General features: G+C 31.1%; 51 protein-coding genes and 1 tRNA gene (1 of these 52 running past the window's edge). 22 read left to right on the forward strand and 30 right to left on the reverse strand.

The annotated features are described in order from the left end of the window. Positions 1 to 8 precede the first annotated feature (8 nt). Positions 9 to 134 carry a hypothetical protein gene (locus G8C41_RS10120; protein ID WP_255466942.1) on the reverse strand — a complete coding sequence of 42 codons (126 nt, stop codon included), beginning with the start codon at positions 132 to 134 and terminating at the stop codon, positions 9 to 11. A 203-nt stretch (positions 135 to 337) separates the two neighbouring features. Then, positions 338 to 472 carry a hypothetical protein gene (locus tag G8C41_RS10125; RefSeq protein ID WP_255466943.1) on the reverse strand — a complete coding sequence of 45 codons (135 nt, stop codon included), beginning with the start codon at positions 470 to 472 and terminating at the stop codon, positions 338 to 340. 80 nt (positions 473 to 552) lie between these two features. Between G8C41_RS10125 and G8C41_RS00005 the strand changes: the two genes are divergently transcribed. From G8C41_RS00005 to G8C41_RS00020, 4 genes are all read left to right on the forward strand, one after another. Continuing rightward, on the forward strand, positions 553 to 795 hold the full coding sequence (locus tag G8C41_RS00005; protein ID WP_166005733.1) for a hypothetical protein: 243 nt from the start codon (positions 553 to 555) through the stop codon (positions 793 to 795). A gap of 18 nt (positions 796 to 813) precedes the next feature. Next, a complete protein-coding gene (locus tag G8C41_RS00010; RefSeq protein ID WP_166005734.1) occupies positions 814 to 1,734 on the forward strand; it encodes a tetratricopeptide repeat protein in 921 nt (306 codons plus the stop codon). Then, entirely contained in the window at positions 1,640 to 3,466 is a 1,827-nt protein-coding gene (locus G8C41_RS00015; protein WP_166005735.1) for a BatD family protein, read from the forward strand. Before G8C41_RS00010 ends, G8C41_RS00015 begins: the two co-directional genes overlap by 95 nt. Before the next feature lie 61 nt (positions 3,467 to 3,527). Continuing rightward, positions 3,528 to 4,121 carry a MarC family protein gene (locus tag G8C41_RS00020; protein WP_105296814.1) on the forward strand — a complete coding sequence of 198 codons (594 nt, stop codon included), beginning with the start codon at positions 3,528 to 3,530 and terminating at the stop codon, positions 4,119 to 4,121. Between the two features lie 236 nt (positions 4,122 to 4,357). Here the strand turns inward: G8C41_RS00020 and rnpA are convergent, their stop codons facing one another. Further along, positions 4,358 to 4,729 carry a ribonuclease P protein component gene (gene rnpA, locus G8C41_RS00025; protein ID WP_166005736.1) on the reverse strand — a complete coding sequence of 124 codons (372 nt, stop codon included), beginning with the start codon at positions 4,727 to 4,729 and terminating at the stop codon, positions 4,358 to 4,360. A 156-nt stretch (positions 4,730 to 4,885) separates the two neighbouring features. Between rnpA and G8C41_RS00030 the strand changes: the two genes are divergently transcribed. From G8C41_RS00030 to G8C41_RS00040, 3 genes are all read left to right on the forward strand, one after another. Further along, a complete protein-coding gene (locus tag G8C41_RS00030; RefSeq protein ID WP_160541676.1) occupies positions 4,886 to 5,299 on the forward strand; it encodes a BrxA/BrxB family bacilliredoxin in 414 nt (137 codons plus the stop codon). A 1-nt stretch (position 5,300) separates the two neighbouring features. Next, a complete protein-coding gene (locus tag G8C41_RS00035) occupies positions 5,301 to 5,627 on the forward strand; it encodes an SUF system Fe-S cluster assembly protein (RefSeq protein ID WP_160568858.1) in 327 nt (108 codons plus the stop codon). Between the two features lie 265 nt (positions 5,628 to 5,892). Further along, positions 5,893 to 6,594 (forward strand): RsmE family RNA methyltransferase, encoded by a 702-nt coding sequence (locus tag G8C41_RS00040; RefSeq protein WP_166005737.1) that lies wholly within the window; start codon positions 5,893 to 5,895, stop codon positions 6,592 to 6,594. 90 nt (positions 6,595 to 6,684) lie between these two features. On the opposite strand, the gene G8C41_RS00045 is transcribed toward G8C41_RS00040, so the two are convergent. Together G8C41_RS00045 and proS are read right to left on the reverse strand one after the other, a co-directional pair. Continuing rightward, complete coding sequence (locus G8C41_RS00045; RefSeq protein ID WP_255466941.1) at positions 6,685 to 7,929, reverse strand: 3-deoxy-D-manno-octulosonic acid transferase; 1,245 nt, start codon at positions 7,927 to 7,929, stop codon at positions 6,685 to 6,687. Between the two features lie 163 nt (positions 7,930 to 8,092). Further along, positions 8,093 to 9,565: a proline--tRNA ligase gene (gene proS / locus G8C41_RS00050; RefSeq protein ID WP_410488971.1), complete on the reverse strand. Its 1,473-nt coding sequence runs from the start codon at positions 9,563 to 9,565 to the stop codon at positions 8,093 to 8,095. Between the two features lie 176 nt (positions 9,566 to 9,741). Here proS and G8C41_RS00055 point away from each other — a divergent pair, with 176 nt between their 5' ends. Both G8C41_RS00055 and G8C41_RS00060 read left to right on the forward strand, forming a co-directional pair. Further along, positions 9,742 to 11,112 (forward strand): hypothetical protein, encoded by a 1,371-nt coding sequence (locus tag G8C41_RS00055; RefSeq protein WP_166005738.1) that lies wholly within the window; start codon positions 9,742 to 9,744, stop codon positions 11,110 to 11,112. Between the two features lie 21 nt (positions 11,113 to 11,133). Next, the gene (locus tag G8C41_RS00060; RefSeq protein ID WP_166005739.1) at positions 11,134 to 12,570 is read left to right on the forward strand and encodes an OmpP1/FadL family transporter; all 1,437 of its coding nucleotides are present in this window, start codon (positions 11,134 to 11,136) and stop codon (positions 12,568 to 12,570) included. 46 nt (positions 12,571 to 12,616) lie between these two features. Here the strand turns inward: G8C41_RS00060 and mscL are convergent, their stop codons facing one another. Beyond that, positions 12,617 to 13,009 carry a large-conductance mechanosensitive channel protein MscL gene (gene mscL / locus G8C41_RS00065; protein ID WP_160541680.1) on the reverse strand — a complete coding sequence of 131 codons (393 nt, stop codon included), beginning with the start codon at positions 13,007 to 13,009 and terminating at the stop codon, positions 12,617 to 12,619. A 70-nt stretch (positions 13,010 to 13,079) separates the two neighbouring features. Then, entirely contained in the window at positions 13,080 to 15,176 is a 2,097-nt protein-coding gene (locus tag G8C41_RS00070) for a type IA DNA topoisomerase (protein ID WP_166005740.1), read from the reverse strand. Positions 15,177 to 15,483: 307 nt separating this feature from the next. Between G8C41_RS00070 and G8C41_RS00075 the strand changes: the two genes are divergently transcribed. The 4 genes from G8C41_RS00075 to G8C41_RS00090 all read left to right on the forward strand — a co-directional run bounded on the left by G8C41_RS00075 (position 15,484) and on the right by G8C41_RS00090 (position 19,562). Further along, positions 15,484 to 16,467, forward strand: coding sequence for an ABC transporter ATP-binding protein (locus G8C41_RS00075; protein WP_160541682.1), 984 nt, complete (start codon positions 15,484 to 15,486; stop codon positions 16,465 to 16,467). A gap of 252 nt (positions 16,468 to 16,719) precedes the next feature. After that, positions 16,720 to 17,373, forward strand: coding sequence for a uroporphyrinogen-III synthase (locus G8C41_RS00080; RefSeq protein ID WP_166005741.1), 654 nt, complete (start codon positions 16,720 to 16,722; stop codon positions 17,371 to 17,373). Further along, a complete protein-coding gene (gene hemE / locus G8C41_RS00085; protein WP_166005742.1) occupies positions 17,366 to 18,391 on the forward strand; it encodes a uroporphyrinogen decarboxylase in 1,026 nt (341 codons plus the stop codon). Before G8C41_RS00080 ends, hemE begins: the two co-directional genes overlap by 8 nt. A 304-nt stretch (positions 18,392 to 18,695) precedes the next feature. Continuing rightward, positions 18,696 to 19,562: a hypothetical protein gene (locus G8C41_RS00090; RefSeq protein ID WP_166005743.1), complete on the forward strand. Its 867-nt coding sequence runs from the start codon at positions 18,696 to 18,698 to the stop codon at positions 19,560 to 19,562. A gap of 184 nt (positions 19,563 to 19,746) precedes the next feature. On the opposite strand, the gene G8C41_RS00095 is transcribed toward G8C41_RS00090, so the two are convergent. The 9 genes from G8C41_RS00095 to G8C41_RS00135 form a co-directional block, all read right to left on the reverse strand. Further along, the gene (locus G8C41_RS00095) at positions 19,747 to 20,526 is read right to left on the reverse strand and encodes a type III pantothenate kinase (protein ID WP_105296798.1); all 780 of its coding nucleotides are present in this window, start codon (positions 20,524 to 20,526) and stop codon (positions 19,747 to 19,749) included. A 9-nt stretch (positions 20,527 to 20,535) separates the two neighbouring features. Next, positions 20,536 to 22,380 (reverse strand): M1 family metallopeptidase, encoded by a 1,845-nt coding sequence (locus tag G8C41_RS00100; protein ID WP_166005744.1) that lies wholly within the window; start codon positions 22,378 to 22,380, stop codon positions 20,536 to 20,538. 486 nt (positions 22,381 to 22,866) lie between these two features. Further along, positions 22,867 to 23,202 (reverse strand): cupin domain-containing protein, encoded by a 336-nt coding sequence (locus tag G8C41_RS00105; RefSeq protein WP_166005745.1) that lies wholly within the window; start codon positions 23,200 to 23,202, stop codon positions 22,867 to 22,869. A gap of 87 nt (positions 23,203 to 23,289) precedes the next feature. Further along, on the reverse strand, positions 23,290 to 23,859 hold the full coding sequence (locus G8C41_RS00110) for a Crp/Fnr family transcriptional regulator (RefSeq protein ID WP_166005746.1): 570 nt from the start codon (positions 23,857 to 23,859) through the stop codon (positions 23,290 to 23,292). 367 nt (positions 23,860 to 24,226) lie between these two features. Then, positions 24,227 to 26,671, reverse strand: a complete 2,445-nt coding sequence (locus G8C41_RS00115) for a TonB-dependent receptor domain-containing protein (protein ID WP_166005747.1) — start codon at positions 26,669 to 26,671, stop codon at positions 24,227 to 24,229. Between the two features lie 82 nt (positions 26,672 to 26,753). Continuing rightward, the gene (locus tag G8C41_RS00120) at positions 26,754 to 27,431 is read right to left on the reverse strand and encodes a LysE family translocator (protein WP_166005748.1); all 678 of its coding nucleotides are present in this window, start codon (positions 27,429 to 27,431) and stop codon (positions 26,754 to 26,756) included. Positions 27,432 to 27,656: 225 nt separating this feature from the next. Further along, positions 27,657 to 30,065, reverse strand: a complete 2,409-nt coding sequence (locus G8C41_RS00125) for a penicillin-binding protein 1A (RefSeq protein WP_166005749.1) — start codon at positions 30,063 to 30,065, stop codon at positions 27,657 to 27,659. 21 nt (positions 30,066 to 30,086) lie between these two features. Further along, positions 30,087 to 30,539, reverse strand: a complete 453-nt coding sequence (locus tag G8C41_RS00130; protein ID WP_166005750.1) for a gliding motility lipoprotein GldH — start codon at positions 30,537 to 30,539, stop codon at positions 30,087 to 30,089. A 19-nt stretch (positions 30,540 to 30,558) separates the two neighbouring features. Continuing rightward, positions 30,559 to 31,788, reverse strand: coding sequence for a stage 0 sporulation family protein (locus G8C41_RS00135; RefSeq protein WP_166005751.1), 1,230 nt, complete (start codon positions 31,786 to 31,788; stop codon positions 30,559 to 30,561). A gap of 168 nt (positions 31,789 to 31,956) precedes the next feature. Here G8C41_RS00135 and G8C41_RS00140 point away from each other — a divergent pair, with 168 nt between their 5' ends. After that, positions 31,957 to 32,571: a SprT-like domain-containing protein gene (locus G8C41_RS00140; RefSeq protein ID WP_166005752.1), complete on the forward strand. Its 615-nt coding sequence runs from the start codon at positions 31,957 to 31,959 to the stop codon at positions 32,569 to 32,571. Continuing rightward, a complete protein-coding gene (locus G8C41_RS00145) occupies positions 32,568 to 33,665 on the forward strand; it encodes a mannose-1-phosphate guanylyltransferase (RefSeq protein WP_105296790.1) in 1,098 nt (365 codons plus the stop codon). Before G8C41_RS00140 ends, G8C41_RS00145 begins: the two co-directional genes overlap by 4 nt. A gap of 14 nt (positions 33,666 to 33,679) precedes the next feature. Here G8C41_RS00145 and G8C41_RS00150 read toward each other — a convergent pair whose 3' ends face one another. The 9 genes from G8C41_RS00150 to G8C41_RS00190 form a co-directional block, all read right to left on the reverse strand. Next, positions 33,680 to 34,456, reverse strand: coding sequence for an ABC transporter ATP-binding protein (locus G8C41_RS00150; RefSeq protein ID WP_105296789.1), 777 nt, complete (start codon positions 34,454 to 34,456; stop codon positions 33,680 to 33,682). Positions 34,457 to 34,459: 3 nt separating this feature from the next. Next, positions 34,460 to 35,206, reverse strand: coding sequence for an MlaE family ABC transporter permease (locus G8C41_RS00155; RefSeq protein WP_166004694.1), 747 nt, complete (start codon positions 35,204 to 35,206; stop codon positions 34,460 to 34,462). 65 nt (positions 35,207 to 35,271) lie between these two features. Further along, positions 35,272 to 36,003: a sulfite exporter TauE/SafE family protein gene (locus tag G8C41_RS00160; protein ID WP_105296788.1), complete on the reverse strand. Its 732-nt coding sequence runs from the start codon at positions 36,001 to 36,003 to the stop codon at positions 35,272 to 35,274. Next, positions 35,994 to 36,455 carry a FixH family protein gene (locus G8C41_RS00165; RefSeq protein WP_166005753.1) on the reverse strand — a complete coding sequence of 154 codons (462 nt, stop codon included), beginning with the start codon at positions 36,453 to 36,455 and terminating at the stop codon, positions 35,994 to 35,996. The genes G8C41_RS00160 and G8C41_RS00165 overlap by 10 nt, the downstream gene beginning before the upstream one ends. 2 nt (positions 36,456 to 36,457) lie before the next feature. Then, entirely contained in the window at positions 36,458 to 37,918 is a 1,461-nt protein-coding gene (gene ccoG / locus G8C41_RS00170; protein WP_160568888.1) for a cytochrome c oxidase accessory protein CcoG, read from the reverse strand. Positions 37,919 to 38,077: 159 nt separating this feature from the next. Then, the gene (locus tag G8C41_RS00175) at positions 38,078 to 39,082 is read right to left on the reverse strand and encodes a cbb3-type cytochrome c oxidase N-terminal domain-containing protein (RefSeq protein WP_166005754.1); all 1,005 of its coding nucleotides are present in this window, start codon (positions 39,080 to 39,082) and stop codon (positions 38,078 to 38,080) included. A gap of 209 nt (positions 39,083 to 39,291) precedes the next feature. Continuing rightward, positions 39,292 to 41,523, reverse strand: a complete 2,232-nt coding sequence (ccoN, locus tag G8C41_RS00180) for a cytochrome-c oxidase, cbb3-type subunit I (protein WP_166005755.1) — start codon at positions 41,521 to 41,523, stop codon at positions 39,292 to 39,294. A 21-nt stretch (positions 41,524 to 41,544) separates the two neighbouring features. Then, complete coding sequence (gene ccoS / locus G8C41_RS00185) at positions 41,545 to 41,727, reverse strand: cbb3-type cytochrome oxidase assembly protein CcoS (protein ID WP_105296782.1); 183 nt, start codon at positions 41,725 to 41,727, stop codon at positions 41,545 to 41,547. Positions 41,728 to 41,870: 143 nt separating this feature from the next. Beyond that, positions 41,871 to 44,255, reverse strand: a complete 2,385-nt coding sequence (locus tag G8C41_RS00190) for a heavy metal translocating P-type ATPase (protein WP_166005756.1) — start codon at positions 44,253 to 44,255, stop codon at positions 41,871 to 41,873. 85 nt (positions 44,256 to 44,340) lie between these two features. Between G8C41_RS00190 and G8C41_RS00195 the strand changes: the two genes are divergently transcribed. After that, positions 44,341 to 45,054 (forward strand): Crp/Fnr family transcriptional regulator, encoded by a 714-nt coding sequence (locus G8C41_RS00195; RefSeq protein ID WP_255410567.1) that lies wholly within the window; start codon positions 44,341 to 44,343, stop codon positions 45,052 to 45,054. 18 nt (positions 45,055 to 45,072) lie between these two features. Here G8C41_RS00195 and G8C41_RS00200 read toward each other — a convergent pair whose 3' ends face one another. The 3 genes from G8C41_RS00200 to G8C41_RS00210 all read right to left on the reverse strand — a co-directional run bounded on the left by G8C41_RS00200 (position 45,073) and on the right by G8C41_RS00210 (position 48,046). After that, entirely contained in the window at positions 45,073 to 46,956 is a 1,884-nt protein-coding gene (locus G8C41_RS00200; RefSeq protein ID WP_166005757.1) for an ABC-F family ATP-binding cassette domain-containing protein, read from the reverse strand. A gap of 64 nt (positions 46,957 to 47,020) precedes the next feature. Beyond that, positions 47,021 to 47,284: a hypothetical protein gene (locus G8C41_RS00205; RefSeq protein ID WP_146105549.1), complete on the reverse strand. Its 264-nt coding sequence runs from the start codon at positions 47,282 to 47,284 to the stop codon at positions 47,021 to 47,023. Between the two features lie 689 nt (positions 47,285 to 47,973). Beyond that, a tRNA-Phe gene (locus G8C41_RS00210) sits at positions 47,974 to 48,046 on the reverse strand. 170 nt (positions 48,047 to 48,216) lie between these two features. On the opposite strand from G8C41_RS00210, the gene G8C41_RS00215 reads away from it, so the two are divergent. From G8C41_RS00215 to G8C41_RS00225, 3 genes are all read left to right on the forward strand, one after another. Next, positions 48,217 to 49,488 carry an OmpP1/FadL family transporter gene (locus G8C41_RS00215; RefSeq protein WP_166005758.1) on the forward strand — a complete coding sequence of 424 codons (1,272 nt, stop codon included), beginning with the start codon at positions 48,217 to 48,219 and terminating at the stop codon, positions 49,486 to 49,488. A 33-nt stretch (positions 49,489 to 49,521) separates the two neighbouring features. Further along, on the forward strand, positions 49,522 to 50,100 hold the full coding sequence (gene lptC, locus G8C41_RS00220; RefSeq protein WP_160550007.1) for an LPS export ABC transporter periplasmic protein LptC: 579 nt from the start codon (positions 49,522 to 49,524) through the stop codon (positions 50,098 to 50,100). A 116-nt stretch (positions 50,101 to 50,216) separates the two neighbouring features. Beyond that, positions 50,217 to 51,266, forward strand: a complete 1,050-nt coding sequence (locus G8C41_RS00225; RefSeq protein WP_166004676.1) for a hypothetical protein — start codon at positions 50,217 to 50,219, stop codon at positions 51,264 to 51,266. Between the two features lie 39 nt (positions 51,267 to 51,305). On the opposite strand, the gene G8C41_RS00230 is transcribed toward G8C41_RS00225, so the two are convergent. Continuing rightward, positions 51,306 to 51,965: a uracil-DNA glycosylase gene (locus tag G8C41_RS00230; protein ID WP_166005759.1), complete on the reverse strand. Its 660-nt coding sequence runs from the start codon at positions 51,963 to 51,965 to the stop codon at positions 51,306 to 51,308. Between the two features lie 49 nt (positions 51,966 to 52,014). Next, positions 52,015 to 53,895 carry an ATP-dependent DNA helicase RecQ gene (locus G8C41_RS00235; RefSeq protein WP_166005760.1) on the reverse strand — a complete coding sequence of 627 codons (1,881 nt, stop codon included), beginning with the start codon at positions 53,893 to 53,895 and terminating at the stop codon, positions 52,015 to 52,017. 224 nt (positions 53,896 to 54,119) lie between these two features. Here G8C41_RS00235 and G8C41_RS00240 point away from each other — a divergent pair, with 224 nt between their 5' ends. From G8C41_RS00240 to G8C41_RS00250, 3 genes are all read left to right on the forward strand, one after another. Beyond that, positions 54,120 to 55,232: an efflux RND transporter periplasmic adaptor subunit gene (locus G8C41_RS00240; protein ID WP_105296773.1), complete on the forward strand. Its 1,113-nt coding sequence runs from the start codon at positions 54,120 to 54,122 to the stop codon at positions 55,230 to 55,232. 262 nt (positions 55,233 to 55,494) lie between these two features. Further along, complete coding sequence (gene dnaG / locus G8C41_RS00245; RefSeq protein WP_160568912.1) at positions 55,495 to 57,429, forward strand: DNA primase; 1,935 nt, start codon at positions 55,495 to 55,497, stop codon at positions 57,427 to 57,429. A 68-nt stretch (positions 57,430 to 57,497) separates the two neighbouring features. Continuing rightward, positions 57,498 to 57,671, forward strand: the beginning of a protein-coding gene (locus tag G8C41_RS00250; protein WP_105296771.1) for a DUF47 domain-containing protein. 468 nt of this gene lie beyond the right edge of the window; only the first 174 of its 642 coding nucleotides appear in the window; it begins with the start codon at positions 57,498 to 57,500; its stop codon lies off the right edge, out of view.

Raw genomic sequence — 57,671 nt, forward strand, 5'->3', positions numbered from 1 at the left:
AGGATTAGCTAACTTTTAGGAGGAACAGAGAAAAAAGAAGTAAAGAGTGAAGGAATTGATTTGGTTTTTGTAATAGATGTCTCCAAATCCATGAATGCAGAAGATATAGCTCCTTCAAGATTGGAAAAAGCCAAAAAATTGTTTGTGATTTTTTATCTAAACTAGGGGGGATCGAGTAGGAATAGTAGCATTTGCAGGAAATTCCTATCCCATTATGCCTTTATCCAGTGATTATAGCGTTGCTCAGCTCTACTTAAATGGTATTGATACTAATCTTATTACAACCCAGGGAACAAATATAGCAGATGCCGTTTTAAAAAGCTTCCACTCTTTTATCTCAAACCTCCAATACATCCAAAGTAATTTTTATAATATCTGATGGAGAAGCCCACGAAGGAGACGTTAAACGGGCAATAATACGGCAAAGAAAAATAAAATTTCCATATTTTCCGTAGGGGTAGGTACAACTCAAGGAGCCCCCATTCCTTTATTTTATGAAGGTAATATTCAGAATACAAAAAAGATGATAATGGGGATATTGTATTAACGAAATTGCAAGAAAGTACATTAAAACAATTGGCAGCAGGAACCGGAGGTAAATATTTCTATGGCGGTCATAATACAAAAGATGTTGTTAATAAGCTATTTAAATCCATGTCCACCTTAGACAAAACTAACCAATCCGTAAGTATTAATTACGACACAAAACAGTATTTTCATTATTTTATAGGAGCCGCATTTTTAGTTATTTTTATTGTTTCTTTAACAAATTATAGGAGAGATTTTATGATTTAATCTTAGTATCTTTGTTAAATGTATTTAAAAAATAAATATTTAGTTATAATTTTTATTTCACTAATAAATATTTTTCAAGCTCAGACGAAAGCATCAAGAAAGCATTTATTAGAGGGTAATAATAAATATTTGGCTGAATCTTATAAAGATGCAGCAGCTAATTATTTATATTCGATACAAGACGGAGAAGATTCATATAGATCTAATTACAATTTAGGAAATGCCATGTATAAACTAAAAAAATATGATGACGCATTGATTCAATATGAAAAATCACTCCAATTGGCAGCAAATCAGTCGGAAAAAGCCAATGCTTTATTCAATATGGGAAACAGCTATTTTCAAAAAGGAGAATATGAAAGAGCAGCCGAAGCGTTTAAAAATACTTTGAAATTAAATCCGAAAGATGATAAGGCGAGGTATAATTATACGATGTCAAAACAAAAAGTAAAAGAAGCTCAACAAAAACATGAGGAGCAAAATTCCAAAGATCAAGATAAGAACCAAGGAGATAAAGAAGATAAAAAGGATAATTCTCAGCAAAATGGAAATGATCTACTGAATTCATCCAATGCTAAAGAAGATAAAACTGATAATTCAACCGATAAAAAAGATAAAGATAATTCTTTAAATAATAAAGAAACACAGCCCAATAAAAATGAAAAAAATTCAATAAACAATCAGAAATCACAAGCTGATACAAATAATGCTAATCTGTCAGATGCCTCTAATCAACATTATGAAAATATTTTAGGAGCAATGGAAGAACAAGAAAAAGAGCGCATCAAAAGATTATTAATAAAAGAGCTAATTCAAATCAAGGACAAAGTAGCAAAGATTGGTGATGAAGAAATATGTAATACTCTTTTTACTTATCTTTTTAAGCGGAATTTGGGCAAAAGCTCAGGTTTCTTTTCAACTCATACCCCAAAAAAATGAGGTAGGAGTCAATGAGCCTGTACGCCTACAATTTTTACTTTCCATTAAAAATGAAGAAATTAAAAATATGGGGCGTTTAAAATTACCTTCTTTTTCTAATACGCAGGTAATTGGCAGGCAGGTAATTCAGAACCAAGGCTTTGATGATGAAGGGAACAGTGTTTTCGAATATGGAATTGAAATTATATTAAGAGCTGTTAAAAAAGTGAATATCCGTATAGATGCCGCACAAATAACTGTTAATAATAGGAAATATGAGACCAAGCCCACCGTAATAACTGTGTCAGGAAATTCTAGTGGAAGTGAAGATGACACAGCTTTTAATTCAAAATTGGGTGAAGTATTTCTTAAATTTAAAGTATCAGAAAAGAATCCGTATCAAAATGAAGGGGTAGTTGCTAATTTAAAATTTTATACTCGAAGGATTGAATTACTCAATAGTATGACCAATCTGGTTTCTCCGGATTGGCAGGGGGTATTTGTACAGCCGGTAAAAGAAAGAAGCCATACCTACGAACAGGAAATAATTAATGGAGAATCCTATTTTTCAAGAGTTATAGGGACTTATGTTATGTTTCCAACTCAATCGGGAACCCTTGTCATAAATCCGTTTACCTTAACATTAACAATTCCGGATGGATTTTTTGATGAACACGATTTAAATATAAAATCTGCACCGGTTACATTACAAGTTAAGAGACTTCCTGATAATGCTCCAAAAGATTTTCATGGGCTGGTAGGTCAATTTACTATGAGAGCTTCAGCAAACAAAAAAGATTTACAAGCAGAAGAAGCAGTAACTGTAAATGTAGAAATAAATGGTAAGGGAAATCTTACGCTTCTTAAATCCCCCGGACTTCTAATGTCTGATGATATAGAACAATATACCCCTAAAAGTAAATTTGATTCAGAGGCAACCGTACAAGGGATAAAAGGAAAATTAAATACATCTACCATATTAGTTCCTCAAAAAGAAGGTACTTACAATATAAATGTAGAATCAATTAGCTATTTTGATCCCATAGATGAGAAATATAAAAGTTTAATTGTACAACCAATTCCCATTAAAGTATCAGGAAATACTTTAGCAAAAAATGATGAAAAAACCGGTACAGTCATCAAAAAGGACACAAGTGATGTCAACCAATATGATCCCAAATCTGCTATTAAAAATAAGGTCACCGAAGTATTGAAAAGAGACCATAACAGCTTAGGAAAAATATTGATAATTATATTATTTACAGGAGTTATATCAATTATAGTTATTCTGGTAATTTGTATATTAATAATAAAAAGAAATAAAAAAAATAAGCTAAAAAAACAAGAAGAAGAACAATCGTTTGATTCATTAAATAAAGAAAAAAAATTTACATCACGTAATTTACCTTATACAAGCTCTAACATTACTAATGATTTTAAAAATGAATTATCACAATTAAATCATTTAGCACAAGAAGGAACAGATAAAAAAGAATTTTACATTCTTTTGGAAAAGACTTTGATAGAAGCAGCAAAACAATATTTAAATTTAGAAAAAGATAGTTTTGTTTCTACTTCAGACTTAGAAGATGAATTAGCTCAGAGATTAGGAGATGAAATTTCAGAAGAATGGAAGAATATGGTTATTCAATCTCAAATTGAACGATATTCAAGCGTAACAGAACAAGAATCCCTAGAATCTGTGTATACAAAAGCTAAAGACTTAATTAAGAAATTAAATATAAAAAAATAGAGCGCCTAAAAACTTTTTAGGAAATTTAATTAACAAAATTCTTTAAAAATATAATTTTACTATGCCTTTACATTTTTCTATCCAGGAAATAGCAAGTTGTTTTATGGTTTTATTTGCCATTATAGATATTTTTGGCAGTGTTCCCGTAATAGTAAGCATAAAAAGTAAAGTCGGTTATCTTCAGGCTAAAAAAACAACATTGGTAGCTTGTGCAATCATGATATCCTTTTTGTTCGTTGGTGATAAATTACTAAAACTTATAGGAATTGATGTATATTCATTTGCTGTAGCAGGTGCTTTAGTTTTATTTGTTATTGCACTGGAAATGATTTTGGGCATTGAAATTAATAAAATCGATGAGCCGCATTCTGCTTCCATAATTCCTTTAGCATTTCCATTAATAGCAGGAGCAGGAGCTTTAACCGCCGTATTGGCTTTAAAAGCAGAATATCATACGGAAAATATAATCATAGCCATACTCCTTAATATGGTAGTCGTATATTTAGTATTAAGATATTCGGGTAAATTAGAACAAATTTTAGGACAAGGAGTAATTTCAATTATGAAAAAAGTTTTCGGTATTATCTTATTAGCTATTTCCATTAAGTTATTTACTGCAAACATAACCTCTTTGTTAGAAAAAGTATCTCCTTAAAAAATAAGATCTCATTTTGTATATTTGTAAAAATATAAAGATGAAATATTTTTTAAATCTTACTCTTTTAGCTTTTGTCCTCTTAATAATTTTTAATGCAACGCGAATTAATTATAGTTACGGGATAACTACCGATCCAAACGATAAATATTTTTATTCAATTTTATTTGCTATTGTAGGCATTTTAATAGTATTCATAATAAAAGGACTAAAAAAATTATCCCAAACCAAATAAATTAATCTGAAAATTTAATTTTTTCAAGCAATTTCAAATAACAGCTCTCCAATTCTTTATAGGCAGGTATTTTTTTGTCTTTACCATTATAGACAATCATTAGTAAATGAGATGTTGTAAAAGTGTTGTTTAGCTCATTTTTATGCAAGCGGAAACATTCACGCAAAAGTCTTTTTACCCGATTTCTATCCACTGCATGTTTAAAAATTTTTTTAGAAACGGACACTCCAACCTTATGGGTTTCCAAAAATTCAGGAGAAGGACAATAAACCATAGCTAAAGGATATTTTTTATTCCACGTCCCTTTTTCAAACAAATATTTAATAAGCTTATATCCTTTTAAATGTTCTTCTTTCGTATACTTTTGGTTCATATAATATGCATTTCATCACAATACCATTCCCAAAGATGATATTATTGAGACTTTTGATTACATAAAATTTCAAGAAATGTTTTGTCAAAGATAGGGCATTTGTAATAATCATAAACATTAATTAATTTTGTATAACAATAAAAACTAATATAAAATATGTATCCAGAAGAAATGGTTGCGCCAATGAAAGCGCAATTAACAAATAAAGGTTTTGAAGATTTAAACACATCAGAAAAAGTAGAAGAAGCATTAAAAAGACCCGGTACAACCTTATTAATAATTAATTCCGTTTGTGGATGTGCTGCCGGAGGAGCTCGTCCCGGAGTAATATTATCTGTAGAAGGCGAAGGAAAAAAACCGGATCATTTAACTACTTCATTTGCAGGATTTGATGTGGATGCAGTTAAAACCGCTAGAGAACATCTTGCCCCTTTTCCACCTTCATCTCCGTCCATAGCACTTTTTAAAGATGGAGAATTGGTTCATTTTCTAGAAAGACATCATATTGAAGGTCATTCTCCTGAAATAATTGCTGAAAATTTAAAACAAGCATACGCTGAATTTTGCTAACATGTCTTTAAACGAAGAACAAATACAATCTCTGTCAGAAAAAATCGTTGAAAAATTAAAAACGGTTTACGATCCTGAAATTCCCGTGGATGTTTATGAACTAGGATTGATTTATGATATTCAGATTAGTACAGAAGGAGACGTGGAAATATTGATGACCTTGACAACCCCTAATTGTCCCGTGGCAGAAACATTACCCATGGAAGTAGAAGAAAAAATCAGTGCTATAGATGAAGTAAAAGAAGTAAATGTAAAAATTACTTTCGAACCAACTTGGGATAAAGATATGATGAGCGAAGAAGCTAAATTTAATTTAGGACTTTTATAGCATCATAAGACAAAAGCTAAGTAACTAAACTCTAGTAAGTAAATGATAGTAAAGGACAGATCAAATTATATTAATCTGTCCTTTTTTCCTAAATTTAAAAAGTAGTGGAATTGAATAAATTTAAGTGATAATAGAAAAGTGAAATTTGAGATTATGTTGAAATTGAAGCAAATGGTTAAAAAATTTATACAACTTTAACTCAATAAATACTATCATCTCAATTCACCGGTAAATAATTACATTTGTTAAATATAAGATTGATCTCATGAGATTATTTATAGGAGAGATATATCCGAATGAAGTGCAACTAAGGGAAGAAGAAGAACACCATATAGTAAGAGTGTTGCGATTGAAAGAAGGAGATATGGTCTATGTGACCAATGGAAAAGGAGCATTAATAAAAGGACAATTACAAATAACAGGAAAGAAAGTTAAGGTTCAAATAATTGAAACTTTTCCCCATTCAAATAGTGGGCAAAATGGATTACATATTGCTATTGCTCCAACTAAAAATATAGACAGATTTGAGTTTTTTGTAGAAAAAGCAGTTGAATTAGGAGTATCTAAAATTACTCCACTTTTATGTACTAATTCAGAGAGAAAGGTTTTAAATACGGAAAAAATCAAGAAACAAATTGAAACCGCCTGTAAACAATCTTTGAGAATAAATTTTCCTGAACTCTATCCATTAACTCCTTTGAAGGATTTTATACAATCTTCGAAAACAAAATTATACCTTACCCATTGTTATAAAGAATATGAGAAGATCACTTTAAACGAAACGTTAAACAGAGAAAAAGAAATAACCTTAATGGTTGGACCGGAAGGAGATTTTTCTAAAAAAGAAGTAGAAGAGCTTTATTCTTTAGGCTCTATAGGGGTTAGTTTAGGAGAGAATCGTTTGAGGACAGAAACTGCCGGAATTTTCATTGCTTCCAGTTATTATTTTTTTCACAACCAACCATAAACAGAATCATTAAAATTTATATGATCAATTTTTTATTGACTATAATTTTAAATAAAATGTTATGACCTATAAAATTAAGTTTTAAGTCAATTATTGTAAGTGAACCAAATAATCAACAATAATTTGAACCGAATCAGGTTTACTAAAGACATATTCGCGAGCTCTTTCACCCATTCTATATCTTTTATTTGTATCTGTAAGTAATTCAACGAGTACTTCATTAAATTCATTTTGATTGTGAATTACTTTTGCTCCTCCATACTGGATTAATTCTACGGCCTCGATAAATTTATCATAAATGGGTCCGAATAAAACTGGAGAAGCAAAAACGGCCGGCTCCAATACGTTGTGTACCCCTTCTTTACCAAATGCACCTCCCACATAAGAAATATCGGCATAGGAATAAACTTTCGTCAATATACCAACCGTATCTAAAATTAATACTTGATAGTCTGCAGGATGGGTGTGACTTAATTCTGAAAATAATACCGTTTTAGGTAATAACTCCGCTTTTAATTTCTGAAAATATTCATGATTCATATTATGTGGAGCTATAAGTATCTTACAATTCATAAAGAAAGAAGAATTAATAAAGTTTTTTAACAGCGTATCATCTTCTTTCCACGTACTTCCTGCAACAATTAAGGTATTGGTTCCTTTAAACAAAGACAACCAGCTTAAGTGGTTATTCTGTTTACTTAACATTTTAACTCTGTCAAAACGTGTATCCCCTGAAACCGTTACTTGTTGAATGCCGATGGAATTCAATAATTTTTTTGAATTTTCATCCTGTACAAAAAAATGAGTTACTTTCTTTAAAATCGATACAAACCATTTTCCGTTAGGCTTAAAATATATCTGGTCTTGACGAAAAATACTTGAGATAAATAAAGTAGGTATTTTTTTTGCCGCAAGTGCTTGCAATATATGATACCAAAAATCATATTTTACAAAAATAGCATAGCTTGGATGTAAGAGTTCAATTAACTGATGGGCATTTGATGGAGTATCTAAGGGAATGTAAAATATAAGATCTGCTATACAATTATTTTTAACCACTTCATATCCGGAAGGAGAAAAAAAACTAAGAGCAAATTTATGTTTTGGAAATTTTTTCTTTAAAGCAGTTAACACAGGAAGTCCTTGTTCATATTCACCAAGAGATGATGCATGCATCCAAATCACTTGATCCGTTGGTGAAATTTTATTTTGTATTTCCGAGAAGACATGAGTCCTTCCTTGTACCCAAAGTCTTGCTTTAGGATGAAATAAAGAAGCAATCTTCATTCCTGCTCCCATAAGTTTAATGCCGAAAGAATATAAAAATGAATTCAAAATTTATCTGTTACTGTTATTTAAAATTTAACTTTTTTCAAGACTCTAGTTTAAAAAGAATTGCCTTAATTCAATTAAGGCAATTTTTATTCATATTTGAGTTGAAAAATAAATTAATATTTGGAAATAGTACAAATATCTTTTCGATAAAAAGTACTATTGATTAGTAAGCTCTCGCAAATAAGACTCTTCTTTTGGAAGGATTCCCTGAATATATACATATTCCCTCTTCCTCTTTAGCATCTAAAGGGATGCAACGAATGGTTGCTTTCGTTTCAGCTTTTATTTTTTCTTCTACTTCTAACGAACCATCCCAATGAGCAGAAATAAATCCGCCTTTTTCGTCCAATACTTTTTTAAATTCCTCGTAAGAATTTACTTCGGTAATTAAAGAATCTCTGTGTGATTTCGCTTTATTGAAAATATTTTGTTGAATTTCTTTCAATAAATCTTGAATGTGTTCAGCTAAACCATCTACAGAATGTTGATGCTTTTCTAAAGTATCTCTTCGAGCTATTTCAACTTGTTTATTTTCAAGATCCTTAGGGCCAATGGTAACCCGAACCGGTATGCCTTTTAACTCATATTCATTAAATTTCCAACCCGGTTTATATTCAGTTCTATCATCAAATTTAACACTAATTCCCAACTTTTTAAGTTGAGAGATAAGTGTATCTGCTAATTCAGAAATTGCATTTAATTGTTCGTCATTTCTATGAATAGGTACAATAACTACTTGGATTGGAGCTATATTGGGAGGAAGTACTAATCCATGGTCATCGGAATGAGACATGATTAAAGCTCCGATAAGACGGGTAGATACTCCCCAAGAGGTAGCCCAAACATATTCTTGTTTACCCTCTTTTGATTGATATTTCACATCAAATGCTTTGGCAAAATTCTGACCTAAAAAATGAGAAGTTCCGGCTTGTAACGCTTTACCGTCTTGCATCATAGCTTCAATACAATAAGTTTCTTCAGCACCTGCAAATCTTTCCGCAGGAGATTTTACCCCTTGAATTACAGGAATACCCATAAAGTTTTCAACAAAATCGGTATAAACATTTAACATTCTTTCAGCTTCTTCAATAGCCTCTTCTTTGGATACATGGGCAGTGTGTCCTTCTTGCCATAAAAATTCAGCAGTTCTTAAAAACAATCGGGTTCTCATTTCCCAACGAACTACATTAGCCCATTGATTAATTAAAATAGGTAAATCCCTATGAGATTTAATCCAGTTTTTATAAGTATTCCAAATTATGGTTTCAGAAGTTGGCCGAACAATCAATTCTTCCTCCAATTTGGCATCCGGGTCAACAATCACTCCCTTTCCGTCAGGAGAATTTTTTAATCGATAATGAGTAACTACAGCACATTCTTTGGCAAAACCTTCCACATGATCCGATTCTTTAGACAGATAAGATTTGGGAATAAACAAAGGAAAATAGGCATTTTCATGTCCGGTATCTTTAAACATCTGATCCAATTGTCGTTGCATTTTTTCCCAAATAGCATATCCATAAGGTTTTATAACCATACATCCTCTAACCCCGGAATTTTCAGCCATATCGGCTTTTATTACCAGTTCGTTATACCATTTACTGTAATCTTCTTCTCTTGATGTAAGTGTTGCCATAATGCTTTTCTACTGTTTTTAAACTTTCTGTAATTATAACTGTCATAATTCTTAAGATACTTTGTCACATTACTATTGCAGCAAAATAGGTATTTCTTAATTGGTACGACTTTTGCGAATTTAAAATGATTCAAGAACAAAATTATAATAAATATATAAACTACTAAAAAAATATCATGAAGAATATCAGTTGTAATTTAGGACGAGTTTTCATGAAAGTTGGTACTCTCTTATGGGTGTCGGTTTTTTTAACATCATGTTATGTCGGCCAATCTTCATATGCCGGTGAGGATAGTGTATATTATTCAAATAAGACTCGAAAAAATAATAAACAAAAGTCTTATGATTACGTATATGATGAGGGTACAAGCTCATCCAATTCATATTCAGACAGTCAAGTAAGAATAGGTAAAAAATATATTGATCCAAATTCTAATGCCAGTGATTTATTATACGATGATGATTATAACAAAAGTGATGCTTCTTCCAATACTGTTTATCGCTACAGTGATGAAATCAATCAATCTTATTCCAATAATAATAGCAGAGACGGTTGGGGAGATGATGGCGGAACTGTAGTTAATAATTATTATTACGGAGGTTACAGTCCTTATTATTCCTATTATTGGGGCGCACCCTATTGGGGATGGAGAAGTTATTGGAGTCCCTATTATGGATGGAATTGGGGCGTTTCAGTAGGCTGGGGCTGGGGATGGTCCGGTTGGGGATGGGATTATCCTTCATATTGGGGTCCATCTTGGGGTTGGAATTATCCGGGTTATTGGAGGCCTCATCACCATTATTGGGATAATGGTTGGTGTTGTTCAAGATATTATGCTAATTACGGATCAAGATCTTCTTATTTGAATAGTTCAAGAGGAAACTCATATATTTCAAGATCTTACGGAACGTCTCGTTCAAGACAAATACAAGACATTCAAAGACAAAATAGTAGAAATACCATCATTTCGGGAAGCCGAAGTAATGGGATAAGTAATTCAAGAATCAATAGAGGTTCTACATCTACTATTTCAAGAAACAATGAAAGTGGAAGAAACGGTTCAATTATAGGCGGCTCAAGAGCTAATGCAGCAGTTGTTACTCCCGAAAATTCAAGAAATAATTCCGGAGCTGTAATTGGAGGCTCAAGAAATAATACGATAACTAATTCAGAAGGCTCTAGATCCACCGGAGTAATTAGAGGTTCCCGAAATAGTATAGGTACATTGGAAGGATCAAGAAATCAAGTGGGGATTGGAAATTCCGGAAACGGAAGAGAATCATCCAATTCAGGAACTATAAGAGGGTCTAGAAACAGTACGGGAATTATAGGTGGATCCAGAAATTACGAATCAGGTTCTTCTAGAATATCTTCACCAAACTATCAAACACCAAGTTCAAGCAGTCGTGAAAGTTCTCGCGGATCTATAATTGGAGGAGGTAATCGAGGCTTTGGAGGAGGTTCCATAAGTAGTGGCAGCCGTGGCGGCTTTGGAGGAGGCTCCCTGGGAGGTGGTCGCGGAGGCGTTATAGGTGGTAGAAGATAATATAATAATATAACTCAAATTATGAACAAGAAATTATTATACGGTTTTATCCTTTCATCCATGGTTTTGATAGGTAAATCACAAACCAATAGATTTTATCCCAATGATGTATCTGATGCTTTTAGTATTTTTGGTGATAATTCCAATAATACAACAGGTACTGCTAGATATATAGGTATGGGGGGATCTATGGGGGCTTTAGGAGGTGATCTTAGTGCCGTAGAAACAAACCCTGCCGGTCTAGGTATTTTTAGAAATTCTGTAGCGAATATTTCAATGAGTATCTTATCTAATAAAAATAAAGCTACTATGGGCAACGGAGTAAATTCCAATACCGATACCAATTTTAATGTTCCCGGTGCCGGAGTTGCATTGGCTTTAGGTGATGAAGCAGACTTATTTAAAGTAAACGTTGGAGTAAACTTTTCTTATCAAAGAGTAGATAACGACGTAAACTTTTCCAGAAATACCAAATTAAATTATTTATATCCTAATAAAGATAATGTAGATCAACTTTATGAAATGGTCAATTATGATCAGTATACCAATGGATATAAATCAAAAATGAAATTCAGTTTGGCAACCAATTACATGGATAGATTATATTTCGGTATTGGATTAGATTGGCATTATTTAAATATTGATCGCAATTCTGAATATGGTCATAGAAACACAGTAGATGGGGAATATATGAAATTCAATGAGCAATTAACGCCTTATAGTCAAGAAGCCAACGGTTTCGGATTAAATGTGGGGGTAATCGGTAAAATTACACCTGAGATTCGTTTAGGGGCTGCCTATCATTCTCCTATTTGGTGGTCTGATATGGATGATTACCGATGGATATATGGATACGATGATAAAGGACAATTCGTAGAAGATTATGTTTATTATGATCATTATAAAAATGTATCTCCCGGAAAATTGGTATTAAGTGGCGCTTTTGCTTCCAATATCGTCGATGATGATAATTCCTTGGCCTTTAATTTTGATTTTATTAATTACTTTAATAAAGACATGGAATTTAAAGGAGATGTTGACTATAGGTTAAATAATAATTTTGTTAATGACTACGTAAGAAATTCACAAGAATACCGCGCAGGTATTGAGTACAGGTTTAGAGAACTTAAATTACGCGCCGGTTACGCTTATGCATCTTCTCCTGTAAAAAGTAATTCTATATCAGGAATATGGGATACAAACAGTGATCCTGTATTTGTGAAAAATTACTTAGCAGGTGAAAAAAATAAATTGTCTTTTGGAGCCGGATATGATATTGGTCAATTTTTTGTGGACCTAGGATATCAGTATATTAAAACAGATTATCGCACGACCCTTTCCGGTGACTTTTATACGGTAAGTGGATCCAATCTTGCAATAAGTTTAGATAAACCGTATTTAGGAAAAGTTAATAATATCCAAAATAATTTTGTATTAACTTTGGGTATGAGGTTTTAAAAATATATTCACAATAAAAAATCCTAACTTTTGTTAGGATTTTTTTTTATTTATTTTTGAGTAAATCTCTGATTTCAGTTAATAATTCTTCTTGAGAAGGTGGTTTAGGCGTGTTATCTTGTTCTTTTTTCTCTTCGTCTTTCTTATTAAGTCTATTGATCACTTTTATCATCATAAATAAACAAAAAGCAATAATTAAAAATGATAGACAAGTGGATAAAAAGTTACCATATTTAATAGCTGTTCCCGGAATGGTTAATTTAGCCAAATCGGTCAAATCAGCCATCTTTAATGCAGGAGTGAGAACAAGAGGGGTGATAATATCTTCAACTAAAGACGTGATAATCTGGTTAAATGCGCCCCCGATAATTACACCGACAGCCATGTCAACCACATTTCCCCTTAGGGCAAATTCTTTAAATTCTTTTATTAAACTCATAAATAATAATTTTAATTATAATTGCAAAAATAAATTAAATTTCAAATTAACATAATATATGCTGATTGGGTTAGGTTTCAAATACTATTCCGAAATTTTCATCAAATAATAAAATACCGTCCCTTTTCTCCTGAGATTCGGGAACTGTAAATCCTTTTATTTTTGTTGTCTTACCTTTACCTATTAGATCGGATATTTGTTTTAAAGTTAATTTTTTGCCGAATATTTCAAAAGGTATAGTAAAACTGCAATTTTTAAAATCGGAACAGCCGTAAGCAGATTTTCCTTTGATCAATTTATGAGTTTTACATTTTGGACAAAATAAATCTTCTACAGGTCGTAGGGGTGTGGTTTGCTTTTTAGATTTTTCGTTTATTTCAGTATTTTTTTTCTCTTGTATGGATATTCGTCTGTATTGACAGTTTTTAACTTCTTGGGTCAGGTCGGTTACCATTTCGATAAGTTCCTTTTTAAAAAGATCGGAAGAATATTCCCCTTTTTCAATGAGTCTGAGTTTTTTTTCCCAGAGACCTGTAAGCTCCACGCTTTTTAAAATTTCGCTTTGTATCGTGTCGATCAGATCCATTCCCGTTGAGGTGGCATAAATTTTTTTTCTTTTTTTCTCGATATACTTTCTGTGTAGTAAAGTTTCAATAATATTTGCTCGAGTAGAAGGACGTCCAATACCATTATCTTTCATTACTTCCCTCATCTCTTCATCATCTACTTGTTTACCGGCGGTTTCCATACTTCTTAATAAAGTAGCCTCGGTGAAATATTTAGGAGGTGTAGTTTTTCCTTGATGAATGAATGGATCGTGAGGACCGCTTTCTCCAACTTCAAAAACCGGAATTAAATTTTCCTCTTTTTCATTTTTTTTATCTTTTTCATAGATGATTCTCCATCCCGGTTCCAAAATTTGTTTACCGCTTGCTTTAAAAGGTACTTCACCAACTTTTGAAGTTACCAAAGTATTGGAAATTTTACATTCAGGATAAAATACAGCAATAAATCTTCGGGCAACAAGATCATAAATCTTTTTTTCATCAGTCGAGATACCTTCGGGTAAAATATCGGTAGGTATAATAGCATGATGATCCGTAACTTTAGTGTCATCGAAAACAGCTTTCGATTTTGGTATCGGATTTTCTAAAAGAGGAGCAATAAGATTTTCATAATATTTCATGCCGGAAAGAATTCCGTGGATCTTAGGATATAAGTCTTCCGAAAGATAAGTGGTATCAACCCGAGGATAGGTAACGAATTTCTTTTCATAGAGGCTTTGAATGTATTTTAAAGTATTATCAGCAGAATAACCGTACTTTTTATTTGCCTTTACTTGTAGAGAAGTCAAATCAAATAAACGAGGATTCTTTTCTTTTCCCTCTTTCTTCTCGAAAGAAACTATTTCAAAAGGATATTTCTGTAAATATTCTAATCCTTTTTTAGCTCGGTCTTCGCTTTTCAATCGGTCGATATCAGCAATGAATTCCACATTCTTATATATGGTTTTTAATTCCCAGTATTCCTCAACAACAAAAGAATCAATTTCTTTTTGCCGTTGAACAATCATTGCCAACGTTGGCGTTTGAACTCTACCGATTGATAATAAGGTTTTATTTATGGCAAATTTTTTAGTAAAAAGTCGGGTAGCATTTATTCCCAAAAGCCAATCACCGATTGCGCGGGCACTTCCGGCAGCATATAAATTTTCATATTGGGAAGAATCCTTAAGGTTTTCAAATCCCTCTTTTATAGACTGTTCTGTCAGAGATGATATCCATAATCGTTTTACGGGAACTTTACATTTTGCTTTAAGCAATACCCACCGTTGGATCAATTCACCTTCCTGTCCGGCATCCCCGCAATTGATTACCTCTTCACATTCAGCAACCAGGCTTTCTATTACTTTGAATTGTTTTTCCACCCCTTTGTTGGAAATAAGCTTAATCCCAAAATTAGACGGTATGATAGGAAGGTCTTCCAAATACCAATACTTCCAGTTCGGGTTATAATCATGAGGCTCTTTTAACGTACACAAATGACCAAAAGTCCAGGTAACTTGATAACCGTTTCCCTGGTAAAATCCGTCTTTTCTCTCTTTTGCCCCTACAATTTGAGCAATATCTTTAGCGACGCTTGGTTTTTCAGCTATACATACAATCATTACTGATGGAAGGATTTTTCCTGCAAAATTGCAATTTTTTAAGTATACTAAGTAATTGATCTTTTAAAAAAGGTCGGATTATCATTTGAATAATTTATGATTTGAAAACAATATTTGACACTAATTATAAAAATTAATTCAAAATTTTGTCCAAAGAACAGTTAAAACCGCATTAAATTTATAGTAAAATAAATAAAAGTTTAAAAGATGTTTTTAGCATTAATAGTTTAAATTTGTGAAATTATGCTTAATCCAGTATCATTTGTAGCATTGAATCATAATCAGAGAATTTTACAAATAAATCTATATGTTAGAAGTTAAGAATCTATGTTTTTCATACACTAAAGATAAAAAAATAATTGAATCTCTTTCTTTCTCTTTAAAGCAAGGAAATATGCTGGCACTTGTAGGAGAAAGTGGAAGCGGTAAAAGTACCATTTTAAAGTTAGTTTATGGTTTGTTGGAATGGGAGAGTGGAGAAGTTATTTATAGAGGAAAAAAATTAGCAGGATTTAAAGGAAATTTAGTTCCCGGAGAACCTGAATTTAAATATTTGGAACAAGATTTCGGGCTTATGCCCTATGCAACCGTTGGAGAAAATGTGGGTAAATTTCTCTCTAATATAGATTTGAAAGAAAAGCAAAACAGAATTATGTTTTTGCTCGATTTAGTGGGCATGGCGGATTATGTAGATGAAAAACCTATCTCACTAAGCGGAGGACAGAAACAAAGAGTAGCATTGGCGAAAGCCTTAGCTCAAACTCCTTCAGTATTGTTATTAGACGAACCATTTTCTCAAGTCGATACTTTTAAGAAAAATATACTAAAAAGAGCTGTTTTTGATTTTGCTAAAGAAAATAATATTTCCATTATTTTAGCCACCCATGAAATAGAAGACGCTTTGGCATATGCAGATGAAATGATGATTGTTAAAGAAGGTAAAATTATACGACAAGGCAATCCTCATGATATATATCGAAATCCCGAAAATACCTATGTTGCCAATTTATTTGGTGAAAATACCATTTTAAAAAGATCAGATTTTCCGAACCTGTTTGAAGATTTAGTAGAAGATGAAATTCTAATTTATCCACATCAATTTATAATTTCTCAATCGGGTATTCCTGTAAAAGTAATAAGAAGTTATTTTATGGGCAGTCATTATCTCGTGGAAAGTATTTCAAAATTTAAAAGATTTTGGTTTATTAGTGATGAATCATTACCGATTGGCAAAGGGTGTTTTTTACAATTTTATGAATATCAGAAATTATTGGATAATAAATTTAATTAACTAATAGTTTAAAATCTCATTATAGATTTACCAAATAATCGTTATTGCTTAGCCACTTAGTATAGTAGGTTGAATTTCCTATTAATTATACTTTAAAAATAATGATTCTAAATGCAATATTGTTTTAAATACTCAGTAATAAGGATAAAAAAATAATAAAATGTATGAATTTTGTTACAAAACGATGATATTTTTAGTTGTTGATTTTTTAAGTGCATTTAATAACAGTATATTTGTATAAATCAATTTAATATGAAAAGAATATTATTTACTTCTTCTTTCTCAATTCCGGATGATTATGAGCAGGAATATGAAATTGATTATATTCCTTTTATATATGTAGAAATCTATCCTTATTATGAATTTATTAAGCAAATTCCTTTAGATGTTGATTCGTTTATTGTAACCAGTAAAAATTCTGCAAAAGCGATCAAGGATATAGAACTGGAAGGTAAATTTTTTGTAGTAGGAAAAAGTACCGCAAAAGAATTATACGGACAGAACAGAGATATTGCATTTATAACCAATTATGCTGAAGATTTGTTGGAAAGAATGCTGGAAACAGATATAAAAAAATATGTTTTTTTTAAAGGAAATTTGTCGCTCACCATTTTACCGGACGCTTTACGTAAAAATGGAGTGGAAGTTATTGGAATAGAATGTTATAAAACCCTTTTAACTCCTCATAAAATAGATAAGCAATATGATGCTATTGTTTTTACAAGTCCTTCTGCAGTAAGATCCTTTAGTTCCATGAATGAGATTCCGCAGGAAACTATTATATTTACAAGCGGTAAAACCACCGCTGAAACGGTTAGTACACTGGGAGAATACAAAATATATTATCCGGAAGATACAACAAAGGAATCCTTACTTGAACTAATAAAAAAGAAAATAAATGATTAAAAATACTTTATTTCTGGATGCTTTAAAAGGTAAACATGTCGAACGTCCGCCGGTGTGGATGATGCGTCAAGCTGGTAGATTTTTACCTGAATTTAGAGCTTTACGAGATAAGTATGATTTTTTTACCCGTTGTCAAACTCCTGAACTGGCAGCAGAAATAACTCTAATGCCTGTAAAAAGGTTTCCAATAGATGCGGCTATTTTATTTTCAGACATTTTAGTAGTTCCTCAAGCCATGGGATTGAATTTTGAAATGAAGGAATCCGTAGGCCCCTATTTGGAAAATCCTATCACTTCTGAATCTGATATTGATAGATTGCAAAATCCTCCAATTGAAGAAAGTTTAGGATATGTATTGGAAGCTATAACCCTTACCAAAAAACTTCTAGATAATCAAATTCCCTTAATAGGTTTTTCAGGAAGCCCATGGACGATTTTATGCTATGCTGTCGAAGGTAAAGGTTCTAAAACATTTGATAAAGCTAAATCGTTTTGCTTTAAAAATCCAAAACGGGCTCATGTATTATTGCAAAAAATTACAGATTATACCATCCGGTATTTATTAAAAAAAGTTGAATATGGTGTAGATGCCGTACAAATTTTTGATAGTTGGGGAGGCTTGCTTTCTCCTAAAGATTATGATGAATTTTCATGGAACTATATAAATCAGATTATTGAATCTTTAGCGCCCAAAGTTCCGGTTATAGTATTTGGAAAAGGCTGTTGGTATGCACTACAAACCATGTCCCGATCTAAGGCTTCTGCTTTAGGAGTAGATTGGACGATCACGCCTCAAAAAGCCAGAGAATTTACGGGTGGCGTAATTACATTGCAAGGAAATTTTGATCCGGCTAAATTGCTGTCTTCTCCTGAAAAAATATATTCTGAAGCACAACAAATGATCCGTGATTTTGGTGTTCAACAATATATAGCCAATTTAGGTCATGGAATTTTACCAAATGTCCCTTTAAAAAATGCTGAGGCATTTATTAAGGCTATTGTGGAATTTAAAGAATAGCAATAAATCGATGAAATCTGTATATTACTTAAATAATGATTAGATTTTAAATAACTTCATAGTTATATCTCTTAGAAAAAATATACTATCATCGAATAAAGATCAGCGGGATTGCATATATCCTACAACGAAACGTTTTTTTACTTCAAATTGTATAGTTGATAAATTGTAAATAATTCATACATAGCACTATATGGGCATGATATTTGTAAATTATTTAAATGCCTCTACATCTAAATTATCTGTCTGAGAAGATTTAAAGTTCTCAATTTTTACCCAAAATAACATTTTTAAATTTAATTTTATGAAGAAAATTTTATCAATTTTCGCATTCATTGTGCATGCAATTATTCTTTTTGGACAAGTAGGTATAGGTACAGAAACTCCGGACAGCTCTTCCATTTTAGACATAAAATCTTCTAATAAAGGTTTTTTACCTCCTCGAGTAAATATTACTTCTATAAAAGATACCGTTACAATTAAAAAACCTGCAAACGGTTTAATTATTTATGATCCGGATGGATTTACAGAAACAATTAATAATCAAGTTTATACTAGAGAAGCCGGAGTTTATATGTTTAATGGACATGAATGGCAACGCCTTTATTCCAGTAATAACAACAATAGTATTTCGCCTTCAGATGGTAAAAATTTAGTAGGTGTAAAAATAAGCATTAATCAATCGGGGTATGTTCCTCTTTCAGGAACTCAATCGTACGGATTATTACTTCAAAATAATTCAGTCGCAGTAAATCCTCAATTTGTAAATGGTACTTGGCCCTCACCATCAAGTTCGCCGTTAGATATTCTCAGTCCTAAAAATGGTGATTCAGGAACACTACTTTTTGAAAACAAACTGGCTGATCAAGCCAATTTTTTCCGCATTAATTTTGAATATCAAATTTTAAACAGACAACCGATTTCAAATGGTATATTTTATGTCTCAATTGTATCCAATGCTACCGGAGAAACGGTTTATTCAGATGCAATTATTGTTCCCGCAGGAACTAATGTCGGCAGTAGTGTAAAATTTCAAATAGCTTTTCCTACACTTTCCGATTCAAATTCAATTAATCAAGGATATAAGATTATGTTTCGAGCCGATACAGCTTTACCTATATTACCAAATAATCTTGGAGTTAAAATTATTGATATTTTAAGAATCAATTAATTAATAAAAATAGTAGCTGTAAAAAAGGGGATAACTTCTAATTTTATTTATGTAAATATTTTTATAAAAGATACTACAACTATTTTATGTATTGTGTGTATTTTTAGATTTATGATATATCACAAAGTTTAAAATAGAAAAAGGTATGCATTATTATCTATAATTATACATACAAAATGGGTAACTAAAATTTAGAATTTTCATTTTCTAAGGTTTGTTTTAAGTATAGTTCCCGTAAGCCTTTTATGGTATGGAAACGATCATAAATATGAATTTTAGTTGTTAAGGGAGCAAATAGATGGCCGAGTCCTCCGGTAGCTATTACAAAAGTGTCTTCCCCTAATTCTTTATTAATCCGATCAATTAATCCTTCAACCATACTTAAAAAACCAAACACCATTCCACTTTGCATAGATTCTTCCGTGGTTTTACCAAGTACGCTTTTAGGAGTGCGCATTTCAATATCTGAAAGTTGTGCAGTTGCTCCAATTAGAGAATTTAAAGAAGTAATGACACCGGCAGCAATAATTACCCCTTTTATATCTCCGGTTTTATCGACACAAGTTAAAGTTAATGCAGTCCCGAAGTCTACGATAATTTTTGTCCCCTTATATTTTTTATAGGCATAATATGCATTGGCATAAAGATCGGTACCCATTTGCGGAGTACTGGACGTTAGCTCTGTAGGGGTATTTCTGGTTACTTGAACCGTTTTTATATTATGAAGACGGGTTAGCGATTTTCTTACAGGATATGTTAAATGGGGTACAACGGAGCCTACTGCTATTTCGGTAATATCATTGGGATTAATCCCATAGTTTTGATAAGTCATTTTAAATTGAGAAAATAGCTCATCTTCACTCTTATAAGGTTTAGTATTCATTACCCAGGAATTAATACACTCTTCTTCTTGAAATATTCCAAAACGTATATTGCTATTTCCGATGTTTACTACTAAAAGCATATGTATATTTTATTTAGGATAAATATTGTTTTCTCTATTGATGTCTGCCATTCGATAAGTGGCGTCTATTTCAATAGATTTAATTTTTTCAGGTGGTACATCCAGACTAAATTCATATTCCTTTTGTGTCCATTTCCAATAAGGTAGATTTTTCTGATTAACATCAGATTCTTGTTTCTTATAATTATGCATCATATTTAAAGGAATATTATATATTTGTTTAGAACCATCTGAATATGTTACATTAACATCTATCGGCATCGGAAAATTACCCAGATTTTCAAGTGTTACCTTAGTGGTTTTTCCTTCTTTTCCTACGCTTTTGATAGCATAATCAATAGTTCGAGTGGTATAAGTCATATAATTCCAATACCATTTTAAATCCATGCCTGATATTTTTTGAGCAATATGTATAAAATCCCTGTCGGTAGGGTGTTTAAATTTCCATGTTTCAAAGTAATTTTTCATTATTTTGAAAAAAGTTTGTTTACCAACAATATATTCTAATTGCACTAAAAACAACTCACCTTTAATATAGGCAGCAACACTATAGCCATTATTAGTTAAAAAATGATCGGAAAATATACCCATTACTTCTTCCTGTCTAGTTTTTATAAATTCTGTGTAAAATTCAACACTATTATAATGAGGGTTTGGATAATTTTTTACATGGTCAGGAAATATTTTAGCCATCATTAAATGTTCTGCATACGAAGTAAATCCTTCATCCATCCAAGCTCTCATACTTTCATTGGAAGCAAGTATATGCTGAAACCAAGAATGAGAGGCTTCATGAAACATCAAATCGGCAAGTCCTTCCAAAGATTTTGCATTTCCCATGATCATAGTACACATTCCATATTCCATGCCACCGTCTCCTCCTTGAATAAAAGAATAGGTTGGATAGGGATAGGCGCCAAAGTTTTCTTTCATAAGAGAAAAGTATTCCTTGATATAAGGCTTAGATTCTTCCCAATAATTGGTTTGCTCAGACTTCTGATAAATCAAATAAACCAAAGGTCCGTTTTTAATAGAGATTGAATCAACTGTATAATCAGGATCGGCAGCCCAGGCAAAATCATGAATATTTTCTGCTTTAAAATGCCATAATGTTTTATTTTTTTTAACAACCGGTTGAGCATCTGCAAGATATCCTTTAACGTCTTTGGGGTTTTGGAGAACTCCACCGGCTCCAATAATATAATTTTTATCAATTGCTATCGTTACTTCATAATTTCCAAAAACTCCTTGAAATTCTCTTGCGATATAATCAAAGGTATGCCAACCTTCATAATCGTATTCTACTACTTTCGGGTACCATTGGGTCATGGTTAAATCAATGCCTTCGGAATTATTTCTTCCGGCTCTTCGAATAACCGGAGGAATCTGTGAGGTCCATTCCATTTCAAAATGAGTGGTGGTATGGGGTAATATGGGTTTTGCCAATTGTACTTTTAAAATAGTTTCTTCAACAGTAAACGTAACCGGTATACCTTCTTGTTTTAAGGATTTAATTTTTTGATACCCTATTTCATTAGATTTCAACGATGAGATTCGTGATTTCCCTTCACCGGTAATCATTCGTTTGTCAGCAGTCTTATTTAGTTCCTGTAATTTCTGATCCATCATTGAATTTGGTTGAAATGCATTCCAATATAAATGGAAATAAAAAACAGAAAGTGTGTCTTCGGAATTGTTTGTATAAGTAATTTGTTGATGACCCTTATATTGGTAATTTTTAACATCAACATCAATATTCATTTTATAATCTGCCTGTTGTTGATAGTATTTATTTATTTGTGAATTAGATAGTAATCCTAAGGTTAGGAAACAAATAAAAAATATTTTTTTCATTAAAATTGATTTAACGCAATTTAAAGATTAATTTTATTAAATAAGTAATAAATTACATTTCAATAATTTTTTAACTTTTGCTGGAATATCATATCATTTGTGCTTATATTTAAGTTAATGAAATGTTTTATAGTAAGAAAATTATATCCTTAAAAGGAATGTTACTAGTAACGATAAAATAACAAGATATAGTATAAATATTTAAAAATCCCAAAATCATGTAATTTGAGGAAAATATAAAGTATTGATTTAATGCAACTAATTAGAGAATAATAATTTTTAAAAATGTTGAATTTTAAAACTTAATAATTATCATGATAGGAAAGAAGTGATTAATAGAATAATTAAACTTTCTAATACTTAAAATTCTGTTTTTTTACTTGATATTATTTTTGTAGGACCGCCTGAGTTTTTTCTCTTTTTTTATATGTTTTTTCTTGTATTTATGATAATTTATACATGTTTATTAAGCAATGTCTAATATTTTTATAATATAGTTATAAGATCTTCATTGTCTTCCAGTAAATAATATGCTAAAAAAATAAGATTTTCTGAATCAGATGCATTATCAAAATGTTTGATAGGTTGATTTTTAGGTTCGTAAAATGCATTTCCGGATTTGATGATTTCCGGTTCATGTCCTTCAATTTGGAATAACAAGGTTCCGGATAATACATGTCCGATAACCGGACAGGGATGTAGGTGATAATCTGCTTTTCCTTTTGGAGGGATGATGACTTCCTTCATTTCAATTCTTGAAACGGTTTGGCTCTTTAGTACAACAGTCTTTAGATCTTTTCTTGTAACATTACTTTTTAACATGATTATATATTTAAATAAAAAAACACTAACTAATTATGTGCTTATTAAATTAATTTGATCCAAAGGTAGTTGTATATAATTATTTTTTCATTGACTTATGTTAAGAGATTTTAAACGGCTTAATGATTCGGGTTCAATTCCTATATAAGAAGCAATATGATATTGTGGTACCAATTGTTCCACATTTGGATATGTTTGTAGCAATAATTTATATCTTTCATAAGCAGTATTCATTAAAAGAGAAATATCTTTTTGGCATTTTTTAACGAATAAAGTATCTGAAATGTATTTTGCAACTTTAAACCATGCTTTTGATTCATTGAGAAGCAAATCATAATTAGTTTGAGAAAGACATAAAATAGTTGAATTTTCCAATGCTTGTATACTGCCAATGCTTGGTTGTCTTGTTAAGAAACTTCTGTATGAAGTTACTATTGATTCAGGAAAATAGAAGTCAATATTAAATTCTTTTCCATCTTTATCTAAATAAGATCTTAGAACTCCTGTTTTCACAAAACCAATAAAAGAACAAATTTCTCCTTCTTCTATAAGAAAATCTTTTTTAAACAATGTTTTTACTTCCAGCAATTCCGATAATCTGGTATAATATTGAGTTGCTAATTCTAATTTAGTACAAATTAAATCCTTTAAAAACATATGTTGTATTTTTATGTAAATATACCTAAGTAATAAGTAATTTTAGTGCAAAAGGAATTTATTAAGTAACTTTCGAATATCAGTCATTTCATTGTACAGTTTAGATATTAGAATATGTGTTTAAGTAATATTACAACTTTACATCGTTTTATAATGAATTTTTAAGTAAGAAACAGATTTATACTATATGAGTATCGGCGATTTCATAGAGTAATTAAATAAAAGTTCAGAACTTTTTAGTTTATAAATAATCATTACTGAAAACGCATATAATGCATTACAAAAGTTAAAGGGCTACTAATAGTTTTTATGAAGTTATGAAATCACCCATGCGATTTTTGTGATGTAAATACTTAAAAAATAAGGATTACATGTTTATATCGTCAAAATCTGAATTAGTATCAGTATTTTGTTGGCGATTCTTTTTATTATTACCCCTTTTATCATTACTATTATTGAATCTATAAGTAAAAGATAGGGTAAATTGTCTTGGACGCCATTGCATTTCCGAGTATCTGTAAAAATCATCTCCGTATGTTTTAAATTTCCTTTTTTTAGAATCAAAAACATCCTGAATATTGAAAAGAAATGTCCCTTGACCTTTTAATATATCTTTGCTGATTCCTAAATCCATTCCGTACATTTCTTTACTTTTATTTTGTCCATTTTTAAAAGGTGCCATGTAATTTCCTTGTAATTGAAAATTAAAATTTTCCGGGAGTTTTACTGTCATACTCATACGAGTTCTCCATGTAAACCCTTTTTTATCTAAATTCTCGGTAACTAAGGTGGTACTTCCGGTTATAGTATTAATTTTTTCATACGAATAATTCCCATAGCTTTCGTATTGAAATAAATTTACATCTCCAAAAATTTTCCACCATTTATAAGGATTTACAGAATAAGACAATTCTCCACCGTATCTATTTTCATGTCCTAAATTGGTAGGCATGGTATTTAAATTTCCGAGAGGGTCTGATGTAGTTATGAATTGTAAAGGATCTTGAGTTCTTTGATAATATAAAGAAGGAGTAATTCCCCAATTACTTTGTTGAAGGTTGTATCCCAATTCAAAAGAATTGATATAGGAAGGGTCTAAGTCCGGATTTCCTTGACGAGTATTCCTGTCATCAGAAATGTTTTTATAGGGGATAAGCATTCTGCTGTCCGGACGAAATATCCTTCGGCTGTAACTGATTTGCAATTGGCTTTTTTCCGTTAGATCATAATTTAGGTGAAGAGTAGGGAATAAGTCCGTATAATTTTTAGTAATGGTTGAATTAGCTTGACGAGAAACAACCTTGATAATTGACGTTTCTTCTCTTAATCCTGCTAAAAATGAAAATCCCCCCCATTTATTTCCATATTGTAAATAAGAAGATAAAATGTTTTCTTGATAAACCGTATTGTCTGTTTGATAAGGATTCACTACCCAAGAATTATTTTTAAATTCATTTAAAGAAAAATCTGATTTAATTTTAGAATAATCAGCTCTCATTCCGGCTTCTAATTGAGAACCTTCTTTAAAAGGCAATACATAATCAGATTTCAACATTATTTTGGTTTGCGTATTATCATTGGTATTTAAACCGGGAATTCGGTCAAAAATTTTAGAATCGGAATCTTTTAGATTATAAGAGTAGAATCCGTCAACGGTTAGTATATTTCCTTTTTTAAAAAAATTATGCGTAAAATTTAGGTTTCCGTCGATTCCGTAATTATTTCTGTTTTCTCGTTCTTTTCTTTCTGTAAGGCTTTGTATAAGTGAGGGATATAATGTGGTATTATAGTGGGTGGTACTTAAATAATTGCTGGTATTATAATTATATCCTATAGAGGTAGATAATGAGTTTTGTTCGTCAAAAGTAAAATTAAATCCCGTACTTGCATTTAGAGAAGTTCTTTCTCTATTCCTTTTAGAATCTTGTAGGGAATTTTCATCCATAAGGTGGTTCATATCATAACCAATGTAATTTTTTTTCTCTTTACCTTTATTTTTACCATACCTGAAACCGATGTTGGTAAACCAGTTCCATTTTTTTTTGCCGTATCCTAAATTAATAGATGTACCGTACGATTGTGGAGATCCTCCGGACATTTGAATACTTCCGGTAACACCTTTTTTTCTATTTTTTTTGGTAATTATATTTATAATACCGGCAGTTCCTGAAGATTCATAACGAGCAGAAGCATTGGTAACTACTTCGATTTTTTCGACCATATCAGCCGGTATGGATTTTAAAGCTTCGGCAGTATCATTAATTCCCAACATGGCAGAAGGTTTACCGTCAACTAAAATTTTAACATTGTCATTGCCTCGTAAACTGACCGTTCCATCTACATCTACAGTTACCGATGGAACATTTTGCATAACATCTGAAAGAGTTCCTGACTTGGCAGTTAAATCTTGAGATACGTCATATATTTTTTTATCCAACTCAACTTTATATAATGGCTTTTTTCCTTCTACAACAATTCCCTCCAATTCTTTAGCCGTTTGTTCAATCTTTATATTTCCTAAGGAAGTTGATTGAAGAAGCGATTTTTGATCGACATATGAATCAAATCCCGCCTGATCTATCACCAATTCATATTCTCCCGGTGTTACTTTAACAGAAAATTTACCTTTTTCGTCAGCCAATCCTCCAAATACTTTAGAAGTATCTTCTAAATTGGTTAAAGTAATGCTGCTGTAGGGTACGGGACGGTTATTATCTGTAATTATGGTTCCTGTTATAACAATGTTTTGTGAAAATATAAAGGTATATAGTACTAAACAAAATGTTGATAGTATGGATTTACTTGAGGTCATTTATTAATTTTATTTTCAGTATAGACAAAGCTAAAACTGAAAGGTTACATCGTAAGTAAATAAGAAGAGTTATTTTTTAGTGTTACTTTTTCTTTCGGAAGTTATTATTTTCGATTAATTCAAAAGGATTTTCTGTTTTAGTTTTTATAAAGCTTTTACCAAAGATAATAATGCCAAATACGATAAGGGCAATACCTACAATTTTTTTTATTTTGTAGGCAAGTTGATCGGTCAGCTGATGCTTAAACTTGGAAGCTAAAAATATTTTTAACATATCAACAGACACCATAGTAATTAATAAAATGGTTATGTATAAATAAAAATCGGAAGGTTTTGAATATTGTGCGGATATTAATACAACTGTTGTCAGCCAAAATACGATAACACCAATGTTAACCAAATTAAGTAAAAAACCATTCATATAGGTTTTAAAATAATTGGTAGTCGCAATATTAGCATCTGTTTTAATATGCAAATTACCTTTTGAAAGAATATTGTATAATCCGTAAATAAAAATTACAAAACCGGCAATCATGTATACCGATGGATGTGTGTCTATAAACTTTAGTAAACCTTTACTACCTGTATGCGAAACATAAATGCAAAGTATATCTGCAGAGATTACACCGGTTTCAAGAGCTATGGAAGGTTTTATACCTTTAGTAAGACTGGTTTCAATCAGAAGAAAAAATACGGGACCTATTAAAACAAGACTGAGAATTAGCCCAAGTAAAATTGCAGATGTGATTAGAGAAATCATTAAATTATTATAATAATTTGCAAGGTACGTAATTTTGTGTTAACATAATGTGACAGATATTAGTTAGATGAGATTATTTTATGGATTGTTTATCATGTTTATTTGAGTGTAATCCCTAATTTTTATCCCAAATACGAAAAAAAATAAAAAAATGCTCTTTATAATAATAATGTTTATCTACTTATTTTTAATGTAAAATAAAGAGTGAATTAACTTTTTTATTATTTATTTATCAAAATTCACCGTATCTTTTTTTCTGGTATCTCGATTTATATTTTCTGTTTTATTAGAACCATGGTTTTCGTTCGATGAATTATAATACCCTCCATCCTCATCTGAAGAATAACTTCCGTCGTAAGCACCGTATGAAGCCAAATCATCACAACTAAAATTGTCATTCATTGTTTCAGGTCTTGCAAATTTATCTTTTTGGGTTATTTCCAATTTAGGATCAGCATATATTTTTTGCATAAAATAGGGCCAAATAGGTAAAGCCATACTTGCTCCTTGACCAATGGAAGTTGATGATTCAAAATGCGCATATCTGTCTTCCCATCCAACCCATATGCCGGTAGCTAATTTAGGAGCAATTCCTATAAACCATCCGTCGGCATTTTTATTGGTCGTTCCTGTTTTACCTGCAATTTCAGCATCAATGCCCATACTCCTGACTCTTCGGCCTGTACCTTGGTCAATTACCCCTTTCATTAATTCAATCATAGTGTAAGCGTATATTTCATTCATAACTTCTCTTACCTGTGGTTGATATTCCTTGATTACTTTATTGTTGCTGTCTTCAATACGCCAAACCATTTCAGGTTTGGTGTAATTCCCAAAATTTGCAAAAGTGCTATAGGCTCCAACCATTTCATAAATGGTTAAGTCTGCAGATCCTAAGGCAATAGTATTGTTTCTGGGGATAGGACTTTCAACTCCTAAATCTCTGGCCATTTTTATAACTGCATCATATCCGGTAGCATCAATTAACCTTGCTGTTACCGCATTTTTGGAATAGGCAAGTGCTGTTTTTAAAGGCATAGAAGCGCCGTTACCGGCAACAGTCCATTTACCTTTGGTATAAGTTGCATTTGAAACTTGTGTACAAGGGGTGTAATTAAGGTTTTTAATGGCTGTGGCATATACAAAAGGTTTGAACGTGGATCCAACCTGTCTACGTGCTTGTTTAACATGGTCGTATTGAAAATGTTTCCAATTGATTCCTCCAACCCATGCTTTTATATTTCCCGAATGAGGCTCCATTGCCATTAGCCCTGCTTGTATAATATGTTTATGATATCTTATAGAATCCCAAGGAGATAGTAAAGTATCTTTATCGCCTTTCCATGTGAAGATTTGTAAGTTGATTGGTTTTTTAAATTCCGCAACAATTTCCTCATCAGATAATCCCTTATTTTTCAGGTTTTTATACCTTCCGGTTCTTTTCATGGCATCTGTCATGAGTTTGTTGTATAAAAAATCAATTTTAGGATCTCCCGGATAAGTGTAAAAAGGAGCATATTTCCTTTGTTTTTGCTCTCTGAAAAAAGATTTTTGTAGATTTTTTAAATGCTTTTCAATTGCTTCTTCAGCATATTTTTGCATTCTAGAATCTAGAGTTACATATATTTTTAGTCCGTCTTTATAAAGATTATATTTTTTTCCTGTTTGGTTTTCATAATCATTTAAAACGGCATTTACTTCCTTTTTTAACGCATGTTTAAAATAAGCGGAATATCCTTCGCCAATTTCTTTTACTGGTCTGTAGTTAAGCTCAATAGGGGTTTCTTTAATCGAATTGAATTCTGCTTCAGTAATGTAACCTTGGTCCTTCATTAAGCCCAAGACAACATTTCTTCTTTTTTTGGCATTTTCAGGATTAATTTTAGGATTGTTTACTACCGGATTTTCTAACATAGCAACCAATGTGGCACTTTGTGATAGATCCAAATCTTTAACATTTTTATTAAAATATACCTTGGATGCGGTTGCAATACCATTAGCATTAAATAAAAAATCGAATTTATTTAGATAAAGAGTTAAGATTTCATCTTTAGTATATAATTTTTCGAGTTGAACCGCGATTATAATTTCCTTTATTTTTTGGAAAGCTCGTTGAAATTTATTTTGCGATACCCCTTTGTAAGAAAAGTTACCCTCGTCATCATCTTTTTGCGTAAAAAGAAGTTTAGCTAACTGTTGGGTTATGGTACTACCCCCCCCTCTTTTTCCACCATAAAAAACAGCCCTGAATAAAGCTTTTTTATCAACCCCTGAATGGTAAGGAAAACGTTCGTCTTCTTTAGACATTAAAGCATAAATAAGGTATGGGGGTAAATCTTGATATTCTACCGGGATTCTTTTTTCTTTTTCAAACTTTTGAATTACAACACCATCTGCAGATATAATTTCAGAGGCAACAAATATATCCGGATTTTCCAAATCTCTAACATTGGGCATTTCTCCAAAAAAGCCATAAATTGTTAATAAAAAAAGCAAAGCAAATGATAAAATTCCGGCAAAAAATAATCCCCAAAACCATATAAAAAATTTTCTTATAAATTTTTTAGTGGAATTAGATTTATTTATTTTATTTATAGTATTGGTCTTATTCTTATTTTTATTTGTTAATGCCATAATATATATTCTATGGTAAGTTTATTCAATAGTTACTCCAAAGTCTACAATGCCTTTTAAAGTGTCTTTCCTCATTCCTTGAACAACGGAAAGTGTATAGTCCCCGTTTTTAGTAAATGAGAAATCTTTTTTATATTGAAAATAAATTTCTTTAATGGATCCCATGCCCGAACCAAGCCACTTTCCTGTTTTATCAGCTAATATATAATTTAAGGTATCGGTACTAATAACTTTTTTTCCTTCTTTTAATTTAATAAATAAATAGAGATTACTAAACTGATAATCCTCATTATTCCTTACTATAAAATTTATATTTTTTTTGTCGGAAGCATTTTTAACGGTAAAATTAAAATTTAAAGTATCTTTTTTACTCCAAGAATTATTGATGCTTTTCATTTGTGAGTATTCATACTTATGATTACAATTTATGAAAAGAAACATTGAGCAAAGAGATATAAAAAGAAATTTTTTCATTTAAAATTGTTCTAAAAAATTACTTAGGTTTTTTAGGAGTTCTTTTTTTGGGTTGATTAGAATTTGATTGAACGTTAGTATTAGTTTTAGCTTTTGGTTTAGGCTTTTCAGTTGTATTTTTTGAATTGGTTCGCTGTTGATTTTTATTTTTGGATTTCCGTTTAGTATTTGATTTCGATTTTTTTTCAAATCGATTCAAATTATTTTCTTCAATTAAATCAACTTTTAAATCTTCTTTTTCCTGAAGTTCATCTAATGGTTTAATAGTTACACCTTTTTTATTAAGTTCAACTAATTTTTTAACCTCATAAATATTTACAGGATACCAAGAAATAGAATTATCAGTATATGTAAACCACATTTGATTTCTAAATACATCCACTTTAATGCAATATGCTTTACCCTTTTCAGTTTCTAATACTGTTTGGCTGGAAGGAAAATCAGCTAAGGCATCCACATAGGTATCTAACTCAAAATTAAGACAACATTTCAATTTACCACATTGTCCGGCTAATTTTTGCGGATTGATGGATAATTGTTGATATCTTGCCGCCGCAGTATTAACTGATCTGAAATCTGTCAGCCAAGTAGAGCAACATAACTCTCGCCCACAGGATCCAATTCCTCCCACTTTGGCACTTTCCTGCCTGTAACCAATTTGCCGCATATCAATTTTTGAGCGAAAGGACATAGCATATTCCTTTATCAACTGTCTAAAATCTACTCTGCCTTCTGCCGTATAATATAACGTAACTTTTGACCCATCCCCTTGGAATTCTACATCACAAATTTTCATTTGAAGTCCCAAACTCCTGGCAATTTGTCTCGCATCAAGCATAACCGAGTGCTCTTTGTTTTTATAGTTTTGCCAAATTTCAATATCTTTTTGAGATGCTTTCCTATAAACTTTAAACAGTTCATCAATTTTAGCCTTTTTTTTCCTCATTTGGATTTTGACTAATTCTCCGGTTAAAGATACAATCCCTACATCATGTCCTGAATTAGCTTCCACAGCAACTATGTCGCCAATTGATAGGGGTAAATGGGAATCATTTAGATAAAAATCTTTTCTATCGTCTTTAAATCGTACTTCAATATATTGGGGTTGATTTTTTTGAGTAGGGGGGTGTATGTCGGATAACCAATTGAATACAGAAAGTTTACTGTTGCAATTTCCAGTTCCACAAGCTCCATTATTTTTACATCCTTTAGGTAGTTCTCCCGAACCACAAGAACTGCATGTTTCCATATTTTGATATTAATCTAATTCACAAAGATAGATATTTTTAAAGTTATAAGTCTTAAAAATATTTTTTACAATTACCTTTCTCAAGAAAGGTATATAGTCGTTATATTCCATTATTTAATATAAAAGGCTTACTTTTGAAGAAAATTTACAGAAATATTTAAAAATATAGTGGAAACTTCTAAAAAAGTAGATTATTCAAAATTAAATCCCCATATCCCTAAAGAAGCAATAGTTTATATTGAAAAATGGCTGGAACCATATTGGTTTCATTTGGTTATAAAAAAACCACGATCAACTAAATTAGGAGATTATAGAGTTCCAAAAGAAGGTAATCCTCATATAATAACAGTAAATTCGGGTATGTTAAAATCGTTATGTTTTTTAACTTTAACCCATGAAATAGCACATTTAAGAGCTTTTGATTTGTATTCTAGAAGAATTCAACCTCATGGTAGAGAGTGGAAAAAAACATTTTCTGAAATGATTTCTGAAAGTATTGATGTATATGAAGAAGAATTAAAAGTGATATTGAAAGTTTTTATGCAGAATCCCAAAGCAAGTTTTTATGCAGATAAAAAATTATCTGAATATTTTATAAGAAAACAAGATCCGAATGCGTTGTTATTGAAAGATTTACATGTAAATGCTTTATTTAAAATTAACAATAAATTTTTTTATAAATTAAAGAAATCAAAAACTCGCTATATTTGCATTGAAAAAAATACAGGTAAAAGATATTTGATTGCGGAGAATGCTCCGGTTACTGAAATAAATGTTTTATGACAAAGAATAAGAATTATTATTGTGTAATTATGGCCGGAGGTATAGGTAGTCGTTTTTGGCCAATAAGCACCACAAAGTTCCCAAAGCAGTTTCATGATATTTTAGGTACAGGGAAAACATTAATTCAGCAAACATTTGAAAGATTAAGTAAAATTATCTTAAAAGAAAATATTTTTGTTATCACTAATCAAGAATACGTTGATCTTACATTGAGTCAATTACCCGATATTTCAAAAAACCAAATTATTGGTGAACCCAAAATGATGAATACAGCTGCCTGTAACATTTATATGGCAGAAAAAATCCATAAATTAAATCCGGATGCAAGTATTATCGTTGCTCCTTCAGATCACTTAATTATCAATGAGAATCAATTTGTTACTAATGTATTAAACGCTTTAAAACATGCTAGTCATGATAATATATTGGTAACTTTAGGTATTGCTCCGACAAGACCTGACACCGGATATGGATATATTGAGTACATTAAGGAAGGCAAAGAGGGGCTTTATCAAGTGAAATCTTTTAAAGAAAAACCGAATCTAGAAACGGCTAAAGAGTTCTTAAAAAGTAAGAATTTTTTATGGAATTCAGGAATTTTTATCTGGTCAAGTCGAAGTATTTTAAGTTCTTATCAAAAATATCTTCCGGATATGTATCGATCTTTTGAATCTATAATCCCTGAATATAATACAGATAAAGAACCGGAGGCTGTAGAAAAAATTTATTCTAAAATTGAAAAAATTTCAATTGATTATGGCATTTTAGAGAAATCTGATAATGTTTGGGTGATTCCTTCTACTTTCGGGTGGAGTGATTTAGGAACATGGAGTGCATTATATGAGAACTTTAACAAAAATGAAGAAGGGAATGCAGTACACGGTAACAATATTTATACATACGATACCAGTAATACCATTATAAAAACAGACCTCTCGAATAAAATATATATTATTGATGGACTAACAGATTTTATAATAGTGGATACTTCAGAAGCACTATTAATATGTCCCCGAAATAATGATCAAAAAATTAAGGATTATTTAGAAAATATTAAAAAATTGGAAGAAAGTAAGAAATCTTCAAAAGAATAATATTTCTTCGTTTCTTACTTTTTATTATTTTGATGATATAGCATGGCTTCACGAGCCATTTTAAATATTTTTGAAGAGAACACGAAATCTAATAAAGCTTGGTTATCAGAAGTTACGATAGAGTTTTTATCTCCTTCCCATTCTTTAACACCGTTTTTTAGGTAAACTATATTTTCACCTATTTCAAGAACAGAATTCATATCGTGAGTATTTATAATAGTAGTTGTGTCGTATTCACGGGTAATTTCATGAATAAGTTTATCTATTATTTGAGAAGTCTGAGGGTCTAAACCTGAATTTGGCTCATCGCAAAATAAATATTTTGGATTATTAACAATAGCACGTGCAATAGCTACTCTTTTTTGCATTCCTCCGGAAATTTCAGATGGAAATTTCTTACGCGCATTTGTTAGATTTACTCGTTCTAATACTTGATCTACCCGTTCCCTCATATCTTTTTCAGATATATTTGCAAACATTTCAAGAGGAAACTTTACATTTTGTTCAACCGTCATGGAATCAAACAGGGCACTCCCTTGAAACACGGTTCCTATTTCGCTTCGTAAATTTTGCCTTTCAGATACAGATAATTTGGATGCATCTGTATTTTCGTATAGAATTTGTCCGGAAGTAGGTTCAAATAAGCCAAGAAGACATTTAAGAAAAACAGTTTTTCCGGAACCACTTTGTCCGATAATTAAATTTGTTTTTCCTTTTTTAAAAGTAGTAGTAATCCCTTTAAGGACTTCTACACCATCAAATGATTTAGTAACGTTTATTGCTGAAATCATTGTTTAATCTAGTAAAAGTTGAGTTAACATTAAATTTGTGATGATGATAAGGACTGTTGTCCATACAACAGCTGAAGTACTATTACGCCCAACTTCCAATGAACCACCTTTTACGGTATAACCATAATAAGAAGGTACTGTTGCTATGATAAAGGCAAATACGATAGTTTTTATAAAACAATAGTAAATAAAGAAATCAGGTGATGCCATTTGAAGTCCTTGAACATAATCTACCGGGGCCCAGCTTCCTGAAAAACTTCCCGCAAAATAACCTCCCAGAATGCCCATCAAAAGACTAATCATGATTAAGATTACATTAAAAAATAAAGAAGCAACCACTTTCGGAAGAATTAGATACGATGGGCTGTTTACTCCCATGATTTCCAAAGCATCAATCTGTTCGGTAACTCTCATAGTACCGATGCTCGATGCAATAAAAGAACCCACTTTTCCGGCTAATACAACACTAATTATTGTAGGGCAAAATTCCAGTATCAGAACCACTTTGGTTGCATATCCCACATAATAATCAGGAATAGGGAAAGAGGATGTCTTGAAATTATTATACATTTGAATGGCAACTACTGCACCCACAAAAAAAGAGGTGAAAGCAACCAAACCCACGGAATTAACTCCTAAATCATTTATTTCTCTAAGTAAATTTTTTCTGAAAATTTTTCTTTTTTGGGGTTTTTTAAAAACCCTTGCCATTAAGAAAGAATATGCTCCAATATTCGAAATCATCCCCATAATGGTGCGAAGTTACTATTTTTTTATTTTTAAAAAAAGAAAGATTATTTTTAAAGGAAACCGTTTTAATGGCAACAACTTTTCGCATGTGATCTTTGTTCCAATTTTAAAGCTTTATCTGAGGGAGACAATAGATGAATACCTAACCCCAACCCTCTTAATATGAATAAAATGCCTATTAAAACTATAAAATAAGGAAATATTTTTAGAATCTTAAATCTAACTTTAGCTCCAATAAATTTACCGGTTAATGTTGTTATGAACATGAAAGGAAATGTCCCTAATCCAAAAACGGCCATAAATAGCATACCTTGAATAATTCCACCGGCAGCAATCGAAGAAGTTAAAGCCACATAAACAGCTCCACAAGGAAGAAATCCATTAAGTACTCCGGTAAGATATCGGGAAGTATTGTCTTTCCTTTGAAGAAATCTACCTAAAAATAGTTTAATTTTAATCATGAACTTATTTATCGGTCTGAAATTATCTCCGATTTCAGTGGTTTTTCCCGGCAATAATACCATGAGAATTAATAGAATACCGGCAAAGATAGATATGTATTTTTGATATCCGGCTATATTAAAGCTTTTACCTACAATTCCTAAAATGCCTCCTAATAAAGAATAAGTAGTTATTCTTCCCAATTGATATAAAATATTCTGAGTATAGAATTTAAATTTATTAGTAGCATCCAGACCAATGGAAAAAGCGATCGGGCCGCACATTCCTATGCAATGAAATCCCCCCAATAATCCTAAACTAAGTGCTGTATATAAGTAAACGATATCTAATTCCATGTTAACGGTATTTCCATCTGATAGTTAGTTTTTTCTTTTTCCCAATATAATTTTAATGTATAATTTCCTTTTACTAAAACTTTAGCCGGTATTAAAATGGTATTAGAAGGAGATAAATCAAGTTCTTTCTTGTTAATATCTAAAGCTTGAGAATTGGCTCTGAAAAGTTTAAATTTTCCGGTGGTATTAGTATAATTAAATTCTTTTGGAAAGATTATTTTAATGCCGGATTCAGGTAATATTTCAATTTTAGGTTTTTCTTGTAATAAAGCAGCATGGTTGGTAGCATCAATCTCTTTTTGATAATTTATTTCTTCTTCATAATAATTATCTGTTACCAGGTCAAAAGTATTCTTTGAAAATTCTATGGTGAATATCAATGTACAAATAAATATAATAAAGCAGGCAAGTGTTAAAATAACCCCGTGCCCCCAAGTAAATTTAAATTTCATAATTAAAATCGGATTTTAGACGGACCAATAAAATTAGTTTTATACTCATCTACTTTCTTACCATTTTCGTCAAAGATACCAATAATTACTTCTTCTTTGGTTTTAATTAAATCAGACTGAGGAATTTTAATAGTGGCTGTACCTTTGAGAGTTTGTTTAGGTTGTATGATAAATTGTGTACCATATCCTACTAAAGTTATACTTGCATGATTGGGTTTAAGTATTTTTACGTTTAGTTTTTTCTTTTCGGTAGTTTTATTAGAAAATATAAATTGATATTCATCAACAACTAATTGTTCTTCTATAGTAAACTGAGTACCAACAATTTTTAAAAATTTGGTTTCCACACTTGATCTAATGAACAATAATGATATACAAACCGATGTCAAAACCAATAAAGCTATAGTGTAGGCAATTAGTCTCGGAGTAAATTTGAAATCCGTTCTTTTTTCAATCATATTTTCCGAAGCGTACCTAATTAGACCTGTTGGCATTTTCATTCGGGTCATTACCATATCACAAGCATCAATACAAGCAGTACAGTTCACGCACTCCAATTGACTTCCGTTTCTTATATCAATACCCGTTGGACAAACTTCAACACATTGTTTACAATCTATACAATCTCCTTTTCCTAAAGCTTTTCTGTCTTCATTTTTCCTCCAACTTGCTCTTCCGGCAGTACCTTCTCCTCTCACGAAATCATAAGCAATATTTATCGTGTCTTTATCAATTAGTACCCCTTGAAGTCTGCCATATGGACAAACAAAAGTACAGGCTTGTTCTCTGAACCAAGCAAATACAAAATAAAATAAAGTGGTAAATATGATATATACTATAAATACGGTGACATTTTTTGAAATACCTTCTTTAAAAATTTTTAGTATCTCATCGGTGCCTAAAACGTAGGAAAATAATACAGCACATATTAGTAAAGAAACAATTAAAAAGATGGACCATTTTAAAATTCTCTTTTTAATTTTTTGACCGTTCCATTCTTGTTTGTCGAGGCGAATTTGCATATTTCTGTCTCCATCGATAAGAAATTCAATTTTCCTGAAAACATGTTCCATAAATATAGTTTGTGGACATATCCAACCGCAAAAAATTCTACCATATGTCACGGTAAATACAATGATGAAAACCGTAGTTGTCACTAAACCTATACCAAAAAGATAAAAGTCTGATGGGGAAAAATAAGCTCCGAATATATAGAATTGCCTGTTTAATATATCAAATAGGAAAATAGGATTTCCATTGATTTTAACAAATGGAAATATAAACAAAATGATGAGAAGGAATGCACTGACTATATCTCTGTATTTTGTGAATTTGCCATGAGGCTTTCGGACATAAACCCATTTTCTTTCTCCTGATACGTCTGCAGTAGCAAGGTTCTCTCTGAATTCTTCCTTTTGTTGTTCAAGGTCAGGAATTTTTTTATCCTCCGTTTCCTGAGACATGATGTTTTGTTTATTTAGTTAATTATTAAGTTTGATATCTATAATTATACTTTATTTCATTAAATTCTACATTTATAAAAAAGAGTAAAATTATATTTAAAAAGCAAAAGTCTGTTAATCTCCAATTGAAACTAAACAGACTTTTATATAATTTTTATTTTACTTCTCTGAGTTTGATGAGTTTTGCGTAGTTGCAGCCGGGGGAGTTGTTTCGGTTGGTGTTGCAGCTGTACCGGATCCTCCTTTATATGCTTTGGACCAAGGTGCTAAATTACCTTGAGGTTCTTTGGCGGTTTTATCTACTGAACGGCCTTCAGAATCTTTAGGAGAATTTTTATTAAGTTGGTACAAGTAACTTGCCACTTTAACAATATCATTTCCTTTTATTTCTCCGGTCGCTCCGAACGCTCTCATGGTAGGATTATTTTTACTACCGTTCCATACTGTATAAAAAATATTTTTAAATTCAGAGTCTTCTTTTGCGTTATTGTATTCTTCTTGAATATTAATCCAATAATCATCCGTTTGGTTAGGACCGGAAAGTCCTTTAGCTCCCTCGCCATGACAAGTTTTACAAATTTGTTCATAAATTACCTTTCCATCTGCTACTGCATCCGGATTAAATTGAGCGGTTTCTATAGTGGCTTGAGGAGCTATCTTTTCATATTCGGCAATTTCAGCCATCTGAGTTTTATATTCTTCTTCATATTCAACATCCGGATGCGCAAAACTTGTAAATGCATAGGAAAAAAGATACACAACACCGTAAGTGATAGTTACGGCAAATAAACCTATATACCATCTAGGCAATTGATTATCCAATTCTTTTATATTGTCATACCCATGATCTATTAATTTAATCTCACCGGTTTCTTCTGCTTTGCTTTGTTTGAATGCATCTCTCCAAAGTCGAGTTAAATAAGGGGTTTTTAAAAGTTCTAAATAGTCCTTTTTTTCACTGTCTGAAAGTAACTTAAATTTTTCAGCATCTATTAAAGCATTTAAAGAATTGTTAATAAGTAATAACACAAAAGAAATGGCAATAGTGGCTAAAAATATAGGATTTGTGATGAAATCAAAGTTTTGCAAGAACATGTAAAATGCACCGGTAATTAAAAATACCGATAAGATAGCATTTATGACAAAGGGTGTTCTAGGTTTCATATGATCATTTAGTATTTATATTATTAGTTCTTTTTTCATTATCCTCCAAGGGTAGATTGCTCATATCGTTATAGTAATTTTTTGGTTTGTTCATTACCATAAAAGTTACTCCAAGAAAAAATAAGACAAAAAGCAGAAGAGCTAAGCTTTGATAAATTATGGCATTATCTACTCCTGCAATTATTTTATTATAAAATTTGAGCATTTTTCTAATTATTTGCCGTTTCTACCTGTGTTTTTTTGATATCAACACCAAGTCTTTGTAAATAAGCAATTATAGCTACAATTTCTCTTTTTTCCAATGGAACAAAGTTAGCACCCTCAGCCTTTGCAGAGGCATCAAAACCGGCCTTATAGTCGGGTCTGTCTGTAAATATACTGGCTGCAATTTCTTTTGCTTGAGCCTCCATATTAGATTTATAATTGTCAATATCCTTTTGTTCGTAAGGAACATTGAACCAATTATTCATTAATTCTAACTTTTCTTTAGTTTTGGAGACATTTAATTCGTTATAAATTAACCACGGATATCTAGGCATAATGGATCCGGGAGAAGTTTCTCTAGGGTCGAATAAGTGAGTAAAATGCCATGAATCCGGATTTTTTCCTCCTTCTCTGTGTAAATCAGGTCCGGTTCTTTTAGATCCCCAAAGGAAAGGTCTATCGTATACGTACTCTCCTGCTTTAGAATATTCTCCGTATCGAACTACTTCATCTCTAAAAGGACGTATCATTTGGGAATGACAGGCATTACAACCTTCACGGATGTATAAGTCTCTTCCTTCCAATTCTAAAGGGGTATAGGGTTTTACACTTGTTATTTGTGGTATATTGGATTTAACGAAAATGGTTGGTAAAATTTCCACGGCTCCACCGACTGCCAAAGCAATTATTGCTAAAACAGAGAAGAAAAGAGGCATTCTTTCTAACCAGGAATGCGTTTTTTCGTTCGGGCCTTTTGCCGGAGAAACATGTAAAGCAGGGGCTTCTGCCTCTTCGTTAGCTACAAATGTACCTTTTCTAACAGTTGCAATAATGTTTATAACTAATAATATGGCTCCAGAAAGATAAAGTACCCCTCCAATAAATCTAAATATAAAGAAATATCTAAGCGATGTAACGGTTTCAAGGAAATTCTTCGTAACAAGAGTTCCATCCGGATTAAATTGTTTCCACATTAAGCCTTGAGTAAAACCACTCATGTACATTGGGATAACATATAAGATGATTCCCATAGTTCCTAACCAAAAATGCCAGTTGGCTAATTTTACAGAATATAGATTGGTTTTATATATTCTTGGGATGATATAATAAATAACTCCAAAAATGATGAAACCGTTCCATCCTAAGGCTCCTAAATGTACGTGTCCTATAACCCAATCGGTAAAATGTCCGATTTTGTTTAATGTTTTAGTAGCTAATAAAGGACCTTCAAAAGTAGCCATACCGTAGCAGGTTACTGCCACAACAAACATTTTAAGGATAGGATCTTCTCGTACTTTGTCCCATGCACCTCGTAAGGTTAATAACCCGTTAAGCATACCTCCCCAAGAAGGTGCTATTAGCATAATGGAAAATGCGGTTCCCAGCATTTGAGCCCATGCAGGTAAAGAGGTATATAGTAGGTGGTGAGGACCGGCCCACATGTAGACAAATATTAAGGACCAAAAGTGTATAATAGATAATTTGTAAGAAAACACCGGTCTATTGGCAGCTTTAGGTAAATAATAATACATTAATCCTAAGATAGGAGTAGTCAAGAAGAATGCTACTGCATTGTGGCCGAACCACCATTGCACCATGGCATCTTGAACTCCTGAATATATAGAGTAACTTTTTGCTCGTAAAATATTTGAATCTAATGGGATTGCCAAGTTATTAAATACCCACAACAAGGTAATTCCACCCCAAGTAGCTATAAAAAACCAAATGGCAACATACATATGACTGATTCTTCTTTTAGCAATGGTAATAAACATGTTCAATCCGAATAATATCCAGATAATGGCTACCATAATATCAATCGGCCATTCATGCTCTGCATATTCTTTGGATGTATTGATTCCCATTAAGAAGGTAATTACTACAGAAACGATAATTAATTGCCATCCCCAAAAATGAATCCAACTTAACAGATCACTGGTTCGAGATTTTAATAATCGCTGGGTAGCATAATAAAACCCTGTAAAAAAACCATTACCTACAAACGCATAAATAACGGCACTGGTGTGAAGCATTCTCAATCTTCCATATCCCAAAAAGCCTTGAGATCTGGCTAAATCGGCTCCTTCAGTACCAAAGAAAAATTCAGGTAATGTCGGTATGAATAATAATGAGGCTACAGTAAGTCCGACTATAAAACCAACAATACCCCAAAGTATAGTGGCATAGGCAAACGCTTTTGTAATTTTATTATCATATGAAAATTTTTGTGTTTCCATTGGTGTTATGTAGTTACTTTATTATTTTTCTTTCTTATCGTTTTTGGATTCTTTTGAATTGCCATCATTGGAATCAAATAAAATTCTTACTGCAGGTGATTCATCATCATCAAATTGTCCTTTCTTGATTCCATAGATAAAAAGGATCAAAAATATAACAGCTAATGAAACACTGCATAATATCATTAAATATAATATTTCCATACTGACTGAACAAAAATACATTTTATTTGATATGAATGATAATGATTTGTAACATATTTTTACATTGCATCTTTAATTTAGAATATTTCTAAATTGAGGTATATTTTAGGTTATTTGATGTGTTTTCTAATAAAGAAATTACCTTATCTTTTTTTAAATGTTTCATATCCAATAACTTTACTTACCACGGTGGTGAAAAGTACTACTGAAATGGAACTTACAGGCATAAGTATGGCTGCTACTAAGGGAGAAAGCCTGTTAGAAACTGCAAAACTTAATCCTATTATATTATAGCAAAAACTAATAATGAAGCAAATGGAAACTATAACTAAGGCTTTTTTTGATAATTTTAAATATTTAGGTAGATAAGCAAAATTATTTCCGTCTAAAATGGCATCTGACGAAGGAGTGAAACTGTTTATATCATCTGATATGGCAATACCCACATTAGATTGTTTTAAGGCTCCTGCATCATTGAGTCCGTCGCCAAGCATTAAAACTATATGCCCTTGATCTTGTAAATTTTTAATGTAATCGAGCTTATCTTGAGGAGACTGATTAAATTTAATAACCGTGTCAGTGGAAAATATTTTTTCTAAATTATGCTTTTCGGAATTATTATCTCCACTTACTAATGATATTTTATAATGGTTAAGTGATCTGATAATTTCTTTTAAATCTTTTCTGTATTGGTTTTTAATTTTATATAACCCTTTGTATACGCCATTGATGGAAATATAAACTGAAGTTTCAGAATTAATATTTTTTTTATTTCCTACAAAGTCGCATGAGCCTATTTTGTATTCTATACCCTTAATGAACCCTTTTATTCCTTTACCTATTATTTCTTCGTAGTCCTTAATAGATATATGATCAATGGGCATGGAAATAGATTCATAAAGTGATCTGCTTAAAGGGTGATTGGAATTTTGAAGTATAGCTTTTAAGTTTTTTAACTCTTCAACAGTAAGTTTTTCTCCTTCATAACTAATTTTGTTGACTTTATTAATCGTCAAAGTGCCGGTTTTATCAAAAACTATATGGTCTATTTTTGCCAGTTTCTCAACTGTGATAGCATCTTTTACGTAAAATTTTTCTTTACCGAAAATTCTCATGATATTTCCGATGGTAAAAGGTGCGGAAAGAGCTAATGCACAGGGACAGGCAACAATCAATATAGCCGTGATTACTTGGTACATTTGCGAAGTGTTTTTTTCAATGAAATACCAGTATAATCCGCTTACAATTGTGATGATCAGTATGACCATCACAAAATATTTACTTATGTTATTGGTTATTGAATCAATAGTTGAAGTATCTTTTTTAAATGCTTCATTATTCCATAGCCGGGTAAGATAGCTTTGATTAACTTCTTTAATGATCTCGAGTTCTATAGTAGTGCCGGATTGTTTTCCTCCGGCAAATATTTTTTCTCCTGTCTTCTTTTCTATTAGTTTGGATTCTCCGGTAATAAAGCTGTTATCAATAAACGCTTCTCCATGAATGAGAATAGAATCGGCAGGAATTATTTCTTGATTACGTATTAGTATTCTGTCACCAATTTTTAAATTTGAGATCAGAACATTTTCATGAGTTTTATTGGAGGTAATTTTAGTTACGGCTATGGGATAAAAGGATTTGTAATCTCTATCAAAAGCTAAAGTTTTATAAGTTCTTTGCTGAAAATACTTACCTAAAAGCATAAAAAATAAAAGTCCGCTTAGAGAATCGAAATAACCGTTACTCATTCCCGTATACGCTTCAAAGCAACTACGGAAAAATAAGGCAAATATACCGATAACAATGGGCAAATCAATATTTAATACTCCGTGTTTTAGAGCTCCCCATGCAGATTTATAATAATCTGAAGCGCAATAAAAAACTACGGGTAATGAGAAAAGGAACATAAGGATTCTGAAAAAATAACTGTATTGTTGAAGCCAAGGGTCTTTTTCAGTTTCGAGAAATTCCGGAAAGGCAAAAAGCATAATGTTTCCGAAAGCAAATCCGGATATCCCTATTTTTACAAGTAGGGTGTGATCTACTTTTTCAGGTTTTTTTTCAGTAGTTTCAAAATTAATGACCGGCTTATAGCCTAAATCTGTTAGAAAATTAGCTAATTCACTTAATTTATAGAATTCATTTTTGTAGGCAATTTGTACCGTTTTAGAAGAAAAATTTACAGTAGAATATGTAATATTAGTATTAATATTTTTTAAACTTTCCAATAACCAAATACAAGCACTGCAATGAATAACGGGTATTTTAAAAGTTATAAGAGTTAATCCCCCTTCCGAATAATCAATAATTTTATCAAAAATTTGAGGGGTGTCTAAAAATTCAAAATAATTTTGCCCCTTTTCAGGTTTTATTCCGGCTTTGGAGTTTAAATTATAGTAATTATCCAATTTATTTTGATTTAAAATTTCGTATACAGATTTACATCCGTTACAGCAAAATAATTTATTATCAAAATCAATTGGAGTGTCCTCAATGATCTGTCCGCAATGATAACAATGCTCACTCATATATTTGTACTATCACTAAACCTGCAAAGTTATATCCTTTTATTTAAAATTAAAGTATTATTTTTGTCCGTAAATTATTAAAAATATGAGTAATATCATGCCTAAAAATTCAGTAGATTTAATAATATCAGAATTAAAAAATAAAGATGTTTTAAGCCAATTTACAAAAGAAGAACATAGCATATTGGATAAAGAAATGAAGGAGATTCGTTTTGAAAGAGGTCAAGAAATTATACATGAAGGTTATAAACCTACCGGAATATTTGGAGTTATAAGCGGTACGGGTAAAATTAACAGAAAAGGATATAATGGTAAAGATCAAATACTGCGTTTAGTAAAAAAAGGAGAAATTGTAGGATACCGTTCTTTATTAGGGGGAGAAAGTTTTAGTGCTTCTTGTACCGTTCTAGAAGATATTACTGCAGTATATATCCCTGAAATTATTTTTCATCGACTGTTAGAAATAAGTTCCAGAGTTTCTTTTGATGTATTAAAAAAAATATCCCAAGACTTAGGAGAAGCAGGAAAAACCATCACTTGGTTAGCTCAAAATACGGTGAGAGAAAGATTGGCTGCCGTTTTACTTCTTTTAGAGAAAAAACTTGATGTTGATCATGAGGGCTTCATTAAAATTACTCTTACTCGTGAAGAAATGGCAAATTTAATCGGTACAGCAACAGAAAGTGCGATACGATTAATTTCTGAATTTAAAAATGATGAGCTTATAGAAGTGGAGGGACGAAGAATAAAAATTCTTAATCATCAAAAATTGTCCCGACTAGGGCATATTACGTCATAAAAATTATAAATTTTAAATTTAAGCGTTGAGATCGCTGAGTTCCAGCCATCTAGATTCTTTGTAATCTAAACTTTGAATAAGATTTTCCAGCTTATTGCTAATTTCTTGTATTTCATCAAAACTTAAACTCGAAGAGGATAATTGTTCAGTTAATTTATTTTTTTCTTCTTCTAACTGAGGAATTTCTTTTTCTAGCATTTCTAATTCTCTTTTTTCCTTGAAAGAAAGTTTAGGAGATTTGTTCCCGTTAGTTGGATTACTATTTTTTATTTCCTTTTTAGAAACGTCTTTGATGATTTCATTTTCTTTTTCCTTTGAATTTAAATAATAATCTGTATAATTACCTATAAACCAGGAAATTTTACCGTTGCCCTCAAAAATCATCAATTCATCAACCACTTTGTCCATAAAGTATCGGTCATGGCTTACGATCAAAACACAGCCTTGATATTCATTTAAAAAATTTTCAAGAACAGTTAAGGTTGGTAAATCTAAGTCATTTGTAGGCTCATCAAGTATTAAAAAATTAGGATTGCTAAATAAAATTGATAGCAATTGCAATCTCTTTTTCTCTCCGCCGCTTAATTTAGATATATAAGTATATTGAGATTCCGGTGTAAAAAGAAACATTTCTAAGAATTGACCGGCAGTAATTTGTTTTCCATTGGATAGAGGAAAATAATCTGCTATTTCTTTTACAAAATCAATAACTCGTTGATCTTCTTTGTATGCGAGTCCTTCCTGTTTAAAATGCCCTATTTGTAAAGTTTCGCCCCATTCAATAGTTCCTGAATCAAATTCTTCCTTTCTTTCAAGTATCTTCAAAAAAGTTGTTTTACCTACTCCATTTTTACCGATGATCCCGATTTTTGATCCTCTGGCAAAAGTATGGGAAAAGTTGTCCAAGATTATTTTATTTCCAAAATGTTTGGAAACATGTTCCATTTCAATGATTTTTTTTCCCAAACGAGTCATTTGCATGTCCAATTGAACTTGAGCATCAGAGATGCTTTTTTTAGCAAGTTCTTCCGTTTTATAAAAACTTTCAATTCTGCTTTTTGACTTGGATGTTCTAGCCTGAGGTTGTCTGCGCATCCATTCCAGCTCTTTTCTATATAAATTTTTAGCTTTATTGGTTTGAGCTATCTGATTTTCAATTCTCAGAGATTTATTGGTTACATAGGTCTCATAATCGCCATTATGCGAATATAAGGTTCCGTCTTCCATTTCTAAGATCCGAGTGCAAATAGCATCTAAAAAATATCGATCATGAGTAACTAAAATAAGGGTTTTGTTTTCTTTGTTAAGAAAAAATTCCAACCATTCAACCATTTCAATATCTAAATGATTAGTTGGTTCATCCAGAATTAATAATACAGTGCCTTTTTCAAAGCTTATATCGATCAGGAATTTGGCAAGAGAAATTCTTTTTTGTTGTCCACCCGATAAATTTTGTATCTTTTGATTAAGGAAATCAATTTTTAATTTATTGATAATTTCTTGAATTACAGGTTCGACTTTCCATCCATCCCATTGATCCATTTTTTCTATTAATCCTATCAATTCAGAATTGGAAGGATCATTCTGAACCATGGTATCGTATTGATGAACGATATCCAATACAGGGTTAGAATGGGTAAATATATAATCTTCAGCAGTTAAATCATCATTAAATAGTTCAGATTGTTCAAACATAACTACTTTTATGTCTTTATTGAGCGTAACCGATCCGGAATCGGCAGATTCTAATCCGGACAGGATTTTTAATAAAGTACTTTTTCCACTACCGTTTTTAGCAACTAAAGCAATTTGATCTCCTTCATTTATATGAAAAGAGACATTGGAAAATAAAGTTCTTATGCCAAAAGACTTACTGATGTTTTCAACTGAAAGATAATTCATAGGGTATATATAGAAAAGCAAAAATACGCTTTCTAAATTATTTTATAAAAAGTCAATTTGGGTATTAATTTGATGATTTATATAATATCATATGACAAACCAGCAAAATAGTTAGAAAAACATTGAGTATAACTCCTACAGAAGCATCAATATTTTTAAAATCTTTAATACGGGCATAGATACTAAGCAGGAGACAGAATAATTCAACACCGACCATAGTATAGTTTAGCCAGGAAGGTACAAAACAATATAAATTGCCAAGTAAGAAAGCTATTAGATTTAAAATTACTATTCCTGCTAAAAACACGAAAATACTGACGTTATTCATAATTTATTAAAATTAAATTTAAAAAATGCTTATTATGTATAAGATGTTTTCTTTAATTTCTAAATGATATATTTAAGTAAAAGAAATTAATAGTGTTACATTTTTAATAATCTAATTTTATTCCAAGATTTAAACAATCAAACAAAAAATATTAAATATTCGATGTTTAAGAAATAGAGGTAATAGGTAATTGTGTAAATTAATGTAAGCATATTACTAGGTAAATAAGAGACAAAAGAGGCTTTTTATATCAAGATTTTTAACAACAGTAATTTATTGATTTAAAAAAATGCTAACTTGGTATATACAGGGGTTTAATTGGAATAAAACATAAATCCCCCTTTCATATTAATTAATTTTGCCTGTTGCTTATTGGATAAAAATGACTATAAAGCAATGAAAAAAGATAATATTATTCATGAACCACTGCCTAAAAGCATTGACTTTATTCAACGATAGTTTCTGAAAGTATATGTTTTGCGGCAGGAAAAAAGAAAATTTTCTGATTTTTTACATGGGATTATATAATATTATATAAGGAAAAAATGCTAATGTATTAGAAACTTCAACAGTAAAAAATATTTCATTTTATAAAATCAAATGCTTTTTTATAGAAATTCTTAAGGAATATATCACTTAAAAAAACAAAAAATCCACAATCTTTTTGAATTGATTATGGATTTTTGAAGTGGTACCTCTTGGAATCGAACCAAGGACACAAGGATTTTCAGTCCTTTGCTCTACCAACTGAGCTAAGGTACCCTCGTTTGGGATTGCAAATATAGGGCATATTTTTAAATCACAAAATATTTTTAAAAAAAAATTGAATTTTTTTTTCGGCTATAAAATTTCACTAAGAATTTTTACTTATAATTATTTTTATAATCGGTACATTATTAACATATTTGTACTTTGTATATAAAACACACTGAATGAAAATTAGATTTTTCTCCATATTATCATCATTTATCATATTTCTGAATGCAGCTTATGCCCAGCAAACTTCTACCTCTCCTTATTCTTCATTTGGCTTAGGAGAAAGTAAAACCAATTCCGATATAGTAATTTCTTCTATGGGAGGATTGGGAACCTCATATATTTCAGATTTTACCAATGAAGCCAATTTTGTAAATCCGGCAGCGAATAGAAACTTGCGATATACCAGTTATAACATCGTGATCAATACCGATTATACCAATGCTAAAACTTCTAACGTAAGCAGTGATCGATCCACTACTTATTTAGCTAATTTATCATTAGCCTTTCCAATCGGAGCTAAGTCCAGAGTAGGAGTAAATTTACAACCTTACACCAATATAGGATATGATATAAATACAGATAATTCAGATGTTGTAAATCAAAAATCTTTATTTAAGGGAAGGGGAGGACTTAATGCTTTTAGTGGTATGTATTCATATAATATATCCAATGAGTTTTCCTTAGGAGCTAAAATCGGGTATGTTTGGGGCGATTTGAAAAAAGATCAAGAAACATCTTTACAGAATGCTAATTTGATTTCCGGTATATTTAATAAGCAAGAATATGGTTTTTTCGATTATACTTTAGGAGTAGCCTATCGAAAAAAATTAACTAATAATCATTTACTTAAAATCGGAGCAACTTATAATATAGGGCATACCATAGATGCTGATGTAAATTATTTGTATTCAACCTATTATTATAACAATAATAATGAAAAAGTTTCAATGGATACCTTAAACTATGTTAAGGGAACACATGATGCAAAATTACCTTCATCATACTCAATAGGAGTGGCCTATGGAAAAGAGCATAAATGGTCATTAGGAGCAGATTTTAAATTTACAGATCAATTTAAACTAAAGATACCGGAAGATAATTTTGATTACAAAAATAAGTATCGCGTAGCTGTAGGAGGCTGGTATTTGCCTAATATAAACGGTTTCAGATCTTATTTTGAAAAAATTATTTATCGGTATGGGCTGTATTATGAAAATACAGGGCTTAATGTGAACAATAAAACCATTGACCAATATGGGGTAACCGCCGGTCTAGGCCTGCCTTTGGGTAAATCCGGTAAACATGATCCTTCCATGCTAAATTTAGGAATTGAATTAGGACAAAGAGGTTCAAAATCAAACGGTCTAATCAAAGAGAATTTCGTAAATTTTAAGGTTGGATTTAATTTTGATGATCTTTGGTTTAGAAAGAGACAGTACGATTAAAATTTATAACTATCATTTTTTATCCATGGAAAGATGGTGACTATAAAAAAAATAAAAATCTATTTATATCTTATTTTTTTTGCGATTATTTCCATATCATGTTCCGATGAAAAAGGGGATAATTTAGGAGAAAAAAAAACCAACTTTGCTTCCAGGAGAATCTATAATGCTAATATAACTTTAACAGATTCAGTGTATGCAATTATTAGATTAAGGACTCCACTTATGGAAGAATATGAATTTGTAGAGACACCGTATACAGTTTTTCCTAAAGGTTTAGATATGGATTTCTACCAAAAAGGTAAAGATCCCGGGCATTTGAAAGCAGATTATGCCAAGATAATTGAAACTGCAGGATGGTATGAAGCAAGGAAAAATGTAGTTATTATTAATTCGGATAAAGACACATTAAAAACCAATCAAATTTTTTGGAATAAGAAAGAAAGAAAAATTTTTTCAAACGATACCGTTAAAATCTACAGGGCAGACGGGGTAACTACGAATATTTCTGTTCATGGAATTGAATCTTCAGAAGACTTTAAGAATTTTAAACTGAAAAAAAACACAGGTACTTTGCCCTATGCAAATGATTTAAAAACAGATAGCAAATAAATTTTATTTTGAATAAAAATAATATAAACGTTATTTACAAATAAAATATGAAATTATTAAATAAAGATGTATATTAGTAGCTTCAAAATTTATATTTTTAATAAAAATAGCGAACAATGAAAAAAAAGTATACTGTTTTTCTTTTAATACTTACGCTTTCTGTTTATGCTCAAGAAGGAAAAGTAAAAGAAACTTCTGAAAAAGGAGTTTATTTTGAACAGAATGGGGAAATGATTTTAGTTTATAGGGGATCAAAGGAAGGTAAAGCTAATAGTGGCTATACATTCACTTATGGAAAAGATGGAACATTAGAAGTAAAAGGAAAAGCATCTGCTCCTACATTTAAATCACCCAATGATGTGGTAATAGTTCAAGATGCTGCAGGAAATCGATATTGGAAATTGATTGATGGAACTATTGTAAAAACAGAATTAGCGGGAGAAGTATCAAAATCTGCGGCTGCTAAAGAAGTTTCTGTAATCAGAAAAGAAGAAAATAATGCAGTAGTAAATGAAGTTCCGGTTGAAACAGTAATTAAAGAAGTTCCTATAGAAGTTGTTGAAGAAAAAATAATTGAAACACCGGAAACAGTAAATGCTTTACCGGAAAAAGAAATAGAAATAGAAATTGAAGAGGCAGACATAGCTGAAGAAAAACCTGAAGAGGAAACACTAATACCGGAAGCTCAATTTATAAATGAACAAGATTCAGATGATGTATCTGAGACTGAACAAGCAGAGTCTATCGCTATTCCTACTCCGTCTGCTACAGAAGAGGTGGAAACAGTACCTAGTTCTTCTAGCATAGTTATAGATGAAAATGAATCAAAAAATATAGAAGAAATTTCAACCCCAACTCCGCAAATTGAAGAAGCAGAAACAGTAGAAATCGAATCTATTCCTAGTCAAGAAGCTAATTCAGAAGTTTCAGTACCATCAGAAGAAAAAATTATTTTAGAAGAAGATGCCCCGGAAGAAGATAAAACTATAATTTCTACTATAGGAGATGATGGAATTGAAGAAATTCAAGTGATAGATGGAGAAGTAGGAGATGTGTCTAATATGTTTGAAAAAAATTATGAAGACATGTCTAGAAAGGAAAAGAAATTATATAAAAAGAATGAAAAAAAATTAATGAAGCAATTAGAAAAAGAACTTAAAAATTAATAGATATAAAATTTAATATAAAAAATGAACCTATTCGGTCTACCACTGAATAGGTTCAATTTTTTTTGAGGTTAAATATTCATTAGTAAGACTAAAAGGTCTTGAACCGAAAAAGCCTCTATGTGCGGATAAAGGAGAGGGGTGTACCGATTTAATTATGAAATGTTTTCGAGTATCTATTAAATTAATTTTCTGTTGTGCATAGCTTCCCCATAAAATAAATACAACATGTTCTTTTTCTTCAGATATTTTATGAATTACAGAATCCGTGAACGTTTCCCATCCTTTTTTTTGGTGAGAACCCGCTTGATGGGCTCGTACCGTTAAAGTAGCATTGAGCAAAAAAACACCCTGTTTGGTCCATGGAGTTAAATCCCCCGACTTTAATTCAATACCGGTATCATTTTTTAATTCAATAATAATATTCCTTAAAGAAGGCGGATATACTATTCCATTGGGAACAGAAAAACATAATCCCATAGCTTGTCCTTCTCCATGATATGGATCCTGTCCCAGTAAAACCACTTTTACTTGATCAAAGGGAGTCAATTCAAAGGCCTTAAAAATATTTTTACCTTTTGGATAGCAAGTATGTTCTTTATATTCTTGCTTAACAAAATTTATTAAAGATGAAAAATAAGGCTTTTCAAATTCAGGCTTTAATAAATTTTTCCATGATTCTTCAATATTTATATTCATTCAGTAAAGGTAAAAATAAATATAAAAATAGTTGGAAATAAGACAAATATTAAGCAGAATATGTGTTGAAATTTAATGCTTTAATTTTATTTTCTGAAATTAGATCTTGTAAGCATTCATGAATTTTTTCAAAAGAAACATTCCTAAATTCGGCATAAATATCCTCTCTGCTTCTAGGCTGTTCTTTTATATAAGATAAAATATCTTTCAGGTAAGATTGTTCATCTAATTTGGATTTACAACATACATCACACTTACCGCATATTTGATTGGTTTTTTCACCAAAATATCCAAGGATTAATTTCATCCTGCAATATTTTGAATTTTTGATAAAAAATTCCAACTCTTTATATTTAACTAATTTATTTTGTTGTATAAGTTGAAATTCATTCCAAAAGCTTCCTAAAAGTTTTTGATCGTTTCGTGGTTCTAAAAAGTAAATTTTTTGCTTATTACCATCAACGTAAGAAATATCGCCTGATTGGTTATATTTAATGAATTTGGAGTGTAATACGGAAAGAGGAATTAAAAGGCTGTCGGCTAATTTTTTTTCATCAAATTTTATTTGATAAGAAAAAACACCTGTTATTTTTCTGGCAATTTTTTCAAATAAAAAGGAATCATTGCCGTAAAAATTAGTGTCAAGTCTTTCTATAGGAAAGTTAATTTTAAGCAGACTATCTGAAGGCTCATATTTCCATTGAAGAACTGAGCTATTATGAAGAAATTCTAAAATAGGTATAATCTTACTTTTATTAATTTTTGTACGTTGTTGAAATAATTTCAAGTCGAAATCAAAAATTGTATCGGGTAACTCATTAGGAACAATACAAAACATTGAATATAAATAACGGATAACTTTTTCATATTCCGATTTTGAAGATATAGTTTGTATGAGTGATGAGTATATATCAGAAAGTTCCGCTTCATTCCATAATAAAAATGTATGTGATAAAAGTCCGTCCCTTCCTGCACGACCAACTTCCTGATAATAATTTTCTAATGAATAAGGAGGAGAAAGATGAATGATCACACGAACGTCTTTCTTATCTATACCCATTCCAAAAGCATTTGTTGAAATTAGAATTTGGTTGGTACTTTCCGTCCAATTTTTTTGTCTTTGCATTTTTTCACTAGGGGATAATCCTGCATGAAAAAATTCAACCTCAAATCCCTTTCTTTTTAAAGTTTCAGACAAAGTTTTAGTTTCATTACGAGTTCTACAATAAATAATTCCCGAACCCTTATACCTATGTAAAATTCTTTCAATTTCCCCAAATTTGTCTCCGGCATTTAAAACTTGTAAAGAAAGATTTTCTCTATTAAATGATCTTTTAAATACCTGAACATTATGTAAATCAAGTTTTTTTATTATTTCAATTAAGACCTTTTCAGTTGCGGTTGCAGTAAGTGCCATGCAAGGAATTTGAATCCCGATATATTCTCTAAACTTTATAATTTGTTGATACGATGGACGAAAATCATTACCCCATTCAGAAATACAATGAGCTTCATCAACTGCGATAAACGAAATTTCAATATCTTTAATGATCTCTAGAAAAGTTTTATTTAACAATCGTTCCGGAGATACATATAATAATTTCAATTCATTATTTCTCAATTTATTAAATACGGAAAGTTGTTGATCCGCTGTTTGATCCGAAGAAATATACTCGGCCGGAATTAATTTCCTTTTTAATGAATACACTTGATCCTTTATAAGAGCCAATAATGGAGAAATAATAATACAAGTGCCTTGAACCAAAAGAGCGGGGACTTGATAGCAAATAGATTTTCCTGCTCCTGTAGGTAAAAGAGCAATATTATCTTTACTTTCCAATATAGAAAGTATGATCTCTTTTTGAAGAGGTCTGAATTCTTTATACCCCCAGTAAGATTCAAGAATTTTATTTGGTAATGAAAAGTCCATTTAGACTAGAATTTTTATTGGCATGTAACAAATATATAAAAGAAAAAATTATCCTAATTTGAATTGACCCAATTGTTTGGTGTTGATTTTATGTAAGATAAATTAAAAAAGAATTATATATTTACAGGCAAGATAAACAAGTATTAAAAAAAATACTTAAAAAAAGTGATTTTAACGTAACAAAATTTGTTAAGATAATACAAATTATAGTGAAATAAGTTGTCATGAATAATAAGGTTCTTAAAATAGTTTTATCTGTTGCTTTTATTGCACTTTTATTGTATTGTATATGGTACGTAATTATAACCAATACACGATCTAATGATAAGTTTGAGACAGAGTCTCCGGTTACTATGACTATTCAGCAAAAAGCTGTGGCAACCGGTAAAATTAATCCAAAAGAAAAGATAGAAATCAAACCTAATATTTCCGGGATTATCAAGGAGATTTATATTAAAGAAGGAGATGAAGTAAAAGTAGGACAATTATTGGCTACAATTAAAGTGGTTCCGGTCGTTTCTACAGTAAATACTGCTATGCAGAATATAAATTCAGCAGAAATTAAGTTAAATAATCAAAAAAGAATTTTTGAACGTCAAAAATTATTATATGAGCAAGGAGTAATTTCTAAGCAGGATTATGAAAGTGCTGAAACGGAATATAAAATAGCAAAACAAAATTTAATTCAAGCACAGAAAGATTATGATATTGCTAAAACAGGTATTACTTCAGGATTAGAAGATTTAGCGAGTATTCAAGTTCGTTCTACTGCAAATGGACAGGCACTGGAAGTACCCGTTGAAGTAGGGGATCAGGTAATTGAAGCTAACACATTTAATGCAGGAACAACTATTGCAAGCATTGCCGATGTCAGCAAAATGATATTTGAGGGTAAAGTGGACGAGTCAGATGCAGGGAAAATGCATGAGGGAATGAAATTAAAAATAATAATCGGAGCGCTTCAAGACAAAGATATAAATGGTATTTTAACCTTTATTTCTCCTCAAGGTAAAGAAGAAAACGGGGCTGTTAAATATGAAATTAAAGCAGATATAATTATTCCGGAAGGGGTTTCCATTCGCGCCGGATATAGTGCCAATGCAGAAGTAATATTAAGTGAGAGAAAAAATATTTTAGCAATGAGAGAAGCTTTAATGCAATATGATGGAGAGAGACCTTTCGTTGAAGTACAACAGCCTGATGGAAAATTCAAAAAAGTTTATGTAAAACTAGGGTTATCAGACGGAATATTTGTTGAAGTTCAAGGTATTTCACTGAAAGATCAAATTAAAATATGGAATTCTTCAGACGAAGATAAATCATCAAGAAAAAAGTAGTTTTGAAAAAATAGTTTAAACAAGCACCTGATGTAAATCAGGTGTTTTTTATTTTATAAAATCTAAATCGATCTTTATTTGATAGTATAAAAATTATCAAAACATAAGATTTCTAAAGTTATTCCACAGGGTAATATTTTTATTATACCATTAAAAATTCTATTTTACTCTTGAGTACTGATACTTATATAATTAAATTTAAAAAGAACCATGTGAAGATTTTTTCAAAAATGGAAATTTAAATTAACGTATTTTTGTACTTATGATTTCAAAAGAGACCATAGATAAGATTTTCTCTACGGCAAGAGTGGAAGAAGTAATATCGGATTTTATAAACCTGAAAAAATCAGGGAGTAATTATAAAGGCTTAAGTCCTTTTGTAGATGAAAAAACGCCGTCATTTATGGTTTCCCCATCCAAACAGATTTGGAAAGATTTTTCATCCGGTAAAGGCGGTAATGTGGTTACCTTTATAATGGAACAAGAACATTATACCTATCCGGAGGCCTTACGCTATCTGGCAAAAAAGTATAATATTGAAATTGAAGAAGACAGTAAAGAACTGTCTGACAGTCAAAAAGAATTACAATTAAATAAAGAAAGCCTATATCAATTATCAGAGGTTGCCAATGAATATTTTCAAAACCAACTTTGGAAAACTGAAGAAGGTAATACCATAGGAATATCTTATTTTAGAGAAAGAAGTATACGGGATGACATTATTAAACAATTCCAATTAGGGTATTCACCGAAAGAGTGGGATTCATTTACACATTTTGCATATGAGAAAGGGTATAAAAAAGAAATATTAGAGCAATCCGGTTTAAGCATTTTTAAAGAAGGATCAGATAAAGGATTCGATCGTTTTAGAGAGCGAGTACTATTTCCCATTCATAGTTTTTCGGGAAGAGTATTGGGATTTGGAGGTCGGATATTACAAAATAATGCAAAAACGGCTAAATATGTTAATTCCCCTGAAAGTGAAATCTATCATAAAAGTCAAGTTTTATATGGGTTATTTCATGCAAAATCTTTTATCATTAAAGAAGATAATTGTTATTTGGTGGAAGGATATATGGATGTAATATCCCTTTATCAAAATGGTATTAAAAATGTAGTAGCCTCTTCAGGAACTTCATTAACTGTTGAGCAAATTAGATTAATAAAAAGGTTAACCAACAACATTACTGTTTTATATGATGGGGATCAAGCAGGAATTAAAGCTTCATTCAGAAGCATAGATATGATCCTTGAGCAAGAAATGAATGTTAAAGTATTGCTGTTTCCGGATGGAGAAGATCCGGATAGTTTTGCAAGAAAACATACTGCCGATGAAATAGAAGCATTTTTTAAAGAAAACAGTAAAGATTTTATTCAATTCAAAACAGATGTTTTATTAAAAGAAACGAACGGCGATCCCATAAAAAAGGCCGGATTAATTAGAGATATAGTTGGGAGTATAGCCTTAATAAAAAATCTTATTCAAAAAGAGATTTATGTAAAAGAATGTTCGAGAATATTGGATATCTCGGAGCAAGTTCTGTTTAGTGAATTGGCTCAACTAACACAACAAAATATACATTCTAGAGATCGGAATACAAGAAAACAAGTTGCTTTACAACCTGTAACTACATCTCAACAAGAAGAAATTGATTTTACCTATAAAATTGAAGAAGATATTTTAGAATTAATGCTATCCTATGGAGACCATGAAATTTTAATAAACTATGTGGAAGAAGAAGAACCCTATAAAACTACTGTAATAGAAGAAATTGTTCACCGCTTAAAAGAAGATGATTTACAATTTACCGTAGATTTTTACAATAGAATTTATTTGGAAATCATGGAAGGTATTGAAAACAATCAATTGAGAACCGGAGAATATTTTGTTAAATCTAAAGAAGTCGACATCACCGAATTTGCCGTAGGAAAATTATTAAAAAAATACTCAATAAGCAATAATTGGGAACTCAAAGAAATATATGTTCCAACACTAGAGCAAAATCTTGCAAAAAACACAAAAGATGTAATACTTAAATACAAAGCGATAAGAATAGCGGAAATGAATAAAAATTTAGCTAAAGAATTAAGTTCGGGGAATATATCAGAAGAAAGAAGATTAGAAATTTTTAATCAGATTATAACTTTAGATAAGCTTCTAAAACAAATACATAAGCTGGAAAATCGGGTAATTTAAAAAAAGATATTTAGGTTAATTTAAAATTCGATATATTTGCTTACATAAAGTAAACTAAAAAGCAAACTATGGGTATTAGTGCATTTTTTAGATTATTTCAACCAAAAGATAAGGTTTTCTATACTTTATTCGAACAAGTTGTTGATAATCTGGCTGCCATGTCCAAGGATATGGTAGAAGGAATGAAATCACAAGAAACTATAACAGAAGCATTTTATAAAAAAATGGAAGATTATGAACAT

Source organism: Apibacter sp. B3706, from assembly GCF_011082725.1.
In the GTDB taxonomy this organism is placed as follows: Bacteria; Bacteroidota; Bacteroidia; order Flavobacteriales; family Weeksellaceae; genus Apibacter.

What these genes read in the sequence shown, in the direction of transcription:
- G8C41_RS00010 (WP_166005734.1), top strand. Translation starts at nt 814, where the DNA reads ATGTATTTAAAAAATAAATATTTAGTTATAATTTTTATTTCACTAATA.
- G8C41_RS00015 (WP_166005735.1), top strand. Translation starts at nt 1,640, where the DNA reads ATGAAGAAATATGTAATACTCTTTTTACTTATCTTTTTAAGCGGAATT.
- G8C41_RS00020 (WP_105296814.1), top strand. Translation starts at nt 3,528, where the DNA reads ATGCCTTTACATTTTTCTATCCAGGAAATAGCAAGTTGTTTTATGGTT.
- rnpA (WP_166005736.1), bottom strand. Translation starts at nt 4,729, where the DNA reads ATGAACCAAAAGTATACGAAAGAAGAACATTTAAAAGGATATAAGCTT.
- G8C41_RS00030 (WP_160541676.1), top strand. Translation starts at nt 4,886, where the DNA reads ATGTATCCAGAAGAAATGGTTGCGCCAATGAAAGCGCAATTAACAAAT.
- G8C41_RS00035 (WP_160568858.1), top strand. Translation starts at nt 5,301, where the DNA reads ATGTCTTTAAACGAAGAACAAATACAATCTCTGTCAGAAAAAATCGTT.
- G8C41_RS00040 (WP_166005737.1), top strand. Translation starts at nt 5,893, where the DNA reads ATGAGATTATTTATAGGAGAGATATATCCGAATGAAGTGCAACTAAGG.
- proS (WP_410488971.1), bottom strand. Translation starts at nt 9,565, where the DNA reads ATGGCAACACTTACATCAAGAGAAGAAGATTACAGTAAATGGTATAAC.
- G8C41_RS00055 (WP_166005738.1), top strand. Translation starts at nt 9,742, where the DNA reads ATGAAGAATATCAGTTGTAATTTAGGACGAGTTTTCATGAAAGTTGGT.
- G8C41_RS00060 (WP_166005739.1), top strand. Translation starts at nt 11,134, where the DNA reads ATGAACAAGAAATTATTATACGGTTTTATCCTTTCATCCATGGTTTTG.
- mscL (WP_160541680.1), bottom strand. Translation starts at nt 13,009, where the DNA reads ATGAGTTTAATAAAAGAATTTAAAGAATTTGCCCTAAGGGGAAATGTG.
- G8C41_RS00070 (WP_166005740.1), bottom strand. Translation starts at nt 15,176, where the DNA reads ATGATTGTATGTATAGCTGAAAAACCAAGCGTCGCTAAAGATATTGCT.
- G8C41_RS00075 (WP_160541682.1), top strand. Translation starts at nt 15,484, where the DNA reads ATGTTAGAAGTTAAGAATCTATGTTTTTCATACACTAAAGATAAAAAA.
- G8C41_RS00080 (WP_166005741.1), top strand. Translation starts at nt 16,720, where the DNA reads ATGAAAAGAATATTATTTACTTCTTCTTTCTCAATTCCGGATGATTAT.
- hemE (WP_166005742.1), top strand. Translation starts at nt 17,366, where the DNA reads ATGATTAAAAATACTTTATTTCTGGATGCTTTAAAAGGTAAACATGTC.
- G8C41_RS00090 (WP_166005743.1), top strand. Translation starts at nt 18,696, where the DNA reads ATGAAGAAAATTTTATCAATTTTCGCATTCATTGTGCATGCAATTATT.
- G8C41_RS00095 (WP_105296798.1), bottom strand. Translation starts at nt 20,526, where the DNA reads ATGCTTTTAGTAGTAAACATCGGAAATAGCAATATACGTTTTGGAATA.
- G8C41_RS00100 (WP_166005744.1), bottom strand. Translation starts at nt 22,380, where the DNA reads ATGAAAAAAATATTTTTTATTTGTTTCCTAACCTTAGGATTACTATCT.
- G8C41_RS00105 (WP_166005745.1), bottom strand. Translation starts at nt 23,202, where the DNA reads ATGTTAAAAAGTAATGTTACAAGAAAAGATCTAAAGACTGTTGTACTA.
- G8C41_RS00110 (WP_166005746.1), bottom strand. Translation starts at nt 23,859, where the DNA reads ATGTTTTTAAAGGATTTAATTTGTACTAAATTAGAATTAGCAACTCAA.
- G8C41_RS00115 (WP_166005747.1), bottom strand. Translation starts at nt 26,671, where the DNA reads ATGACCTCAAGTAAATCCATACTATCAACATTTTGTTTAGTACTATAT.
- G8C41_RS00120 (WP_166005748.1), bottom strand. Translation starts at nt 27,431, where the DNA reads ATGATTTCTCTAATCACATCTGCAATTTTACTTGGGCTAATTCTCAGT.
- G8C41_RS00125 (WP_166005749.1), bottom strand. Translation starts at nt 30,065, where the DNA reads ATGGCATTAACAAATAAAAATAAGAATAAGACCAATACTATAAATAAA.
- G8C41_RS00130 (WP_166005750.1), bottom strand. Translation starts at nt 30,539, where the DNA reads ATGAAAAAATTTCTTTTTATATCTCTTTGCTCAATGTTTCTTTTCATA.
- G8C41_RS00135 (WP_166005751.1), bottom strand. Translation starts at nt 31,788, where the DNA reads ATGGAAACATGCAGTTCTTGTGGTTCGGGAGAACTACCTAAAGGATGT.
- G8C41_RS00145 (WP_105296790.1), top strand. Translation starts at nt 32,568, where the DNA reads ATGACAAAGAATAAGAATTATTATTGTGTAATTATGGCCGGAGGTATA.
- G8C41_RS00150 (WP_105296789.1), bottom strand. Translation starts at nt 34,456, where the DNA reads ATGATTTCAGCAATAAACGTTACTAAATCATTTGATGGTGTAGAAGTC.
- G8C41_RS00155 (WP_166004694.1), bottom strand. Translation starts at nt 35,206, where the DNA reads ATGGGGATGATTTCGAATATTGGAGCATATTCTTTCTTAATGGCAAGG.
- G8C41_RS00160 (WP_105296788.1), bottom strand. Translation starts at nt 36,003, where the DNA reads ATGGAATTAGATATCGTTTACTTATATACAGCACTTAGTTTAGGATTA.
- G8C41_RS00165 (WP_166005753.1), bottom strand. Translation starts at nt 36,455, where the DNA reads ATGAAATTTAAATTTACTTGGGGGCACGGGGTTATTTTAACACTTGCC.
- ccoG (WP_160568888.1), bottom strand. Translation starts at nt 37,918, where the DNA reads ATGTCTCAGGAAACGGAGGATAAAAAAATTCCTGACCTTGAACAACAA.
- G8C41_RS00175 (WP_166005754.1), bottom strand. Translation starts at nt 39,082, where the DNA reads ATGAAACCTAGAACACCCTTTGTCATAAATGCTATCTTATCGGTATTT.
- ccoN (WP_166005755.1), bottom strand. Translation starts at nt 41,523, where the DNA reads ATGGAAACACAAAAATTTTCATATGATAATAAAATTACAAAAGCGTTT.
- ccoS (WP_105296782.1), bottom strand. Translation starts at nt 41,727, where the DNA reads ATGGAAATATTATATTTAATGATATTATGCAGTGTTTCATTAGCTGTT.
- G8C41_RS00190 (WP_166005756.1), bottom strand. Translation starts at nt 44,255, where the DNA reads ATGAGTGAGCATTGTTATCATTGCGGACAGATCATTGAGGACACTCCA.
- G8C41_RS00195 (WP_255410567.1), top strand. Translation starts at nt 44,341, where the DNA reads ATGAGTAATATCATGCCTAAAAATTCAGTAGATTTAATAATATCAGAA.
- G8C41_RS00200 (WP_166005757.1), bottom strand. Translation starts at nt 46,956, where the DNA reads ATGAATTATCTTTCAGTTGAAAACATCAGTAAGTCTTTTGGCATAAGA.
- G8C41_RS00205 (WP_146105549.1), bottom strand. Translation starts at nt 47,284, where the DNA reads ATGAATAACGTCAGTATTTTCGTGTTTTTAGCAGGAATAGTAATTTTA.
- G8C41_RS00215 (WP_166005758.1), top strand. Translation starts at nt 48,217, where the DNA reads ATGAAAATTAGATTTTTCTCCATATTATCATCATTTATCATATTTCTG.
- lptC (WP_160550007.1), top strand. Translation starts at nt 49,522, where the DNA reads ATGGTGACTATAAAAAAAATAAAAATCTATTTATATCTTATTTTTTTT.
- G8C41_RS00225 (WP_166004676.1), top strand. Translation starts at nt 50,217, where the DNA reads ATGAAAAAAAAGTATACTGTTTTTCTTTTAATACTTACGCTTTCTGTT.
- G8C41_RS00230 (WP_166005759.1), bottom strand. Translation starts at nt 51,965, where the DNA reads ATGAATATAAATATTGAAGAATCATGGAAAAATTTATTAAAGCCTGAA.
- G8C41_RS00235 (WP_166005760.1), bottom strand. Translation starts at nt 53,895, where the DNA reads ATGGACTTTTCATTACCAAATAAAATTCTTGAATCTTACTGGGGGTAT.
- G8C41_RS00240 (WP_105296773.1), top strand. Translation starts at nt 54,120, where the DNA reads ATGAATAATAAGGTTCTTAAAATAGTTTTATCTGTTGCTTTTATTGCA.
- dnaG (WP_160568912.1), top strand. Translation starts at nt 55,495, where the DNA reads ATGATTTCAAAAGAGACCATAGATAAGATTTTCTCTACGGCAAGAGTG.